Origin of the sequence: Pseudomonas sp. DSP3-2-3 (assembly GCF_049898225.1) — a bacterium.
Lineage (GTDB): Bacteria > Pseudomonadota > Gammaproteobacteria > Pseudomonadales > Pseudomonadaceae > Aquipseudomonas.
On record NZ_JAFCXH010000033.1, the window covers coordinates 1 to 52,441 of the forward strand.

Consider the following 52,441-nt stretch of genomic DNA (forward strand, 5'->3'; position numbering starts at 1 on the left):
TTATCGGCGCATTTGGTGAAGGGGTGGGACGAAGTCTCCAACGGTCTGTACTGGTATGAGTCAGAAGCTAGGCTTTTAGTCCCACCCACCCCTTCAAGTCTAAACATACAAGCGAGGCTAGCCTGCGAATGCCGATAACGCGGTATACCTGCCGCACCGCGTTGATTGGTTCGCGGGCAAGCCTCGCTCCAACAGAATCGGCTATCCTCCAGTCTCTTCAAACGAGACTGGAGCCTCCATGCCCCCCGCCCGTCTACTCGCCCCGCTAAGCCTTTGCCTGCTCGCTGCCTGCGCGCAGCAACCCCGACATATCGTCACCCTCGAAAAACAAAGCGAATGCCCGCTGGCCCTGAAAACCGGGCAGATCCTGCTGTTGACCCTGCCCAGCACACCCACCACCGGCTACCGCTGGCAGATCCAGAACCCGGCGCAAGGCATCTTGCGCAGCATGGGTCCCGAGGTGTACAGCAACCCCGAGGACAAAAACATGGTCGGCAGTGCCGGTCAGTCGGTATGGCGTTATCGGGCGGCGGACGCTGGCAGCGGTCACCTGATGATGGTTTATCAGCAGCCTTGGGCGCCGGAAGTCGCACCAGAGCGCACTTTCGACTGCGTGATTACCGTCAATGAGTGAGTTTTAGCCAACTTCGCGCAGATGAGGTTTCGGCAGGGGCGTGGAATTGGCTAAAATGCCGCACTTTTCAGCCCTATGCCGGAACTGCCGTGAGCAAAGAACCCGACCGTCTATTCGCCCAGCCCCTTGCCCAGGTGCCGGACTTCGCCTTCAACGAGGACGTGGTGCGGGTGTTCCCGGACATGATCAAGCGCTCGGTGCCGGGTTATCCGACGATTGTCGAAAATCTCGGCGTGCTCGCGGCGCAATTCGCCCAACCCAATAGCGTGTTGTACGACCTGGGCAGCTCCTTGGGTGCCGTGACTCAGGCCTTGCGCCGCCATGTGCGAACCGAAGGCTGCAAGGTCATCGCTGTGGATAATTCGGCGGCCATGGTTGAGCGTTGCCGGGAATACCTCAATGGGCAAGACTCGATGTTTCAGGAGTTGCTGCCGGTGCAGGTCATCGAAGGCGACATTCTGGCCCTTGAGTTCCAGCCCGCCTCGGTGGTGGCACTCAATTTCACCCTGCAATTCATCGCCCCGGAGCTGCGTCTGACCCTGTTAAGCCGCATTCGTCAGGCGCTGGTGCCGGGCGGCGCGCTGATTCTGTCGGAGAAGCTGCGTTTCAATGACGAACAGGAACACGCGCTGCTCACCGATCTGCACGTAGCCTTCAAGCGCGCCAATGGCTACAGCGAACTGGAAATTGCCCAGAAACGCAGCGCCATCGAAAACGTCATGAAGCCCGACAGCCTCGACGAACACCGCCAGCGCCTGCTTGATGCAGGATTTTCCAAGGTGGTGCCCTGGTTCCAATGCCTTAACTTTGCCTCGTTGATTGCCCTGCCATGATTGATCTCGCTCCTCTGGTCCGCCGTCTGGCGGGCACTCCCCTGGCTGAGTGGGCCAATGGCCTGCAAGCGCAACTCGATACCAAGATGACCAAAGGCCACGGCGATCTGGAACGCTGGCAAGGTGCGCTCAATGCCCTGCCCGACTTGATGCCGACCCGCGTCGATCTGACGGACAGCTTTACCCTGGACGCCGACTGCGACGGCGAAACCCGCACGCAGGTGCGCAAGGCGCTGTTGGGCCTGTCGCCGTGGCGCAAAGGGCCGTTCGATGTGTTTGGCGTGCATGTGGATACCGAATGGCGCTCGGACTGGAAGTGGTCGCGGGTATCCCCGCATCTGGACCTCAAGGGCAAGCGCGTTCTGGACGTCGGCTGCGGCAATGGTTATTACCAGTGGCGCATGCTCGGCGCAGGGGCCGACAGCGTGATTGGCGTCGATCCGAACTGGCTGTTCTTCTGCCAGTTCCAGGCCATGCAGCGCTTCCTGCCCGACCTTCCGGCGTGGCATTTGCCATTCACGCTTGAGGATTTGCCAGCGCGGCTCGAAGGCTTCGACACGGTGTTTTCCATGGGTGTGCTGTATCACCGCAAGTCACCTATCGATCACTTGCTGGCGCTCAAAGACTGTCTGGTCAAAGGCGGTGAACTGGTGCTGGAAACCATGGTGATCGAAGGCGACGTGCATCAAGTGCTGGTCCCGGAGGACCGTTACTCGCAGATGCGCAACGTCTGGTTCCTGCCGTCGGTGCCGGCGCTGGAGCTGTGGCTGCGCCGCGCAGGCTTCGTCGATGTGCGCTGCGTTGACGTCAGCGTCACCACGGTTGAGGAACAGCGCGGCACGCAATGGATGCGCTTTCAGTCCCTGAGCGACTTTCTTGATCCGGACGATCACAGCAAGACCGTGGAAGGCCTGCCCGCGCCGATACGGGCGGTGATTGTGGGGCGCAAGCCTTGACGGCCCCTGATACGACCTGTGGGACCGGCTTTAGCCGGGAAGAGGTCGGTATGTTCACGGCATCGCTACCATCAGGATGCCGTTTTCCCGGCTAAAGCCGGTCCCACAGGCTGTGCTAGCCCTTATAAGCCGCCGCCATAATCAACGCCTTCATCTCCGCCACCGCCGACTTGAAGCCCACGAACAGCGCGTGAGCCACCAGCGCGTGGCCGATGTTCAGCTCGTTCACGCCCTTGATCGCCGCAACCGCTTCGACGTTGTGGTAATGCAGGCCGTGTCCTGCGTTGACGATCAAACCTTCAGCCAGGCCAAACGCTACACCATCAATAATGCGTTGCAGCTCGTCGGCGACTTCCGTCGGGGTCTGGGCGTCGGCATAACGGCCGGTGTGCAACTCGACGGCGGGCGCGCCAACCCGTTTGGACGCGGCGATCTGCCGCTCGTCGGCATCGATGAACAGCGACACTTCGCAACCGATCTTGCTCAAGCGCTTAACGGCCGCCTGAATGCGCGCTTCCTGGCCTGCTACGTCAAGACCGCCTTCGGTGGTCAATTCCTGACGTGTTTCCGGAACCAGACAGACATGCGCGGGACGCAGGCGCTCGGCGAAAGCCAACATTTCGTCGGTCACGCCCATCTCGAAATTCATGCGTGTTTGCAGCACGTCCTTGAGCAGCAGCACATCGCGCTCCTGGATGTGGCGGCGGTCTTCGCGCAAATGCACGGTGATGCCATCGGCACCCGCCTCTTCGGCATCCAGCGCGGCCTTGACCGGGTCCGGGTAACGCGTGCCCCGGGCCTGACGCAATGTGGCGACGTGATCGATGTTTACGCCAAGAAGGATGCGAGTGCTGTGGGTCACGGGTGTCTCCTGAAAGATGGGCGGAACAGGTCGGTGAGCATAAAGCCTGTTTACGGCTTGCGAAACAGTTCGCGACTGACTAATGGACGGCCGCCGAGGTGAACGGCCAGTGCCTGACGCATCAGCCGCTTGGCGGCCGACAACGCACCCGGCGCGCTCCAGTCGGCTTCGGCCATGGCCAGCAGCTCGACGCCCTGGAACAGACCAGGCTGCAACAGGTACACCCGCTCCAGCCCGGCGTCCACTTGCAGACGGTACATCCCGTCGCTGGCCAGCGGTTCGCCGTTGACGTCCATATCCAGCGCGAAGCCGTAGCCCAGATCGTCGAGCAGGCGCCATTCGAAAGAACGCAACAGCGGTTCCAGCGGACGTCCTTCGGCCAAAGCCAGCAAGGTTGCAGCGTAATGATCAAAGACGGCGGGATGGGGATCTTCGGCAGGCAGCAGGCGGATGATCAGCTCATTGAGGTAAAGGCCACTGAACAGCGCCTCGCCCACCAGCCAGCTGGCAACGCCCGAGGCTTCCATACGCCCGACATTCTTCAGTTCGCCTCGGCCACGAAACTCGATTTCAAGCGGCACAAAAGGGCGCGCCAGCGTACCGGCCTTGCCACGCGCACTGCGCAGCACAGCACGCAAGCGACCTTGCGGCGTGAGGAAATCGACGAGTGCGCTGTTCTCACGGTACGCCCGGCTGTGCAACACGTAAGCAAGTTGGCCGATTGGCGCGCTCATTGTTCAGGCAGGCTCGAAAGAAGCGAAGACAACGGGGGAATGTGGCTGCCAGTGGCAGAGCGGGTAAACGCTCGGCCACTGAGCATTGAGCTTACAGGTCGCCGTAGCCCAACGAACGCAGGGCGCGCTCGTCATCGGACCAACCGCCTTTGACCTTGACCCAAAGGTTGAGCATGACCTTGGAGTCGAACAGTAGCTCCATGTCGCGGCGCGCGTCGGTGCCGATGCGTTTGATGCGCTCGCCCTTGTCGCCAATGATGATTTTCTTCTGGCCGTCACGTTCGACGAGGATCAAGGCGTGAATATGCAGGGTTTTGCCCTGCTGCTTGAACTCTTCGATTTCAACGGTGATCTGGTACGGCAGCTCGGCACCCAACTGACGCATGATCTTCTCGCGAACCAGCTCGGCGGCCAGAAAGCGGCTGCTGCGGTCGGTGATCTGATCTTCCGGGAAGAAGTGCTCGTTCTCCGGCAGATGCTTGGCGATCAGGGTTTCCAGCGCTTCGAGGTTGTGCCCGTGCTGCGCGGAAATCGGCATGATCGACGCGTTTGGCAGTTGGCCTTGCAACCATTCCAGATGCGGCATCAGCTCGGTCTTGTCTTCCAGGCGGTCGGTCTTGTTGATCGCCAGAATCACCGGGCCCTGCACGTACTGCACGCGTTCGAGCACCATCTGGTCTTCGTCGGTCCAGCGCGTACGGTCGACCACGAAAATCACCACATCAACGTCTTTCAACGCTGCCGATGCGGTTTTGTTCATGTAGCGATTGAGGGCTTTTTCGCCGTTCTTGTGCATGCCTGGGGTATCGACGTAAACCGCCTGGATGGCGCCTTCGGTCTTGATGCCCAGCATGTTGTGACGGGTGGTCTGCGGCTTGCGCGAAGTGATCGCCAGCTTCTGACCCAGAATATGGTTGAGCAGCGTGGATTTGCCCACGTTCGGGCGGCCGACAATGGCGACATAGCCACAGCGTGTTGCGATTGGATCATTCATGGCCGTTCTCCACGCCAAGGGCAATGAGTGCTGCGGCCGCTGCTACCTGTTCGGCAATGCGACGACTGACACCCTGACCCCGGCTTTTTTCATTCAATAAGGTGATCTCGCATTCGACGAAAAAGGTTCGGCAATGCGGTTCGCCCTGGATATCCACCACTTCGTAACGCGGCAGGTCACAGGCACGCGACTGGAGAAACTCCTGCAGTCGGGTCTTTGGATCTTTGTTGGTGTCCACCAGCGTCAGGCTGTCGAACTCGGTGGTGAGCCAGTCCAGGACCCGCTCGCGCGCCGCGTCCATGCCCGCATCAAGGTAGATCGCACCGATCAGCGCCTCAAGGGCATCGGCAAGAATCGACTCGCGACGAAAACCGCCGCTCTTCAGTTCGCCGGAACCCAGACGCAGGTATTCGCCCAGATCGAAACCACGGGCCAGCACGGCCAGGGTTTCACCTTTGACCAGCCGCGCCCGCAGGCGCGACAACTGGCCTTCGCGAGCCTGGGGGAAGCGGTCGAACAGCGCTTCGCCGGCCACGAAGTTGAGAATGGCATCACCGAGGAATTCCAGGCGCTCATTGTTGCGACCGGCAAAACTGCGGTGAGTGAGGGCCAGGACCATCAGTTCCTGATCCTTGAAGGTATAGCCGAGCTGGCGCTCCAGGCGACTCAACGAAACGCTCACGGTTTACCCACGCTGAATGTGTCGTCGAACTTGACCACCAGATCGATATTCTGGATCAGTGCTTCACGCTTCTCATATTTCAAATGGGCGAGAAACTTGTTGTTTTCCACCGTCACACTTAACACCTTGTTCAAATCCAAATCCCGAATACTGTTGACCTGCATGCTTTTACCGACATAACCGTAGAAATCGCTGACCGTAGTGATATTCAGGGAAGGGTTGGTATCGACCGCCTCAATGGCGCTCTTCAGTGCCCTGTGGTCGAGATAATGCGGGACCAGCTTGAATGCCACGTTGGCGACAAACGCTAACAGCGCCAGGGCCAATAGCAATCCCACAAACGACAACCCTTTCTGCGAACCGGCGACTTTCATATGAAACCTCAAGGATAGCCCGTCGAAAGCGGTCGACAGGATTGCTCCACTGCGACACCGATTCGAGCCTGCCTAAATGACATACGGCGCTGTATCACACAGCGCCGCATTGATTACTTGATCAGCCCTACCCGCGAGAAGTTGGGCAGGTGACTCAATTTAGGCTCAGGCCAGCTCATCCATACGGCGAACGCCTTGCCGACAATGTTCTTGTCCGGAACCATGCCCAGCTCGTCCTTGGGAATACTTGGATCATCCCAGTAACGGCTGTCGTTGGAGTTGTCCCGGTTGTCGCCCATCATGAAGTAATGCGCGGCCGGAACCGTCCACTCCCGATCAGGTGGCGCCCGGTAACGGGTCATTTCCTGACGGATCTGGTGCTCGACCTCTCCCAGTTTCTCGTTGTAAAGCTCCGCGCTGCCCAAGGTGCCCGGCTCAGTGCCGATCAACTGCTTGGCCACCAGCTCTCCATTGACGAACAGTTTCTTGTCGCTCGTATAACGGATCTGGTCGCCCGGCAAGCCAACGACGCGCTTGATGTAGTTGACGCTCGGATCGCTCGGGAAGCGAAACACCATCACATCGCCACGCTGTGGATCGCCAATCTGAATGACCTTCTGGTCCAGCACCGGCAAGCGAATGCCGTAGGAGAACTTGTTCACCAGAATGAAATCACCCACTCGCAGCGTCGGGATCATCGAGCCCGACGGAATCTGGAACGGCTCAACCAGAAACGAACGCAGGACGAGGACGATGAACAGCACCGGAAAGAACGATTTGCCGTATTCAACCAGCAACGGTTCTTTGTTCAGGCGCTCGACAACCTCGATGTCCGGCTGGGTGACACTGCCTTGATACGTCGAGATGGCCGTCCGGCGACGAGGCGCCAGAACGATCAGATCGAGTAATGCCAGCAGACCGCAGACAAAAACAGCGATGACTAACAACAGCGGGAAATTTAGTGACATAGGACCTGACTATTCCAACCTGAGCACTGCAAGGAAAGCTTCCTGTGGAATTTCCACGTTGCCGACCTGCTTCATGCGTTTCTTACCGGCCTTTTGCTTCTCCAGCAATTTACGCTTACGGCTGACGTCGCCGCCATAACATTTGGCCAGTACGTTCTTTCTCAGCGCCTTGACAGTGGTACGTGCAACAACCTGCCCGCCAATGGCGGCCTGGATTGCCACATCGAACATCTGTCGAGGGATCAACTCTTTCATTTTCTCGGTCAACGCGCGACCTTTGTAGTTCGCGTTGTCGCGGTGAACGATCAATGCCAGGGCATCGACTTTCTCACCGTTGATCAGCACATCGAGCTTGACCAGGTTAGCGGACTGGTAACGATCAAAATGATAGTCCAGCGACGCATAACCACGGCTGACCGACTTGAGACGATCGAAGAAGTCCAGGACCACTTCGTTCATCGGCAGGTCGTAGCTCACTTGTACCTGAGTACCAAGGAACAGCATGTCGTGCTGCACGCCGCGCTTTTCAATACACAGCGTAATGACGTTCCCGAGGTGCTCCTGGGGCACAAGAATATTGGCCCGCACGATCGGCTCGCGGGTATCTTCGATGGTCGACAGATCCGGCAGCTTGGACGGGTTATCGACGTAAATTGTTTCACCGGTCTTGAGCAGCAGCTCGAAAATTACCGTCGGCGCGGTGGTGATCAGGTCCAGGTCGTATTCGCGTTCCAGACGCTCCTGGATGATCTCCATGTGCAGCATGCCGAGGAAGCCGCAACGGAAGCCGAAGCCCAGAGCGTCGGAGCTTTCCGGCGAATACTGCAGCGACGAGTCGTTGAGGGTCAACTTCTGCAGAGCTTCACGGAAGTCCTCGAAGTCGTCGGAGCTGACCGGGAACAGACCGGCGTAAACCTGCGGCTGAATGCGTTTGAAACCAGGCAGCACTTCGACATCAGGCGTGGTGCTCAAGGTCAGGGTGTCACCCACCGGCGCGCCGTGAATGTCCTTGATACCCGCGATGATGAAGCCTACTTCGCCGGCTTTCAGGTCAACCGTGGCCGTGTGCTTGGGGGTGAAAACGCCCACGCTGTCGACCAGGTGCATCTTGCCGGTGGATTTGACGAGAATCTTGTCGCCCTTGCGGACCCGACCGTGACGTACGCGCACCAGGGAAACAACGCCCAGGTAGTTGTCGAACCAGGAGTCGATGATCAACGCTTGCAGCGGCGCTTCGATATTGCCGGTAGGCGCCGGAATGGTATGTACCAGTCGCTCCAGCACCAGATCGACGCCCATGCCGCTCTTGGCGCTACAGGCCACGGCGTCAGTGGCATCGATGCCGATGATCTTCTCGATTTCTTCCTTGACGCGGTCCGGATCGGCCTGCGGCAAGTCCATCTTGTTCAGCACCGGCATGACCTCAAGGCCCTGCTCGATGGCGGTATAGCAGTTGGCTACGGACTGGGCTTCAACGCCCTGGCCCGCATCGACGACCAGCAACGCACCTTCACACGCCGCCAGGGAACGGCTGACTTCATAAGTGAAGTCCACGTGGCCCGGGGTGTCGATGAAGTTCAGCTGATAGGTTTTGCCGTCGTTGGCCTTGTAGTGCAGCGTGACGCTATGGGCCTTGATGGTGATCCCGCGCTCGCGCTCAAGATCCATGGAGTCAAGTACCTGGGCTTCCATCTCGCGCTCGGACAAGCCGCCGCACATCTGAATGAAACGGTCGGCCAGCGTCGACTTGCCATGGTCAATGTGGGCGATGATGGAGAAATTGCGGATATGACTCAAATCACTCACGGATCAACACTCAAAAAGGTTGCAGGCAGTTTACCCGCCGAAAAATAGCCGGGAATTGTACCTGAAGTAACGCCGGGGCGTCACGTTCACAGGCGAGCGGATCGGCATTAGCCTTGGCGGCGCGCATAAGAAAGGGCGGTAATGACCGCCCTCTCTGGTTAACGCAGGTGCCTACTCGGCGAGCTTGAAGGTAATGAAACTGGCGCGACCCTGGCGCAATACGCGCAGGGAAACCGAACGATTCTTCGGCAGGCCTTTTGCCACCTCAGTAAAGTTCTTGGCCGACGAGATCGCCTGATTGTTCAGGTGAGTGATCACATCGCCAGGCTGCAGGCCGATCAGGGCAGCAGGACCTTCCTGGACTTCCTTGATGATCACGCCGCCCTTCAGGTCGAGGCTTTTCTGCTGCTCAGCGGTCAGGTCAGCGACCGTGACACCCATACGGTTGCTGCTGCGCTCTGCGCCCGCACCGTCCTTCGCGCCCATTTCCTGACCTTCATCCGGCAGCGCGCCGACCGTTACGTCCAGCATCTTGCGCTTGCCTTCGCGGATCACGTCCAGCTGGACCTTGCTGCCATCCTTGAGGTTGCCGACGATTTGCGGCAAGTCAGCCGACATCACAATCGGATGGCCATTGGCGTTGAGAATCACATCGCCTACTTGCAGGCCACCCTTGGCAGCCGGGCCGTCTTCAAGTACTTGAGCGACCAATGCACCGGCCGGCTTGTCCAGCCCGAACGACTCAGCCAGGTCTTTGTTGACCTCCTGAATGACCACGCCCAGCCAGCCGCGATTCACCTTGCCGCTGGCCTTGAGCTGATTGGCTACGTCCATCGCGACGTTGATCGGAATGGCGAACGAAAGGCCCATGAAGCCGCCCGAGCGGGTGAATATCTGCGAGTTGATGCCCACCACCTCACCCGACATGTTGAACAGCGGACCACCGGAGTTGCCCGGATTGATCGCCACGTCAGTCTGGATGAACGGCACGTACGTGTCGTTGGGCAGGCTGCGCCCTTTGGCACTGACGATCCCTTTGGTCGCCGAGTGATCAAAACCAAACGGCGAACCGATAGCCAGTACCCACTCGCCGACTTTCAGCTTCTCGGAGTCGCCCAGTTTCACCGTTGGCAAATCCTTGCCTTCGATCTTCAGCACGGCCACGTCGGTCCGCGGATCAGTGCCGACCAGCTTGGCTTTCAGCTCACTGCGATCAGACAGACGAACGAGGATTTCGTCGGCACCTTCAACTACGTGGTTATTGGTCAGGACGTAGCCGTCAGCGGAAATGATGAAACCTGAACCGAGGGATTGCGCTTCACGCTGGCGATCCCCTTTTGGGGAGCCGGGCGCGCGCGGGCCCTGGTTTGGCATGCTGCGCTCCAGGAATTCGCGCAGCATCGGTGGCAGACCTTCGAGATCCGGCATCTGCCCGGCGACCGCACGATCCGGCAGTTTCTGGCGAGTACTGATGTTCACCACCGCAGGCGACGCTTGCTCGACGAGTGTGGTGAAATCCGGCAACGCCTCGGCCTGGGCAGTAGCAACCTGCCCCAACATCAGCACGGCGGCCATCAGTGAAAGATAGGACTTAAAGCTTGGTATCAACATACGGCTCCCGTTAACGACGAGCATGGTTAAGCAATACAGATCGAACGACATAACGGCTCGCGTGAAGCATTCGGAAAAAGCACGCGACCATCAGTCAGCATTTTTTGGCTCGGAAACAACAAAGGCCAGAGCTGCGAAGCTGTGACCTATAGAAAAAAACGAGGATTTTTGCAACTTTCATACCTCACCAAACGTTTCAGCGACTGACCCAAAAGCCCTGAAAAGCCAGTCTATACGGCATATCGGGCCCAAGATGAAAGCTTTTACATCTTGGGCCCGGATCATCGTCACGCAGACTACTTTTTGCTCGGCGGGACGTCGGCGCTGCGCATGGAAAGCGCAATACGCTCGGCAGTGCCAATCGGTATCTCGCCGACGACCGTCACCATGGCATCACCCTTCGCCGTCGTCAGGCGTCGCGATACTGCAACGGTAGGACCGAGCTGTGTGCGAATGTCAGTTACCGTTGCTGCACTTACCGGTTCGATAAATACCGAGAACCGCGAAAGACCGTCGTCATACATCAGGCTGGAAACCAGCACTTTTGACGTCGGGTCCATACGGGATGTATTGCTGGTGAGCTCGAAGCCGGGCGGAGTCCATTCGGAGCGCCACGGGCCGGGTTTACCGGGTACTTCAGGCTTGGCCTTGGTCGTCTCGACGGGCTTGCAATCTGCGCTTGGCTGCAAGACCTGATCGTTCGGGATATCTGCTGTGTCGAGTTCGGTGAACTGGAAACGCTCCAGCAACTGCCCCTTCTCGCTTAACAGCAGCGATTTGAGTGGCAATCCGGTTTCGTTATCCAGATGCAATTCGATACCGAATCGATGCTGATCCTTGGGCGTCATCGCGATAATGGTCGCCGGACGGCCAGCCACTCTCGACTTGCCGACAGTTTTCATGTCGTACAAGGCCGAAAGCTTCTTTAGATCGAATGTTCTCGCCGGGGAATCAGGCAGATTGCTGACGCCCGCTTCAAGGGTACCGCTGACGCATTGGGTCAAACCGTCGACGCGCAACACTTCCTGCGCGGAGCCATCCAGCTGAAGCAGATGTTCCCTGACCTTGCCAGCGACGACGCGGTGCCAGATCCGATGGGTAGAAAAACTACCATTGCGCTCGTAAACGAAAGTACCTTGAAAGCTTTGTTGTTGCTGCGCCTGCGCAAGACGCTTGAGCATATCTTGCGCATCATCGGCATGAGCGGGGAGGACAAGCCACCCACCTAACAGCAACGGCAGTAGAGGGACGGCGCGCATGTTCCTCCTTAACGGTTTTCCAGGCTGGCGGCGCGAGCGTAAGGCAGAGCGCTTTCAGTCCCCTTCAACGCAGCTTGCTGAGCATGTTGACGCAGGTAACCCGGCAAACGCTGATCATGCCAGCCAGCCTGATTCTGCAATACACCGTTAGCCATAGGGCCAGGTGCCTGCTCAGAGCTTTCGGTATAGCCAGCCAGGACTGCCGGACCCTTCACTTGAGGGGCAGACAGGGCTGCAGGCTGTTGAGTCTGCTGTGCAAGTTGCGCACCGGCAATCTCGTCCTGGTTGTACAAGCGAACGCCAGCCAATACCGCAACGGTAACGGAGGCAGCGACGGCCAGGCGACCCAGGCTACGCCAAGGACCACGACCGGCCTTGAGTGGGCTGACTTCATCGGCGATTGCGGCGGAAACAGCAGCCGTAATGTCCAGATGAGGGATCAACAGCTCTTTATGCATGGCTGCACGGGCAATCTGATAACGAGACCATGTGGCACGTGTGTCCGCATCGTCAATGGCATTTAATACCCGACGTAATTCCAATTCGTCCGCTTCGTTATCCATCACCGCGGACAGCGATTCCTGCAGGGCTTCACGACTCATGGCGGTTCCTCTCTTGGCTATCGCCGCTGTCTCAGGATTCCTGCAACAAAGGCTGCAGGGCTTTATCGATGGCTTCCCGAGCGCGGAAAATCCGAGATCGCACGGTACCCACCGGACATTGCATGACGCTGGCAATGTCCTCGTAACTCAGACCATCGAATTCGCGTAAAGTTAGAGCTGTACGCAAATCTTCTGGTAGCAACTGGATGGTTCGATGGACAGTTCCTTCGATTTCATCCCGCAGCAATGCACGCTCTGGGGACTCGATGTCCTTGAGGCCATGATCGCCGTCGTAGAACTCCGCATCTTCAGACCTTACATCGCTATCTGGTGGCCGCCGACCTCTGGACACCAAATAGTTTTTCGCCGTGTTAATGGCGATGCGGTACAGCCATGTATAAAAGGCGCTGTCTCCGCGAAAGTTTCCAAGCGCGCGATAAGCCTTGATAAAGGCTTCCTGCGCAACGTCCTGGGCTTCATGGGTGTCGTGCACAAACCGCACGATCAACCCGAGAATCTTGTGCTGATATTTCAGCACCAACAGATCAAAAGCTCGCTTGTCGCCGCGTTGTACGCGCTCGACCAGCTGCTGATCCTCTTCCTGGGTTAGCATGAACACTCCTCATTGAGCTTAAAGGAGCATTGCAGCGGCCATTGTAACGGCTTGCATACATAGACTCGGGCTTCTCGCAAAAGTTCTCCCCCTCCAAGCAAGTTTCCGGCTGACACTCATAGGCCTGCACGAAAAACGCAGCTCGAACTAGGTCGGCTGCGCGAATAATCTTGTCGTCGAAATCGCTGGCGATGGCTGTAAATAGCCCCGCATTAAGCCGACGCTGTCCTTTTAAAGGCAACCTGCTATTGAGCCCGGGCCATATCAAAAAGTTCCCAGATTTAACAATCAGGTGTAATACCCACTTTACCTTCCCCGTAGGAAAAACTAACTGACGCCGTAATACTCCGCGTCACAACCAGCAGGAAAATGGGTATGCACGAGGCTTTGGACTGGCGCACAATCCCAAGCCGCTGTGGTTTCACAATGCCATAAAAGTGCGGCCATTGTGCCGATCCACCCATACTTATACTAGTGGCCGCTTGATGCGGAATTCAGACATGAGCCAACATTTCCAACACGATGTACTGGTGATCGGCAGCGGCGCGGCAGGCTTGAGCCTTGCGCTGACATTGCCCGCTCATCTGAGCGTTGCGGTTTTGAGTAAAGGTGAGCTGGCCAATGGCTCCACATTCTGGGCTCAGGGCGGTGTTGCTGCCGTGCTGGACGACACCGACACCGTGCAGTCCCATGTCGAAGACACCCTCGACGCAGGCGGCGGCTTGTGCAACGAAGACGCCGTGCGATTCACCGTTGAGCATAGTCGCGAATCGATTCAGTGGCTGATTGATCAAGGCGTGCCGTTCACCCGTGATGACCAGACCAGTACTGAAGACGGCGGGTTCGAATTTCACCTGACCCGCGAAGGCGGTCACAGCCATCGACGCATCATCCACGCAGCCGATGCGACCGGTGCCGCAATATTCAAGACGTTGCTGGCCCGGGCCCAGGAACAGCCGAACATCGAGTTGCTGGAGCAACGTGTCGCGGTCGATCTGATCACCGAACGACGCCTGGGCCTGGACGGCAAACGTTGCCTCGGTGCCTATGTCCTCAACCGCAGTAGCGGCGAAGTCGACACTTATGGCGCGCGCTTCACGATTCTGGCAACAGGTGGCGCTGCCAAGGTTTATCTATACACCAGCAACCCCGATGGCGCCTGTGGCGACGGTATCGCCATGGCCTGGCGTTCGGGTTGTCGGGTAGCGAATCTGGAGTTCAACCAGTTCCACCCGACTTGCCTCTACCATCCTCTGGCCAAGAGTTTTCTGGTGACAGAGGCGTTGCGCGGCGAAGGGGCTTATCTGAAGCTGCCCAATGGTGAACGCTTCATGCAGCGCTTCGATCCTCGCGCAGAGCTGGCACCGCGCGACATAGTTGCCCGAGCCATCGACCATGAAATGAAACGCCTGGGCATCGATTGCGTCTATCTGGATATCAGTCACAAACCGGAAGAATTCATCAAAAGCCACTTTCCGACGGTTTACGAACGCTGCCTGGAATTTTCCATCGATATCACTCGCCAGCCGATCCCCGTGGTCCCGGCCGCGCATTACACCTGCGGCGGCGTAATGGTCGACGAGCATGGCCGCACCGATGTGCCGGGCTTGTACGCTATTGGCGAAACCAGCTTCACCGGCCTGCATGGCGCAAACCGCATGGCCAGCAATTCGTTGCTGGAATGCTTTGTCTATGCCCGTTCCGCAGCCGCCGATATCCTGCGGCAGTTGCCCGAAAGCTCGGCCCCGCAGAGCCTGCCCAGTTGGGACGCCAGCCAGGTGACCGATTCGGATGAAGACGTGATCATCGCTCACAACTGGGATGAACTGCGGCGCTTTATGTGGGACTACGTCGGGATCGTGCGCACCAACAAGCGCCTGCAACGCGCCCATCACCGGGTCCGCATGCTGCTGGATGAAATCGACGAGTTCTATAGCAATTACAAGGTCAGCCGCGACCTGATCGAGCTGCGTAATCTGGCTCAGGTGGCCGAGTTGATGATCAATTCAGCCATGGCACGCAAGGAAAGCCGTGGCCTGCATTACACCCTGGATTACCCGGACATGCTGCCCGAGGCGCTGGACACTATTCTGGTGCCGCCCACCTACGCCGGCTGAACTTCAAACGCACTCGCATGCGCCGGTGTTCGTCCGGCGCCATTGCATCGCGGGGAATGCACAGGCCGCGCACCCATCGCGAACCTGAGCCGCCCTTGCCCGCCAACCGAAAGCGCAGCACCACGAGCAGCGGCAGCGCCATGCTGTCGCGACGCAGCTGCACGGCTTGCCAGCCATTCTGCTGATTCCACAGCTGCCAGCCGTCTGCATCGCGCCGCAGCGCAGTGAATGCCGACGGACGACTCAGCAAAACCCGGCTCGGGATGACCCAAAATCCGTGAGCGATGCACAGCAAAACGCCACCGAGCAAAGCCCAAGGCGGGATATCCAGCAGGTAAAGCGCAATCAGCGCCAGCAACTGGGCACTCAGATACGCCGCAAGCAGCCACCGGGACGGCTGCCAACGGCATTCAAAACGATCAGGCAGGCTGGACACGATCCAGAATCATGCGAACCATGCGCTGCAACTCGGCGTCTTCCGACTCCGCGCGTTGCATGAACCAGCCGAACATATCCTGGTCCTCACACGTCAGCAGGCGGCGATACAGATCGCGGTCCACATCGTTAAGCGTCGGGTAGACTTCCCGGACAAACGGTACCAGCAGCACATCCAGTTCAAGCATGCCGCGGCGGCTGTGCCAGTAAAGGCGGTTGAGTTCGACGTCTTCGACCATGGAGCGCTCCTCAAAATAGGCGGCGAGTATACAACCGCAGGCCAGCTGCGCGAACCGCACAATGGTCGCAGTAGTTTTCATGTACCCATAATGAACACTGGGCACTATCATGTGCCCCAGACTTTTCAGGCCCGCGAAGACCCATGTCCGATTCAGCTTTCTTCTGCCCGCTTTCCCATGAAGGGGTTCTTGCCGTCCGCGGCGTGGACGCCAGCAAATTCCTGCAAGGACAACTGACTTGCAACCTCGACTACCTGAGCGATGCAAAAGCGACCCTGGGCGCGCGCTGCACGCAAAAAGGCCGCATGCAGTCGAGCTTCCGCATCCTGCTTGAAGGTGACGGCTGCCTGCTGGCGATGGCCAGCGAGCTGATCGAGCCACAACTGGCCGACCTGAAAAAATACGCAGTGTTCTCCAAGTCAAAACTGAGCGACGAGAGCGCTTCCTGGCTGCGCTTTGGCCTGCAGGACGGCGACGGCGCGCTGGTCAGCCTCGGCCTGGATTTGTCGCAGGACACCGACTCGGTTGTGCGCGACAACGACTTGATCGCCATCCGCGTCTCCCCGGCCAGGGCCGAGCTCTGGGTTCGCGCCGAACAAGCCGCCGATATCCGCTCGCGTCTGGCAGCACAATTGTCCGAAGGCACGCTCAACGATTGGCTGCTGGGGCAGATTCGTGCAGGTATCGGACAAGTGGTAGGGACCACGCGGGAGGAGTTCATTCCGCAAATGTTGAACCTGCAAGCGGTCGGCGGCGTGAGCTTCAAAAAGGGCTGCTACACCGGTCAGGAAATCGTTGCGCGCATGCAATATCTGGGCAAGCTCAAGCGCCGTTTGTATCGACTGACACTCCCGCAACAGAGCGTTCCAGAGCCAGGCACTGCGCTGTTTTCCCCGGTTCATGCCAGCGCCGTGGGCAACGTCGTGATCGCTGCCCAGACATCGAACGGCGTCGAATTACTGGCTGTTTTACAGGGCGATGCGGCTGAAAGTGGCCAGATCCATCTGGGGTCGGTTGAAGGTCCGGCACTGCAATTGGCCGAGCTGCCTTATACCCTCGACAGCAAACTCGAAACCCAGCGCTGATAGCAATCGAACGCCTGGGTTCAGTCAATGTCTGCTTACTGCCCCGCCTCCGCCCTTCCGGGTCTGGAGGTCCCAGACTTCCCTTCGCCAACGAGATGCGACATGAGTGAAATGGCTGACGAAGTGCAGAGGAATTTGATCAAGGCCATCGATAGAGATGCCTTGTTTCTGCCTACCCTGCCGGAAGTAGCACTAAAAATTCGTCTCGCCGCAGAAGACACCGAGATAAGCATTGCCGCCCTGAGCAAAGTCATCGGCAGCGATACAGCGCTTTCCGCACGACTGATCAAGGTGGTCAACAGCCCCTTGCTGCGCCCGAACTTTGAAGTCAGTGACGTCAATACCGCCATCACCCGGCTGGGCGTCATTTACAGCTGCAACCTGGCCATCGGTCTGGTGGTCGAGCAAATGTTCCACGCCAAGTCGCCAGTGGTCGAACGCAAAATGCGGGAAATCTGGCAGCAAAGCCTGCAAGTGGCGGGTATCAGCTACGCGCTGAGCAGTCGACGTGCTCACCTGCGACCTGATCAGGCAACGCTGGCCGGGCTGATCCATCTGATTGGCGTGCTCCCGATCCTGACCTATGCCGAGGACCACAACGAGCTGCTGTCCGATGAGGTCAGCCTCAACCATGTGATCGAGCAGATTCATCCGGTGATTGGCGAACGACTGCTGCGCTCTTGGGATTTCCCCGAGCCGTTGGCTTCGGTGCCCGCCAAATTCCAGAACTTCACCCGCGTCTCGCAACGCGCTGACTACATCGACCTGGTGCAGGTTGCGACGGTGCACCTGCATCAAGGGACGGCGCATCCGTACAGCCAGATCGAATTGAGCAGCCTGCCTGCGTTCCATCAACTGGGGCTGGACATGAGCGGCGGTCACCTGGGCGCAGAAATGGATGAAGCCAAGCTCATGCTTTATTGAGCTGCGATGAAATCTGACCCTCCGAGGCGCCTGATTCGCGGGCAAGCCTCCAACGGATCTGGACGTACAGCCGATGCATTTGCGTCTACTGGAATGCCGTCTTCCCGGCTAAAGCCGGTCCCACAGTGGGACCGGCTTTAGCCGGGAAGGCGTCGGTTCAGACAATACGTCTGGCGCCTGGCGGTTGCCCCCGGACATAGAATCTCCAACGAGATCACCAGAGCGTCGCATCTGCGGAGAACTTAATTTCTTTTGTTGGAGGCTTGCCCGCAAAGAACGATAACGGTGTCGGTGGTTGAAACTGGCTTTATTGAGCCGCTACAAAGCTGACCCGCACTTTCAAACCTTGCTCGGCCCCGTCATGCAAACTGATCTGCGCCAGATGCGCCCGGCAAATCTCGCCAACGATCGCCAAACCCAATCCCGATCCGCTGCCCTGCTGACGACTGCGATAAAAGCGCTCGAAAACACGGTCGCGCTCGGCTTCTGGTATGCCGGGGCCATCATCTTCAACCTCAAGAATGCCCGGAGCGCTGACCCGCAGAATCACATTGCCACCCGATGGCGTGTGCGCCAGGGCATTGTCGATGAGATTACTCAGCAATTCGTTGAGCAAGGTCGGCTCGCCCCGCAGCCAGACCGGATCATCAGCCTCAAGCGCCAGCGCAACGCCATGCGCGTGTGCCAGCGGCGCCATGGCCATGCCGAGTTCGCGGGCCAACTGACTCAGATCCAACAGCTGCGCACCACCCTCGGCGATGGCGCGCGCACCGTTTTCAATGCGTGCCAGAGACAGCAATTGATTGGCCAGATGGGTCAGTCGATCCGTGCCTTGCGCCGCGCTTTCCAGCGTCGTGCGCCAATCGGCGGGTTCATGGGAGCGCAGCCCCAACTCGACCCGAGCCTTGAGCGCTGCCAGCGGCGTGCGCAGTTCGTGGGCGGCATCGGCAATGAACTGCGCCTGACGCTCGAATTGCTGACGCAGACGCTCGGTAAAGTGGTTGAGGGCGCTGACCAGCGGGCGCAGCTCGTGCTGGACTTCGACCAGCGGCAATGAGCGCAGATCGTCGGGCTGACGCTCTTCGACCTCGGTGCGCAGTCGCTCCAGCGGGCGCAATGCCGCACTGACGGTGAACCAGACCAGCAACAACGCACCCGCGCCAAGCATTCCCAGGCGCAACAAGGTATCGGCCATCAGACCGCGCGCCATTCTGACCCGTGCCTCCTCGGTTTCCGCGACACGGATCTCCGCCATGCCGTTCATGTTCGGCTCGCTGACCGGCTTGAGCAGGCTGACAACCCGCACGTCCTGACCCTGATAGCGGGCGCTGTAGAAGCTGGCCAGCGCCGGGTAGTCATCGGTGCGCAAGGTGCCGGGAGGCGGTGGCGGCAGACTTTCGTAGCCCGAGATCAACTGTTTGTTGATGTCGTTGACCTGGTAATAAATGCGCCCGACGCTGTCGTAAGCGAACGTGTCCAGGGCGATATACGGCACATCGGCGCTCAGCGTGCCATCGCGCTGGGAAACCCCGGCGGCAATGGTTCGCGCCGACGCCAGCAGCGTCCGGTCGTAAGCGGTATCAGCGGCTTCGCGGCCGTTCCAGTAAGCGCTCAGGCCGCTGGCCAGCATTAATACGGTCAACAGCAGCCCGAGATTCCACAGTAAGCGCCAGCGAAGACTGTTATGCCGGCTCATCGCGACTTTCCAGCAGATAACCCAGGCCGCGGAAGGTCACGATACCCACTGGCTGGCCGTCGAGCTTCTTGCGCAAGCGATGCACGTAGATTTCGATGGCATCGGCGCTGGCTTCTTCATCCAGGCCGAACACCTGGGAAGCCAGCTGTTCCTTGCTCATCACGCGACCGGGCCGCGCAATCAGCGCTTCCAGCACCGCTTGCTCCCGGGAAGTCAGGGTCAGCAGTTCATCGCCAAGGGTGAAGCGCCGGGTATCGAGGTCGTAGACCAGTGCGCCGCAACGTTGCTGGCGCTCGCCGCCCAACACACTGCGGCGCAGCAGCGCCTTGACCCGCGCTTCCAGCTCGGAAAGCTCAAACGGCTTGGCCAGATAGTCATCGGCGCCCAGATTGAGACCATGGACACGATCCTTCACATCGCTGCGGGCGGTCAGCATCAACACCGGCAGGTTTTTGCCGCGCCCGCGCAGACGCGCCAGCACTTCAAAGCCATTGAGGCGCGGCAAGCCGACATCGAGGATGGCAACGGCATATTCCTCGCTGCTCAGGGCCAGATCGGCGGCAACACCGTCGTGCAGGACATCCACGGTCAACCCTGCGCTTTTGAGCGCCTGTGCCACACTTTCAGCCAGTTGTGGATGATCTTCGACGAGCAGAACACGCATCGACTTCTCCTGATTGCGTGACATTAAGAGCGCGGAGTTTACAGGCGCGCCGCGGCCTGTGAAGCACGAAACGCCTGCAAACTCATTTTAGTTGGCCGCTGAAAGGTAGCTGAAAGGTTTGTGAAAGCTTCGCTGTTTAGCATCGCGAAAAGGCCCGCAAGTCGGGACCGAAAGAAAAGCGCCACGACGCGTTTTCACAATAAAAACAAAAAATGAAAAACGGAGTTATCCATGAACAATCCCACGACCAAGCCTGGGTTGTCAGCTGTTCCGAATTCACCCCCCTCTTCTCGTACGTCCTCGACCTTTGCTGGCATTCACCTGCCGCGTCGATTATCTGCGCCCGCTCGCCCCACTCCGTATTCGGCTGACCGCCACCGATGAAACGTTTCGCCTGAACCGTCGGTTGCTGCGCTGCGTGACTGTTTCAACATCTAAAAAGCAACATCCAAAAACAACAACTCTTCTGGAGACTGACCATGAACTTGTCTTTGCGTCGTTTCGCTGTAGCCGCGGGTTGCATGATGCTCGCCACTCAGCTGTTCGCCGATGAACCCAAGCGCCCTGAATGCATCGCGCCCGCCTCGCCGGGCGGTGGTTTCGACCTGACCTGCAAACTGGTGCAGAGCGCGCTGATCAACGAAAAAATTCTTACCAAGCCGATGCGTGTGACCTACATGCCCGGCGGCGTTGGTGCTGTGGCCTACAACGCGGTGGTCGCTCAGCGCCCTGCCGATGCCGGCACGCTGGTGGCGTGGTCCAGCGGCTCGCTGCTGAACCTGGCGCAAGGCAAATTCGGTCGTTTCGACGAAAACGCCGTGCGCTGGCTCGCTGCGGTGGGCACCAGCTATGGCGCCATCGCGGTGAAAGCCGATTCGCCTTACAAAAACCTCGACGATCTGGTCAAGGCCCTCAAGGCCGACCCGAGCAAAGTCGTGATCGGCTCGGGCGGCACCGTCGGCAGCCAGGACTGGATGCAAACCGCACTGATCGCCAAGGCCGCCGGTATCAACCCGCGCGACCTGCGTTATGTCGCCCTCGAAGGCGGCGGTGAAATCGCCACGGCTCTGCTCGGCGGGCACATTCAGGTGGGCAGCACCGACATTTCCGACTCCATGCCGCACATCCTCAGCGGTGACATGCGCCTGCTTGCCGTGTTCGCCGACAAGCGTCTGGACGAGCCGGAAATGAAAAACATCCCGACGGCCAAAGAGCAAGGCTATGACATCGTCTGGCCGGTGGTTCGTGGTTTCTACCTCGGGCCAAAGGTGACCGACGCCGAATACAACTGGTGGAAAGACGCTTTCGACAAGCTGCTGGCCTCGGAAGACTTCGCCAAGTTGCGCGACCAGCGTGAACTGTTCCCGTTTGCCATGACCGGCCAGGAACTGGACACCTACGTGAAGAAACAAGTCGCCGACTACAAGACCCTGGCTAAGGAATTCGGCCTGATTCAGTGATCGCCTGACTGACTAGCGGTTGCGCCTGCCAGCGAGGCGGCGCAACCCGGGAGCTTGCACCATGTTGATCCAACGATTTTTTGCCGCGTTTCTGCTGCTGGTCTGCGCCGGCCTGGCATTGATGGCCTGGCCCTATCAAGCGCCATTTTCCTACGAACCGGTCGGCCCACGGGCGTTTCCCCTGCTGATGCTGGGCCTGATGGGGCTCGCGCTGGTGTACATGCTGTTCCGCCCGACGCCCATCGTTCATACCGAAGAAGACCCGAAGCTGGACCGCGAAACCATCATCAAGATCACCGCCTGCGTCTTCTTGCTGCTGATTTTCGCCGGCCTGTTCGAACCGTTGGGCTTCATTCTCAGCAGCATCCTGATCGGCATTCCCATGGCGCGCCTGTATGGCGGGCGCTGGGTGCCAAGCGTGATCGTGGTGATTTTGATGAGCATCGGCCTTTACCTTCTATTCGATAAAGCCATGGACGTTCCGTTGCCCCTGGGCTTGCTTGACGTTCTGGAGAACTGATCAATGGATACTTTCAGCTACCTCGGCCAGGGCTTCGGCGTTGCGCTGACGCCTTACAACCTGATTACCGCACTGTGCGGCACCCTGATCGGCACAGTCGTCGGCCTGCTGCCGGGGCTGGGTCCGATCAACGGCGTTGCGCTGTTGATCCCGATTGCCTTCGCGCTCGGCCTGCCGCCGGAGTCGGCACTGATCCTGCTGGCGGCGGTTTACCTGGGCTGTGAGTATGGCGGCCGGATCAGTTCGATCCTGCTGAACATTCCGGGCGAAGCCTCGACAGTCATGACCACCCTCGACGGTTACCCAATGGCTCGCCAGGGTCTGGCGGGTGTGGCGCTGTCGTTGTCGGCATGGAGCTCGTTCATCGGTGCGCTGATTGCGACCTGCGGCATGGTGCTGTTCGCCCCGTTGTTGGCGAAATGGGCGATTGCTTTCGGTCCCGCGGAATATTTCGTGTTGATGGTGTTTGCCATTGTCTGTCTCGGCGGCATGGCGGGTGATCGGCCACTGAAGACGTTCATTGCCGCGTTGATGGGCCTGTTCCTGTCGGCCGTCGGCATCGACGCCAACAGCGGCGTGTATCGCTTCACCGGCGACAATATTCACCTGACCGACGGCATTCAGTTCGTGGTGCTGGTACTGGGGCTGTTCTCCATCAGCGAGATTCTGTTGCTGCTGGAAAAAACCCATCGTGGCCAGGAAGCGGTGAAAGCCACCGGCCGCATGATGTTCAACTTCAAGGAAGCCAGTGCGGTATTCGTGGTGAATATCCGTTGCGGCCTGCTGGGCTTCATCATGGGCGTATTGCCAGGTGCGGGCGCAACATTGGCCAGCGCCGTGGCGTACATGACCGAGAAGCGTCTGGCGGGTGCAACCGGCAAATTCGGTCAGGGCGATATGCGCGGCCTCGCCGCTCCAGAAACCGCAATCGGTGCTTCGGCGTGTGGTGCTCTGGTGCCCATGCTGACCCTGGGTGTTCCGGGTTCAGGCACCACGGCGGTGATGATTGGCGCACTGTCGTTGTACAACATCACGCCCGGCCCGATGCTGTTTCAACAGCAACCGGACATTGTCTGGGGCCTGATCGCTTCGTTGTTCGTCGCCAACATCATGCTGGTGATTCTCAACATCCCGATGATCCGCATCTTCACCCGCATCCTCAATGTGCCGAATTGGGCGCTGGTGCCGGTCATCGCGATCATCACCGGGATCGGCGTCTACGCAGTGCATGCCACGACATTCGACCTGTTCCTGATGGTTGGCATCGGTATCTTCGGTTACATCCTGCGCAAGCTGGACTTCCCCTTGTCGCCAATCCTGCTGGGTTTCATCCTCGGCGGCTTGATGGAACAGAACCTGCGTCGTGCGCTGTCGATCTCCAATGGCGCGATGGAGATTCTCTGGTCCAGCCCGATCACCATCGGCGTCTGGGTACTGACCATCTTCATGCTGGTGTTCCCGCTGATCCGCATCTGGCGCAAACGTGCATTGCAGCGCAGTGCGGCAACCAGTGTCTGATCGACCCTTCAGGACCTGGTGGGCAACACCGCTGGTCGGCCTGCTTGGCGGATTTCTCGCCAGCCAGGTCGGCTGGCCTCTGCCCTGGATGGTTGGCTCGCTACTGGCGATCATCCTGGTGCGCTGCCTGACTCCCTGGCAACTGGCAGAAATCCCCGGCGGCCGCAAATGCGGTCAATGGGTGGTCGGCATCGGCATTGGCCTGCACTTCACTCCGGTGGTGATTGCCCAGGTCATGGCGCATTTCGGCCTGATCTTTTTCGGCGCACTGGTCACCAGTGTTTCCAGCGTTGTCGGGGTGTGGTTGATGCGGCGCAGCGGGGAAGATCGTGCTACCGCGTTCTTCTCCAGCATGCCCGGCGGCTCCGGCGAAATGGTCAACCTTGGCGCGCGCAACGGCGCCATTCTCAGCAGCGTCGCCGCCGGGCAAAGCCTGCGCGTACTGGCGGTGGTGCTCTGCGTTCCAGCCATTTTCAAATACTTGTTGGGCGATGGCACACCGGCCTTCCATCCAGGTTCCGTTGACTGGTGGTGGCTTGCGGTTCTGTTTCCAATGGGCGCCGCCGTGGCCTGGCTTTGGCAACGCCTGAAGCAACCCAATCCATGGCTGTTCGGCCCTTTGTTGGTGAGCGCGACGGTCAGCATTGCCTGGGATCTGCACATCGGTTTGCCTGATGGCGGCAGTCAGATTGGTCAATGGCTGATCGGCAGCGGTTTGGGCTGTCATTTCAACCGTGAGTTTTTCCGCCGCGCACCTGCGTTTATCGGCAAGACGCTACTCGGCACCGCGCTGACCATGCTCATCGCCGCCCTCGCCGCGTTGGGGCTGAGCGCAGCAACCCATCTGGATCTGCGTTCACTGACCCTGGGCATGATGCCCGGCGGCATTGCCGAAATGAGCCTGACGGCGGAAGTGCTGCAACTGTCTGTGCCGTTGGTGACGGCGATGCAGGTGATGCGCTTGCTGTTCGTGTTGTTTCTGGCGGAGCCGGTGTTTCGGTATTGGGATAGGCGAGAGCAATCCTGAATAGCATGTGGGAGCGAGCTTGCTCGCGAAGAGGCCAGAACGGCCAACATCTTCATGGGCTGAACCGCCGCTTTCGCAAGCAAGCTTGCTCCCACAAATTTGCATTCAACTTCACACCGCAGGCAATCGCCACTCGATCGGTGCCATCCCGTTCTGTTCCAGATACTTGTTGGCGCGGCTGAAATGCCCGCAGCCCAGAAAGCCTTTATAAGCCGACAACGGCGAAGGATGCACCGAGGTCAGCACCAGATGCTTGGTGGCATCGACCAGTTTCTGTTTGCTCTGCGCATGCGCGCCCCACAGCATGAACACCAGATGCGGCTGCTGGGCGCTGACGGTCTCGATCACTTTGTCGGTGAAATGCTGCCAGCCCTTGCCTGCGTGGGAGGCGGCATTGGCGCGTTCGACGGTCAAGGTTGTGTTGAGCATCAACACCCCCTGATCAGCCCAGGACTGCAAATGACCATGGACGGGAATGTCGATGTTCAGGTCGCGCTTGAGCTCTTTGTAAATGTTGACCAGCGACGGCGGCGCCGGCACGCCGGGTTGCACCGAGAAACACAAACCGTGGGCCTGGCCGGGGCCGTGATAAGGGTCCTGGCCGAGGATGACCACCTTGACCTGATCCAGCGGCGTGGAATTCAGCGCGTTGAAGATCAACGGTCCCGGCGGATAGATTTCCTTGCCGGCAGCATGCTCCTGGCGCAAAAAATCACGCAGCTGGCTCATGTAGGGTTTTTCGAACTCATCACGCAGCGCGTGTTTCCAGCCGGGTTCGAGTTTGATGCGGTCGTCGGATGTCATGGTCATACCTTGCAAACAATGCGCGCGGCGTTGCTGAAACGGGGGAGCAGACCCTATGAAAGCTGGCCGCCAATGTCAAATACAGCGCACCCCGCTCCGCCGTTTCCTACACTTGATCGCAACTTAACCCGACATGAGGCAATCAAAACCCTGTTGGATAAATGTATTGCCCTCGAGAGGTCACGATGAATCTGCTCTTTGAAGAATTCCCCGCCCAGGACGGCGCCCGTATCGGCGTCGCCACCCTGGACGCGGAACAGTCATTGAATGCCTTGTCGCTGCCAATGATCCTGGCTCTGCAAGACAAGCTGGACAACTGGGCAAGCGACGACAGCATCGTTTGCGTATTACTGCGCGGCAACGGGCCCAAAGCGTTCTGCGCGGGCGGAGATGTCCGTACCCTGGTGGAGACCTGCCGTGAGCATCCCGGCGAAGTGCCGCCACTGGCGGCGCATTTCTTTTCCGCTGAATATCGCCTCGACTATAGCCTGCACACCTATCCAAAACCGTTGATCTGCTGGGGTCACGGTTATGTGCTCGGCGGCGGCATGGGTCTGCTGCAAGGGGCCAGCATTCGTATCGTAACGCCAAGCAGCCGCCTGGCGATGCCGGAAATCAGCATCGGGTTGTATCCGGATGTCGGCGCCAGCTGGTTCCTTTCGCGCCTGCCGGGCAAGCTCGGCCTGTTTCTCGGCCTGACCGGCTCGCACATCAACGGGCACGACGCGCTGAACCTGGACCTCGCCGACCGCTTCCTGCTCGATGAACAGCAGGATGAGTTGATCGACGGCCTGCAGCAGCTCAACTGGCAGGAACAGACCTCGATCCAGCTCAACAGCCTGCTCAAGGCGTTGCAACAGGAAGCCATTGGCCAGTTACCGGCCGCGCAGTGGCTGCCGCGTCGCCAGCAGATCGATGAATTGCTCGACGTCGGCAACCTGCCCTGCGCATGGACTGCCATCAGCCACTTGCAACACAAAGACGACACCCTGCTGGCTCGCGCCGCCAAGACCCTGAGCGAGGGCTGCCCGCTGACCGCGCACCTGGTCTGGGAACAAATCCAGCGCGCCCGGCACATGTCGTTGGCCGAAGTATTCCAGATGGAATACACCATGAGCCTCAACTGCTGCCGCCATCCCGAGTTCAGCGAAGGCGTGCGCGCGCGGCTGATCGACAAGGACAACAAACCCCATTGGCACTGGCAGGACGTGGCCAGCGTCCCACTGGCAGTGATCGACGCACACTTCGCCAAGGCGTGGGAAGGTCGGCATCCGTTGGCGGATTTGTCGGGGTATTGAGTGAAATACAATGCTTTGAGTCGGTAAATCTGATGGCTACCTCTTGATTGAGCGAACTCCTTACCCCAAAGTAAGGAATTCCAACTCGAGAGGCGTTAATGATGGCTACAGCTACCGTTACTTCAAAGGGGCAGATTACCATTCCTGCCCAGGTCAGGGCTTCACTTGGCCTGGATACAGGGGATCGAATTGAATTCGTTGATATAGGCAACGGTAAATTCGCCATCATCGCGGCGACTCACTCTGTGCGAGATCTGAAAGGCCTGATTCGCAAACCAGCCAAACCAGTCAGCATCGAAGACATGAACCTGGCTATCGAAACACAGGGATCGAAAACTGAATGATCGGTCTGGATACCAATGTTCTGGTGCGTTATGTAGCTCAGGATGACGTTAAGCAATCGGCCATAGCTTCGCAATTGATCGAATCTTTGACCGTTACCGCTCCCGGTTTTATAGCCATGGTTTCAGTCGTCGAGTTCGTCTGGGTACTGCAGTCGAGCTACCAATCCAGCAAATCAGAAATCATCGCGGTCCTGGAAACGCTTTTGCGCACCAGAGAGTTGACGGTGGAAAACGTCGAAACGGTTTGGCAGGCACTCAGGCGCTTTACTGAATCCAACGCCGACTTTGCCGACTGCCTGATTGAACGTTCCGCCCACGCAGCCGGCTGCGACCATACCGCCACGTTCGACAGTAAAGCGGCCAAGACCGCTGGAATGCGTCGGCTGATGTAAATTCGTCTGCAAGCATGAAACCGCTCGGACATCGCTCAATAAAAACGGCACTCCATGGAGTGCCGTTCTTCTTTCAACTGCCAACTACCGATCAGCGATGCCCGCCTCGGCCATCTCCTCCGCGACCGCCACGGCCATCGCCGCGTCCGTCGCCTCGGCCCGGACCTCGTCCGTCATGGCCTCGGTTGCCGCCATGGTCGCCACCCCACGAAGGGCCGCCGCGGTAGTCACGACGTGGATCGTTGCGATAACCGGGATTGCCACCGCGATAGCGGTTGTCACCCCAGCCATAGCCTGGCGGTCTGCCGGGCTGGTAATAACGTGGAACGGGTGGCGGCGCGTAATAGCGCGGCGCCGGGGCATAGTAGCGTGGCTGCGGCGCTACATAGATTCGCCGCTCCTGGTAATAAGTCGAACGATAGCCATTGTCATAAGCATATCCACCTCCAACAACGGTTGCGGGCTGGGTATACACATCGGATTCGTAGTAACCGGGACCTCCATAGCAACCAGCAAGGGTCAGAGCCAGTAAAACAAGCAGCAAGGGTCGTCGATACATGGCGGCCTCCCGGACCGCGATAGGGCACAAACCAGCGACGCTGGTCGGCGTTCGCCAATAGCTGGCGGACAGAAAATAAGACATGAAAAGCCCGTTCGAGTGCCCCGTGGGCCTAACTATATTTGTGCCGCGGCGCCCCAAGCCGGTGCATCGGCGCACCATGATCAGCCGATATGGGCGTGCTCGAAACCTGCCTGCGCGTCGCAGCCCCTCTGTATCGGGCGTTGTGACAAGTTGGCACAACTCTCGCTTTAGGAAACCCGTGCAGGAGTCAAAACAGGTTCGCGGCACCACAATTTGCAATAGCCGACTAGGGTTCCGGCTCGCCAGTGAATGGCGGGTGGCTGGTCCGAGAGTTGGCGACCTCCAGTAGAGGTTACACGGCGGGATAAAAGCCCGGGAGACAGGACACCAGTGGTGTCGCGTTGCTCCTCGCCGCCCCTTTTCGCTACTGGAGGTTGTTACATGCAAAAATCCCGTCTGTTCGGCCTGCTCGCTGCAGGCCTCGTCGCTGCATTGAGCCTCTCTTCGGCGCAAGCCGCCGTCAAAAAAGAATTCAACGTGTGCTGGACCATTTATGCCGGCTGGATGCCTTGGGAATACGCAGGCACCCAAGGCATTGTCGACAAGTGGGCGAAAAAGTACGGCATCAAGATCGATGTCACCCAGCTCAACGATTACGTCGAATCCATCAACCAATACACCGCAGGCCAGTTCGATGGCTGCACCATGACCAACATGGATGCGCTGACCATCCCGGCTGCGGGCGGCGTGGACAGCACGGCGCTGATCATCAGCGACTTCTCCAATGGCAACGACGGCATCGTCATCAAAGGCACGGGCAAAAAAGTCGCCGACCTCAAGGGCATGAACGTCAACCTGGTGGAACTCTCGGTTTCCCACTATCTGCTGGCCCGCGCGCTGGATACGGCTGATCTGTCCGAGAAAGACCTGAAAGTGGTCAACACTTCCGACGCCGACATCTCCGCCGCCTTCAACACCAACGACGTCCAGGCGGTGACCACCTGGAACCCGATGCTGGCGGATATCAAGGCTAAGCCCGGCGTTACCCAGGTGTTCGACTCCAGCAAGATCCCCGGCGAAATCATGGACATGATGGTGGTCAATACCCAGACCCTGAAAGACAACCCGGCGCTGGGCAAAGCGTTGACCGGTGCATGGTTTGAAGTGGTTGCGCTGATGAACGCCAAATCCGCCGAAAGCAAGATCGCGCTTGAGCACATGGCCAAGGCCTCCGGCACGGATCTGGCGGGTTTCCAGGCGCAACTGGACACCACCAAGCTGTTCGCCACGCCCAGGGAAGCCCTGGAATTCGCCAACAGCAAACAGCTGCCGGACACCATGCACAAGGTTGCCAACTTCTCCTTCGAGCACGGCCTGCTGGGTGAAGGCGCCAAGGATTCCAGCGCCGTGGGCATGTCCTTTGCCAACGGCGTGATGTCTGGCGACAAGGCCAATCTCAAGCTGCATTTCGACCCGAGCTACGTGCAAATGGCCGCTGACGGCACGTTGTAATCCGCGTTTCGCACAAAGGTCATTGCCATGCGCTTGATAAATCGCCGCCCGGATCGGGCCAGTCGCCTGATTCTGGTGATCCTGCCGTTCGCCCTGCTGTTGTTCGCCTATTTCACGGGCTCGGCGACCCGGCTGACGGAAAACCCCAACGACAAACTACTGCCCAGTGCGGTGCAGATGGCTGATGCGGTCAATCGTATGGCGTTCACAGCAGATACCCGCACTGGCGAGTATCTGCTGTGGCAGGACACGGGTTCGAGCCTGCGCCGTCTCGCTATCGGCCTGAGTATCAGTGCGCTGCTGGGTTTATGCCTGGGCATTGCCTCGGGAATCCTGCCATTGTTCGGCGCGCCGTTGTCGCCGCTATTGACGGTACTGTCGATGGTGCCGCCGCTGGCGATCCTGCCGATTCTGTTCATCGTCTTCGGCTTGGGCGAGCTGTCGAAAGTCATGCTCATCGTGATCGGCATCACGCCGATCCTGGCCCGCGATCTGGAGCAGCGCGCCCGGGAAATCCCGGTGGAGCTGCTGATCAAGGCGCAGACGCTGGGCGCTTCGACCTGGACGCTGATCCTGCGGGTGATCCTGCCGCAACTGTTGCCGCGCCTGTTGATTGCCTTGCGGCTGGTGTTGGGTTCGGCGTGGTTGTTCCTGATCGCTGCCGAGGCCATTGCCTCTACGGATGGCCTCGGTTACCGGATCTTTCTGGTGCGGCGCTATCTGGCAATGGACGTGATTCTGCCCTACGTGGTCTGGATCACGCTGCTGGCGTGGCTGATGGATTGGGGCCTCAAGGCGCTGACCCGCAAAGCCTTCCCCTGGTATGAGGGGGCGCGAGGATGAGTTTTATTTCCGTGCAAAACGTCTGGCAACAATACGACGATCAAGTCGTGCTTGAGGGCCTGAACCTGAGCGTCGCCGAGGGTGAGTTCTGCACGTTGGTGGGCGCGTCCGGCTGCGGCAAATCGACTTTTCTACGCCTGCTTCTGGGTCAGGAAGTGCCGAGCAAGGGCAAGATTCTGCTCGACGGCAAGGCCTTGGCCAGCGAGCCGGATGCCAGCCGTGGCGTGGTCTTTCAGCGCTATTCGGTGTTCCCGCATCTTTCGGTGCTGGACAACGTTGCGCTGGGCCTGGAACTGCCGCGCTCGGCGCTGCTTGGACGCCTGTTCGGCAACGCCAAACGCGACGCTCGCGAACAGGCGGCGGTGTTGCTGAAGAAAGTCGGTCTGGGTCATTCGCTGGATAAATACCCGACGCAGCTGTCCGGCGGCATGCAACAACGGCTGGCAATTGCCCAAGCGCTGATCATGAAACCTCGGGTCTTGCTGCTCGACGAGCCCTTCGGCGCGCTCGATCCGGGCATCCGCAAAGACATGCACGCCTTGCTTCTGGAATTGTGGCGCGAGACGCAGCTGACGGTGTTCATGGTCACCCATGACTTGTCCGAAGGCTTCAACCTTGGCACCCGCTTGCTGGTCTTCGACAAAGTGCGCATCGACCCCCACGCCCCCGGCGCTTATGGCGCGCGCATCACTTATGACATTCCCCTGAACAGCGACCGCCGCGCAGCACGCGCCGTGATTGATTCGCTGCAACAGGCTTAGAGGATTCTGCTCATGACACCATCCAACACGCTATTCCCCGTCTTCGCTGAAGAGCTGCTGCCCGGCGGCGGCCACCGTTCGTTCGTGCTCAAGCGCGGCGAACTGCTGCGCCTGACCGATATCAACGGCAACGCCAACGTCAGCCTGACGCTGCTCAATGCTCATGAAAAAACCGAGCGCTTGAACCTGCCAGACAGCCTCAAATGCCAACACACCGCCAAACTCACCAGCGGCCATTGCCTGTATTCGGACATGGGCCGCGTGCTGGCGGCAATTACCACTGACACCTGCGGCTGGAGCGACAGCCTCGGCGGCGTGCTCTGCGCTGAGGAAGTCGCGGAGAAATACGGCCAGGGCCGCTATCAGGAACTGCGCAACGGTTTCTTCCGCAACGGCACCGACAACCTGTTGGTGGAACTGGGCAAATGGGGCCTGGGCCTGTCGGACCTGCTGATGACCTTGAACCTGTTCAGCCGCGTCAACGTTGACGAAGCTGGCAAGCTCCATTTCGTGCCGGGCAACTCGCAAGCCGGGGATTACATCGAGCTGTACGCACCGATGGATACCCTCGTCGTGCTGACCGCGCTGCAACATCCCATGGACCCAAACCCTGAATACGCCCCGCAGCCGCTGCAGCTGACCTGGATGAAAGCCGACGCCAGTGTCGCCGAACACTGCCGCACGGCCCGCCCGGAAAACCAGCGCGGCTTCATCAACACCGATCGCCTGTTCGCCTGAGGAGCACGTCCATGAATTCGACTTCCGCTACTGCTGTATCGACCACCTTCATTCCGGCAGGCGAACCGTCGCTGACTGAACTCAAGGCCGGGCAAACCCTGCGCATCCTCGATCTGCAAGGCAACCAGGCGGTCGACACACTGTTCTTCAGCCTCGCCAACCCCCGCGAGCGTTACGACGTGCAGCGCACATTGCGCCGTCAAGGCAGCGTTTACCTGACCACCGGCAGCGTGCTGTATTCCAACCTCGGCAAACCGATGCTGACCATCGTCGATGACACCTGCGGACGTCACGACACCCTCGGCGGCGCTTGCGCGCAAGAGAGCAACACCGTGCGTTACGCCCTGGAAAAACGCCATATGCACAGCTGCCGCGACAATTACCTGCGCGCCTGTGTGCATGACGGACGGCTGGGCAAAGGCGATATCGGACCGAACATCAACTTCTTCATGAACGTGCCGGTCACCGCTGACGGCGGATTGACCTTCGAGGACGGCATCTCCGCCCCCGGCAAATATGTCGAGCTGCGCGCCGAAATGGACGTGATCGTGCTGATTTCCAACTGTCCGCAGTTGAATAACCCATGCAATGGCTACAACCCGACGCCGGCTGAATTGCACGTCTGGAACTGATTGCAGCAAAAGAACCAGCCACGACGGACGACCTTCGTGCAGACACATCAATAGCGGGACGGCCCGCTTCCCAGTTTGAGGTCGAGACCATCGACTTCCGGGGTTCAAGCCATGTTCGACACACTGCTGATCGCCAACCGCGGCGCCATTGCCTGCCGCATCCTGCGCACCTTGCGTGCCCTGCACGTCAAAGGCGTTGCTGTGTATTCCGAAGCCGATGCCGCCAGCCTGCATTTGCTGGAAGCCGACGAGGCGCACAGCCTGGGTGAAGGCGGCGCGGCCGGGACTTATCTGGCGGTGGATAAAATCCTCGCCATCGCTAAAGCCAGCGGTGCCCAAGCCATTCACCCTGGCTACGGCTTCCTGTCTGAAAACGCCGCGTTCGCGCAAACCTGCGAAGACGCAGGCATTGCCTTTGTTGGCCCAACACCGGAGCAACTGCGCGTCTTTGGCCTCAAGCACACCGCCCGCGCGCTGGCCAAACAGCATGGCGTGCCGATGCTCGAAGGCACCGAGTTGCTCGACAGCCTCGACACCGCACTGCACGCCGCAGAACTCATCGGTTACCCGGTGATGCTCAAAAGCACTGCGGGCGGCGGCGGGATCGGCATGCGCGTGTGCCGTAGCGCCGCTGAACTAAGCGAGTCGTTCGAAACGGTGAAACGCCTCGGCCAGAACAACTTCAGCGACGCTGGCGTGTATATCGAGAAGTACATCCAGCGCGCCCGGCACCTTGAAGTTCAGGTGTTTGGCGACGGCCGGGGCGAAGTGCTCGCGCTGGGCGTGCGCGATTGTTCGGTGCAGCGGCGCAACCAGAAAGTCCTCGAAGAAACGCCCGCGCCGAACCTGCCCGAAGGCATGGGCGAAGCGCTGTGCATGGCAGCGATCAAGCTGGCCAAGGCGGTGAATTATCGCAGCGCCGGCACCGTGGAGTTTGTCTTCGACAGCGAGGATCAGCGCTTTTATTTTCTCGAAGTGAACACCCGCTTGCAGGTCGAGCACGGTGTGACCGAGCAAGTCTGGGGCGTCGATCTGGTCAGCTGGATGGTGCAACTGGCCGCCGGCGACCTGCCGCCATTGAGCGAACTGCAAGCAGCGCTGAGGCCGAGCGGCCACGCCATTCAAGCGCGTCTATACGCAGAAGATCCAGGTCGGGATTTCCAGCCCAGCCCCGGTTTGCTGACGGCGGTGAACTTCCCCGCCGTGGACGGCAAAAGCCTGCGCATCGATACCTGGGTCGAAGCCGGTTGCGAGATTCCACCGTTCTTCGATCCGATGATCGCCAAGGTCATCAGTTGGGCGCCGAACCGTGAGTTGGCCCGGGCTGGCCTGGCCAAAGCCTTGAGCGACACGCGACTGTACGGCGTCGAGAGCAACCGTGATTACCTGCGCCAGATCATCGCCGACGCGCCATTTGCCAGCGGCCAGCCGTGGACGCGCTGCCTGGAAGGTCTGATCTATCACGCCGACACTTTCGAAGTGCTCAGCGGCGGCACGCAAACCAGCGTTCAGGATTATCCGGGACGTCTCGGTTATTGGGCCGTTGGCGTGCCGCCGTCCGGGCCGATGGACAGCCGCGCCTTGCGTCAGGGCAATCGCCTGTTGGGCAACGCCGAGGGCTGCGCCGCGCTGGAAATCACCATGAGCGGCCCGCTGCTGCGCTTTAACACCGACGCGGTGCTTGCCGTGACCGGTGCGGCGATCCCCATCATGCTGGACGGCGAAATGCAGCCAATGAACACGGCGTTGTTTATCGCTGCCGGTTCCAGCCTCGCGCTCGGCACCATCGCCGGAACAGGTGCGCGCAGCTATCTATGCGTGCGTGGCGGGCTGGATGTGCCGGATTACCTGGGCAGCAAAAGCACATTCACGCTGGGCCAGTTTGGTGGTCATGGCGGACGGGCTTTGCGGGCCGGAGACGTGCTGCATATTTCGCCATTGGTGGATCGCAGCGTCGGTCAGCAAGTCGCAAAGGATCAGTTGCAAGCGTTGGCGGACGTTCGGCAAATTCGTGTCATCTACGGCCCCCACGGCGCGCCGGAGTATTTCACTGAGCATTACATGCAGACGTTCTTCGCCACCGCGTGGGAAGTGCATTTCAATTCCAGCCGCACCGGCGTGCGCCTGATCGGCCCGAAACCGGAATGGGTGCGGGCCGATGGCGGTGAGGCGGGCTTGCATCCGTCGAACATTCACGACAATCCGTACGCCATCGGCGCCGTGGATTTCACCGGCGACATGCCCGTCATCCTCGGCCCCGACGGCCCGAGCCTCGGCGGTTTCGTCTGCCCGGTAACCATCATCGAAGCTGACCTGTGGCAACTTGGGCAGCTCAAGGCCGGCGATAAGGTGATGTTTGAAGCGGTGAGTATCCAGGCTGCCCGGCAGTTGATTCTCAGGGAAAATGGCGGTCTGTCTTGTGGGAGCGAGCTTGCTCGCGAAGCAGGCGACGCGGTGCCGGATTTGACGCCTTCGCGGGCAAGCCTCGCTCCAGCCGGGGTTCTGACTTCCCCGATCATGCTCGACATCGGCCACGACGACACGCGCCTGGTGGCCCGACTCTCCGGCGATACTCATCTGCTGCTGGAAATCGGTGCGCCGGAGCTGGATCTGGTGCTGCGCTTTCGTGGCCATGCGCTGATGCAGGCGCTGGAGGCGAAAAACCTGCACGGCGTGATTGACCTGACGCCGGGCATTCGTTCGCTGCAAGTGCATTACCAGCCTGAACAACTGCCGCTCCAGCAATTGCTGGAGATCGTCGCCGGAGAATGGGATGCCGTATGCGCGGCCAAGGATCTGCAAGTGCCGTCGCGCATCGTGCATCTGCCGCTGTCCTGGGACGATCCGGCCTGTCAGCTGGCTATCGAAAAATACATGACCACCGTGCGTAAGGACGCGCCGTGGTGCCCGAGTAATCTGGAGTTCATTCGCCGCATCAACGATCTGCCCAACCTCGACGAAGTGCAGCGCACGGTGTTCGAGGCCAGCTATCTGGTGATGGGCCTGGGCGATGTCTACCTCGGCGCTCCGGTCGCCACGCCGCTGGACCCGCGCCATCGGCTGGTGACCACCAAATACAACCCGGCGCGCACCTGGACGGCGGAGAATTCGGTGGGCATTGGCGGCGCGTACATGTGCGTGTACGGCATGGAGGGTCCGGGGGGTTATCAGTTTGTCGGGCGTACGTTGCAGATGTGGAATCGCTATCGGGAAGTGGCGGCCTTCGATGGCAAGCCTTGGCTGCTACGCTTTTTCGATCAGATTCGCTTCTATCCGGTCAGCGCCGAAGAGCTATTACGCATTCGCCGGGATTTCCCCCTGGGTCGCTACCCGCTGCAAATAGAACACAGCACCTTGAACCTGGCGGACTACCAGGCGTTCTTAAGCAGTGAAGCCCAAGGCATCGCGGCCTTTCGCAGCCAGCAGCAAAGTGCCTTTCAGGCCGAGCGCGAGCGCTGGATTGCCAGCGGCCAGGCCGATTTTGAAAGCGATGAAGCGGTGGCGCCGCTGACCGATGAAGCACCGCTCAATGCCGGTGAACACAGTATCGACAGTCACATTGCCGGGAATCTCTGGCAAGTGCAGGTGGAGGTAGGCCAACAGGTCGCCGCTGGCGATGTATTGGTGATTCTGGAGTCGATGAAAATGGAAATCCCGCTGCTGGCGACACACGCCGGCGTGGTGCGGGACGTGCGCGTACAGCCGGGTTCGGCGGTGCGTGCGGGACAGCGAGTCGTAGTCATAGAAGCCGTTTGATGTGGTCTGTTCTTATCAATTTTATGGAATTTCGCCATGAGCCTTGAAGTCCCCTTGAGCGACCTGCGCCTGGAGTCGGTCCGCGCGGCCTACCAGTCCGGCAACCTCACGCCGCGCGAACTGATTCTTGCGCTGCGGGAAAAAGCCGCTGCGCTGAACCCTGAATATCACTTGTTCATTTACCTGCTTGATCCGACTGAGCTGGAGCCTTACTTCGCCGCGCTGGAAGGCCGGGACATCAACGATCTGCCGCTGTATGGCGTGCCGTTTTCGATCAAAGACAACATCGACCTGGCCGGCATCCCGACCACTGCGGCCTGCGTTGCTTACACCTATAAGCCAGAGCGCTCGGCGACCGTCGTTGCGCAACTGATTGCTCTGGGCGCGATTCCATTGGGCAAGACCAACCTGGATCAGTTCGCCACCGGTTTGAATGGCAGTCGCTCGCCTTTCGGTGCCTGCCCCAACAGCGTACTCAAGGAATATCCGTCTGGCGGATCAAGCTCTGGCTCGTCGCTGGCGGTCGCCCTTGGCGTCAGCAGTTTTGCGTTGGGCACCGACACGGCGGGATCGGGACGCGTGCCCGCCGCGTTGAACAATCTGGTGGGCATGAAGGCCAGTAAGGGTTTGATCTCCACGGCAGGCGTGGTTCCGGCCTGCCGGACGCTGGATTGCGTCACGACGTTCACCGCCACCGCCCGGGAAGCCAGCCAGTTGCTGGGCCTGGTCGCAAAGCTTGATCCGCGCGACGCGTACAGCCGCGCGAATGCATCATGGAACGATGCCTCGGCCTTCGGTGCGCCGCGACCGTTCCGCTTCGGCGTACCGCGTGCCCAGGACCTTGAATACTTCGGTTGCCCACAAGGGCCGCTGTTGTTCGGCGACGCCATAGACCGCCTGACCGCCATGGGTGGCGAAGCCGTGACCATCGACCTGTCACCCTTTCTCGAAGCCGCTGGCCTGTTGTATGACGGCCCTTGGGTAGCCGAGCGCTACAGCGTCGCTGGCGAGCTGATGCAGAGCAATCCTGAAGCCGTGCTCCCGGTAATCCGCGCAGTCCTGGGCAAAGCGCCGCTGGTCACTGGTGTAGAAACCTTCAAGGCGCAATACCGCCTGCAAGCACTCAAGGCTATCTGCGACCGTGTCATGGAAGGTGTGGATTTCGTGGTCACGCCCAGCATCGGCCGCCCGGTCACCTCGGCAGAGCTGGAAGCCGAACCCGTGCTGCGCAACTCCGAACTGGGTTACTACACCAACTTCGTCAACCTGCTGGACTACGCCGCCGTCGCCGTGCCCAGCGCGTTCATGGACAACGGCATGCCGTGGGGCGTAACAGTGTTCGGCCGCGTGTTCACCGATCAGTATTTGCTGAGCATCGCCGACGCACTGCAACGCCACACCGAATTGCCATTGATCGGCGGGCTTGCCGGACAGCTGTCCAAACCCGCCGGTATTGCGCGCAACGACATGGCCAGGCTTGTGGTATGCGGCGCGCATCTGGAGGGATTGCCGTTGAACTGGCAGCTCAAGCAACGGGGCGCTCGCCTGGTTGAGGCGACCCAAAGCTCATCGAATTACCAGCTCTACGCGTTGGCCGGCGGTCCGCCGTTTCGGCCGGGGATGCTCCGGGTCGAGCAGGACGGCGTGGCTATCGCAGTGGAGGTCTGGGAGCTGCCAAGTCGCGAATTGGGTTCTTTCCTGATCGGCATTCCAGCACCGTTGGGCCTGGGCAAAGTGCAGCTGGCTGACGGGAGCTGGGAATGCGGATTCATCTGCGAACCCTACGGTCTTGAAGGAGCAACCAACATCAGTCATCTGGGCGGCTGGCGCGCTCATATGGACGCCTGAGCCAATAGATAGTTACCTGAAACAAGCAAGTTGCGAATGACATATTGGCGGACCATTAATCGTGACCCGCCAATATGAAAGTTACTGAAACGCCCGCCTCGAACGCAACTGACAGCAACCCGGCAATCAACCTGAAAAAACTCAAGGCATTGCGAAGAAGTCCTGCGATGCAACTTATCGCCAACTCGCCGCTGCTGCTCAAGGCTTATCAACTGGACTTGGATTGCCCGCCGAAGCTGGATGAGTATGTTCGCGAACAGTTGATCCGGCTGTTGCGCCGGCGTACCGCCAAGCCACTGGAGCCTGACAAGCTGTTTATCCGCTTCACCCAGGCTGACCAACCCGCCGTTGAACCTGATGGACGGGAACGTTATGCAAAAAAGATTTCCCTGACGGACCTGGCGATTATTTCGTTCGACGTACCGGCCATGCTGGCACTGATGGATTCGACCCAGGACGACACGGTTCTGGATGAATCGGTGCCTGACCTTACCGCCAACAGCGTCATGGACTTGATTCTTAACGCGCCGTTGGCAACCGACTACGCGGCTCTGACCAACGCTTTCTGGGTCAGGCACGCACAGACCTACTGCGCCCTGGCCAAGCTGGCTTTCCTGCACGACCTGCACACTCACTATGCCCACAGAAGAATCAGCCTGGACGGTTATCGCCTGGGGCTGGATATTTTGGGACTCAAGGCATTTCCCGAGCATTGCGAATGCCTCGAACACCTCGCGACCGGCACGCGATCCAGTGCCAGCATGCTGTCACTCAACGGGCGCCGGGTTGCGGGCGCCTTTCAGCTCAAGTCGCACAACACCTCACACTGTTTTATCCACCAACCGGGAAGCACCGCCGAGCCCACTGAATACATCAGCGATGACCCGCATCGGATGACCCATATGCTGCTCAATACGCTGAACGAAAGCGGGGGGCTGCATGTACCCGACTCGGCCGACGACGGGAGCGCTTTGAAGGTTGATTTGAGCATTCTCGAGGGCGATGTTTTTACCGCGATCACGCGCGTGCAACAGCAGTTATCCCTTGGCTATCTGCAGGGCGATTCAGTCAGCATTGATTGGCTCAAGCCAATCCGGCCTGCCCTGCAATTGATCAGCGCGATCGACCTTTGGCATACCCGTCCGACGATCCTCCAGCGCATACCATCGCCCCTTAAAACCGCTGCGCGGCTCATGCGCAAAGTGATGAAGGATGAACACGGCCTGGATATAAACCCGGACCATGTATTTATTCGTTATATCCGGGGTAAATCTTTTACACCATTGGGCAGCGCTCGTGTCCCGACTACTCAAGTCACTGTGCCCGACGGATTGCCGATCAGCCTGAGCCAGGCACTTATATACAATTATCGGGTCGAGCATGCCGAGGGTTATCTGGATCACGATGCACGCACAATTGTTTACATCGACCCCACCGAAAAAGGCCACGCAGCCAATGTCCAGGAACTCGCGATCACCCCCCAAGCCATCGAAAACCACATCCGGAAAATAGACTTCCTGCCACTCATGACTCGCCGCGTCGAGCGGTTCTGGGGCCGACAGCAGGACAGCGTCGAGGAATGTTTCAAAACAAACTTCATGACTCAAGCCGTGCTGTGTCTCAAATCACGGCTGCTGTCCAAAAGCGGATTCGACATTGTTATAAAAACCCTCGAACAGCTTGATGTCAGACCTGGCAGCGGCGCAATCGAACGGACGGTGCTGGGCTTTTACCTGCAACATTCCGTATTTGAAGGCGTGCAGGAAATCTACTGTCCAGGTCTGCTGATCCTGTCGGAGCCTGGCCGACCTCAAAAAGTTCTTTACCAGGCGGGCGTTCACAAGGCCCTTATCGAATTCGACAATGAGGAAGACATCGATCGGTACTTGAGAAGCGCCGTGAAAAACCAGCAATGGCGCAAGTCTGCCCTGAACTATGTTCCGCTTCGTCACCACCGAAGGCTGACGTATATCCTGCAAATTTGGTCGGGCGAGCGAGAGCCGGAGGAACCGGCATCCACACTGCGCCCCTGGACTGACACCGTATTCAATCTTGATGCTCATATGGCTGCGGCCCATAAACTGTGCACGCAACAGCTGACTGTTTCGCCGTTTCGCTACATGGCTGAAACTCTCAAACAGAACGGCTTGATGGACGCGCAGGACGTTATCGTGACGCCCAATGAGGTGTTGCTGAAATACTGGACTCGCCAACTCAATCATCTTCAGTTGCTGCTGGCCCCCATGTCCTTTTTGCTGACCCCGGCATTGATCGCAGCGCTGGCGACGGAAATCGGAGTGGTATCACTGAACATCGCAGCGGCGAACTTGCCGGGCGCACGCTACGAAGAAAAACGCCAGGCCCAGCTTGCTGTCTTGTCGTTGGGTTTTCTCCAACTGGCACCTTACACGCCGACGCTACTGCGTTCATTGGGCAAACTTGTGAGTTCCAGCAAAGTCTTGAAGACTTCAGCCACAGCGATCGGCAAGACCCGCGGCTTCAGCTCGCAGCTCAATCGGTCGATGCACACTCGCCATACCCGTCTGGAAAAGTTCTTCGAGACCGATAGTCTGCTTAAAACCTGGAATATCCCCGGCCATCCCCGTTTCGCAACGGTGCCGGTCAAGACATGGAAACTGACACACAAGTTTCTGCTGTGGACATCAGACCGAGGCAAGGCTCGAACGCTGGTGGTCAGCACGCACGGTTACTATTTGCCGTGGAGTAAGAACACGCTGATCCCCAACGGCACCGAACTTCGCGTCTATGCACCTCACGGGTATACATTGATCGACCCCTCGCTGCATCGCGTGATTCAACAACGGGTCAAACCCTTCGGCATTCTGGACAATCAAGCCAACACACTAGTCGCTGCACCGAACACCCCGCTCCCTTATGCTCTCACCGACAAGTTGCTGGCTGGCACATCACAGCCGGGGAAGATCAAGAATTACAAGCTCTCCAAATTCCAGTCCCCCGATAACGAGAGCTACCGGTACATCAGCCATGTGGTCCGCGACTCCAACCTGTCGCCGTTCAGCGGGCAACTACTGCGTACGCCAATGGATGTGCTGACTGTGAGAAAGCGCTTCGGCATGGCGGATCCAACGCTGGAAGATTTATTCAAGGGTTTGTTTGATCACGGTATTCACTACGACAAGATCCTGCTGTTGCACTGCCGATGCTCGGCATTCGAGTCAATGATTGGCACCGCACATGTTTACCGGGTGCCATGACCCAAGATGACAGCCAGGTAAAACCAGACCGCTGCCGGGCGGAACAAATTCACGATAGCGTGAGTAGTGGCGGCAAGCTAGCATGTGGCCCTGCCATTTATTTTTCCTCGGACACCCCATGCCTTTTCGCTCCGCTATTACTTCACAACGGTCGTTGCTACTGACGTTGGTGATTCTTTTAGGGAGCGGCTTTCTCGCGACTTCGTTGCTCAGTTATTACGCGTCGCGGGCCTCTATTCGCGACAACATTATCAACACCGAACTGCCACTGACGTCTGACACCGTCTATTCCGAGATCCAGAAGGACCTGGTGCGTCCGGTGTTGATCTCGTCGATGATGGCCCGCGACACGTTCATGCGCGACTGGATCGTGGAAGGCGAACGCAATCCCGAACAAATGACCCGCTATCTGAAAGAGGTCATGGATCATTACGGCGCCTACACCTCTTTCTTTGTTTCCAACAGCAGCCTGACGTACTACCAGGCCAAAGGCGTACTGAAGAAAATCGACGCTCGCGAACCCCGGGACGTCTGGTATTACCGGGTCCGGGACATGGCCGCGCCTTACGAGATCAATGTCGATCCGGACATGGCCAACAAAGACAGCCTGACGTTCTTCATCAACTACAAAGTGTTTGACTACGACAACCGTTTCATCGGCGCCACCGGCGTCGGGCTGACGGTCGATGCCGTCATCAAGTTGATCGACCGCTATCAACAGCGTTATCAGCGCAGCGTGTACTTCGTCGACACCTTCGGGCGTATCGTCCTGACCGGTGCCGAGGGCGGCCCGAATGGCGCGGCCATCGGTCAGGCGCTCAACAAGTTACCCAGCATGAGCGAACTGCATAAACAACTGCCCAAGCCGAAAAGTGGCACTTATGAATACCGGTCCGAAGGTCACGAGCACTTTCTCAACGTGCGCTTCATTCCCGAACTGAACTGGTACCTGTTCGTCGACAAGCGCGAAGACACCGCGCTCACCGATATTCGCCAATCGCTGTACCTGAACCTGTTGATCTGCCTGATTGTCACGCTGGTCGTCGTGCTGCTGCTGCATCGTCTGATCAACCGCTTCAAATACAAGATTGAAACCCAGGCCACCCTCGACAGCCTGACTGGCCTGCCCAATCGGCGCGGTTTCGACCTGCTGGCGTCGAAAACCCTCAAGGACACCCAGCGCGAGGCCAAACCGCTCACGGCGATGCTGCTGGACCTGGATCACTTCAAGCAACTCAACGACAGCCATGGTCACCTGGCCGGCGACCAGGTGCTGGCCGGATTCGCCGAGGATCTTAAGAGCTGCCTGCGCCAGTCGGACATCATTTGTCGTTGGGGCGGTGAAGAGTTCATCATCCTGCTCAAGGGCAGCGAAACCAGAGGCGCCCAACGTATTGCCGAGAAAATTCGTCTACTGGCCGAGCAACACACCTACGTCTTCTCCGGCACACCCTTGCAGATCACTGTCAGTGTCGGCCTGGCCGAACTGCAAGACGACGATACCTTGCCAACCCTGATCGCCCGGGCCGACCGCGCGCTGTACGCCGCCAAGCAAAATGGGCGCAATCAGGTATTCACCGAGGAAACGGCGAGCGCATGAGCACTTCATCCGTTGATACGGACCGCTGCCCGGCATGCGGTTCCAGCAACCGCTGCTCCCTGGCCGACCCGCGCACCGTCGATCAGGCCTGTTGGTGTTTTTCGGTGGAGATCGATCCGGCAGTCATCGAGGCACTGCCGCCAGAGGTGCGCGCCAAAGCATGCCTGTGCCCCCGCTGCGCTGGCGTCGAAAACGCGGCCGCCGACAAATCAGCTTCCTAGATCGCGTATTCTGTCGCCCTTCCTCACTCATATTGCCAAACCCATGCGTCTCGATCGTTTCCTCAGCAACCTGCCGCGCTTCAATCGCAAGGACGTCCGCCTCGCCCTGGCAGGCCGACGGGTAAAGGTTGATGGCCAAGTGATCGGCGATGCACACCACGATGTGCGTGAGTTCAGCTGCGTCGAGTTTGATGGCGAAGTCCTGCAAGCTGGCAAACCGGCACGCTACTTCATGCTTCATAAGCCTCAAGGCTGCGTCAGCGCTACCGTCGACCCGCAGCACCCGACCGTCATCGACCTGCTGGACGAACCGGACAAACACGACTTGCACATTGCCGGTCGACTGGATTTCAACACCACCGGTCTGATGCTGATCACCAACGACGGGCAATGGTCACGTCGGTTGACGCTGCCGCAGACCAAGCTGCCGAAAATCTACTATGTTGAAACCGAACAGCTAATCGACGACCGCTACGTCGAAAAATTCGCCGCCGGGTTTTACTTCGCATTCGAGGACATCACCACGCAGCCAGCCCGATTGACCCTGCTCGGCCCGCGTTCGGCCAGACTGGAAATCGTCGAGGGACGCTACCATCAGGTCAAGCGCATGTTTGGCCACTTCGACAACAAAGTGCTGCGCCTGCACCGCGAAAGCATGGCCAGCCTGAGCCTGGACCCCGGTCTAGAGCCCGGGCAGTACCGCGCGTTACAACCTGCAGAAATCGCGGCCATCGGCTAACCCGCTACCGCCTGGCAGACCGCGCCGCTCAATGTACGAACGGCACTTGCGGGTTTGCCTGTCCCCTGCTTGAATCCAATCGTCGGTCCACATGTGACTGATGAGTCATGAACGCATTCTAAGAAATCCTTTTGTCGACCAGAGCCCCGGCTCCCGACAAATCGCCCGCCAATAACAATACCTGTCGAACAGATCGTTTCGGATCGACCTGGGCCCCTTAAGGCGAATGCCAACCTGTCACGAAACTCGTGCAATTTCGATTGCGCGCAAAACTGTTTACGCCAGGAGACATACGATATGAGGCCAGAAATCGCTGTGCTTGATATACAGGGACAGTTTCGGGTTTACACGGAGTTCTATCGGGCAGATGCCGCAGAGAAGACCATCATTCTGGTCAACGGCTCACTGGCCACCACTGCGTCATTTGCGCAGACCGTGCGTAACCTTCATCCCCAATTCAACGTGGTGCTTTACGATCAGCCCTACGCGGGCAAATCCAAGCCCCACAACGTCAACGCAACGCCGCTGACCAAAGAAGCGGAAGGCCAGATCCTGCTGGAACTGATCGACCATTTCAACGCCGAACACATCATGTCCTTCTCGTGGGGTGGCGCGGCGGCACTGGTTGCGCTCTCGCACCGTCCACAACGGATCGAGAAGGCCGTGATCAGTTCGTTCTCGCCGGTCGTCAACGAGCACATGCGTGATTATCTGGAGCGCGGCGTGCTGCACCTGGGTGCTCATGCGCGTTATGAAGTGGGCAACCTGGTCAATGACACCATTGGCAAACACTTGCCGCCGTTGTTCAAGCGCTTCAACTACCGGCATGTCAGCAGTCTGGAAACCCATGAATATGACCAGATGCACTTTCATATCAGCCACGTGCTGAACCTGGATCAGAACGAGTACCTGAACGCGGCGAAGAACATCAATGTGCCGGTACTGTTCATGAATGGTGAATGGGACGAATACACCGCCCCTGCCGACGCCAGACTCTTTGAACGAGTAGTGAAAGACAGTACGTTCACGACGATACGCGCCACTGGGCATTTCCTGGACATGGAACACAAAGCCGCCTGCCGCGACTCGCGTTTCGCGTTGCTGGACTACCTCACGCCGCCAACGCCAACACGCAGCCGTCAGACCTTCCACTACAGACAGGCCCAGACAGAACATGCCTTCGCCCTCTGAACCCAACGCTCGACCGAGCCGGGGAACCATTCGCCAGCGCGACAACGCCGTAATCGGCGAATGGGCTCCGTGGATATAAGTCGGGTTTAACCGCCTGAAGGAAATTAGCGCTTCAATTCAGCCGCCCATTCTGGTACAAAGTCAGCCGCTCAGAGCGGGTGTCGTATAATGGCATTACTCCAGCTTCCCAAGCTGATAACGAGGGTTCGATTCCCTTCACCCGCTCCATATCGCTCTCCCCCGCACCACCCCTTATCGTTTCAAGTGACCTGAAGCCCAGCAGTTACGGGCCTTTGTGGCTGACGCAAATCACCCGCATCACCACACCGCTGCGCTATTCACATCGACAGAAAACGAGTCGCCTTTTTACACCAGGGACGTTGGGTGCGGACTTCGTGCAGCAGCACGTTAGGCATGTCGCGCAGGCGGATCCAGGGTTCGTCTTGCCAATGCAGGAGGTTCAAGGAAACACCGGCCCAGTCCAGCAGGCCAATGGTCGGGCGTTCTGGGTGGCCGAGGTGATTGGCGTCACGCAGCGCCGGGACGACCTGCAGCGTCAGCCATTCGCGCAGTTCGCGGTTTTGCGGGGCGTGGTGGTAGACCAGCAAGGCGTAGACACCCGACTCGCTGATCATCAGCGCATCCTGAGTCAGGCCATGACGATGCAAGACCAAGGTGCGGCGTTGATCATGATCGAGCTTGCGCGTCTTGCGCTCGTCGAGGAACACGCCCATTAGATGACCCAGATCCCGAGCGCAGAACCAGACCTGATTTTCGAGAAGAAGCGCGTGCAGTTGGATAGCGTGGCGGGTGAAGGGGGTTGGGATGTGAGGCGTCGTTTCAATTACGTGCATAAATCCATTTCTCTTTGCTAGTCAGGACACAACCTATCGTCGCCAAACGAATAAGGGTGGCGGTAGTACGCAGGTTGGCGAACCGGAGCAAAGAACCGGCAGACCCGAAGGTCTCCCACGTACAACCGCCATAACAGACCACGAGCAAAGAGTGCTCGTTTCCAGATGGTGCACGCTATACATCATTGCTAGCCAGATCGCCAAATCCAGTGCTGAGTTTTCAGCCGCCGACGAGGTTAGATCCCTCGCCTCACTGATACAAGCTGACAAATGTAGGACGCGCCGCCGCGAGGTGTGGGAGTTCCGACTGCTTTCTATAGGTTTGGCGGAGCAGGCAACCCATTCGCTGAGCCTCGCTCCAACGGAGTCGTGTTCAAATCTGGAATATCGCCTCGCGAACAAGTTCGCTCCTACAGTGAAATGCGATTTCGCAGACACCGCCAAACGCGCGTGGGCAAGGTCTGCTGGCTGGATTAAACCTTCACCCGCCGCTCCACCACGATTTCCGGCAGGTCGAGTCGGCGCATGTAGACGCGCAACGGTTCGGTGATGCGCAGGCGGTCGTCGATGTTTTGGTCGAGCAGCAGTTGCAGGCGTTCGCGGCTCAGGGTCATGAGTTCGTTGTCTGCCGGCGACCAGACGAATTCGCAGGTTAGCGTGATGCTGTCGTCGGCGACGTCCATGCCGAAAGAGTCTTCGCTGAAGCGCACGATATGGCGATCAGCCTTGTGGTGGTAGCCAACGAACCCGGCGAGTTGGTCGGCTGCTTCACAGATAGCGCTGGAGGTGATTTTCATCGATGACCTCTGGAGAAGTTCGAGCCCGCGATTCGCCGAATCGCGGGCAATGGCAATCAGAGTGCGCGACGGAAGATGTCTTCGATCTGCAGTTGATCGGCAGGTCGCGGGTTGGTCAGGCCGCAGGCGTCCTTCAGGGCATTGGCGGCCAGAATCGGGAAGTCTTCTTCCTTGACGCCCAGCGCGGTGAGGCCCGGCGGAATGTCGATGGAGCTCGACAGACTGCGGATTGCCGCAATGGCCGCCCGCGCGCCCTCTTCAGGGGACAGGCCGCGGGTGTCCGCACCCATGGCGTGGGCGACGTCGCTCAAGCGGGCCGGGCAAACACTGGCGTTGAAGCTTTGCACATGAGGCAGCAAAACCGCATTGCAGACGCCGTGCGGCAAGTCATAGAAGCCGCCCAACTGGTGCGCCATGGCATGCACGAAACCCAGGGAAGCGTTGTTGAAGGCCATGCCCGCGAGGAACTGTGCGTAAGCCATGTTTTCCCGCGCGGTCAAGTCCGAGCCATCCACTACGGCCTTGTGCAGGTTGTCGGCGATCAGCGCCATGGCCTTGAGTGCGCAGGCGTCGGTGATCGGCGTGGCGGCAGTCGAGACATAGGCTTCGATGGCGTGAGTCAGAGCGTCCATGCCAGTAGCGGCAGTCAGTGACTTCGGCATTTTGGCCATCATTGCCGGGTCGTTGACCGACAGCAGCGGAGTGACGTTGCGATCGACGATGGCCATTTTCACGTGGCGCACTTCGTCGGTAATGATGCAGAAACGGGTCATTTCGCTGGCGGTGCCGGCGGTGGTGTTGATGGCGATCAGCGGCAATTGCGGCTTGCTGGAACGGTCCACACCTTCGTAATCGCTGATATGCCCGCCATTGGTGGCGCACAACGCGATCCCTTTGGCGCAGTCATGGGGCGAGCCGCCGCCCAGGGAAATCACGAAATCGCATTCACGTTCGCGCAGCATGGCCAGGCCATTTTCAACATTGCTGACGGTAGGGTTGGGCTTGGCGCCGTCGTAGACCACCGAATCGATGCCCTGTTCCACCAGCAAACCGGCGATCTGCGCGGCCAGTCCAGCTTTGGCCAAGCCGGCGTCGGTAACGATCAACGCCTTGAGAAAGCCGTAATTGCGGATGGCTTGCATGGCCTCATCGAGGCAACCCAGGCCCATGATGTTCACGGAGGGTATGAAAAAAGTGCTGCTCATGACGGATCCTCATTGCTAACGATCAGCCGAGCGATTGCACAACAACCCGGCGGGGGGAATGCTCGCAGCATGAGCGCTGGCAACGAGCGTGAGGTTGATCCAGCTCAAGGAACCGATATGTTTCTCTCCGGCGCTTAGCCGGGGATTGTGCGTGTACGGTTGCAGTGCGCCAGGTGAATGACATCGAAGTCGTACCTCGCCCAGGTCGCTGCCAGCTGGCTCGGTTTGTCGAAACTGAAGCGGTACCTCAGTTGCATGCCCGGAATGCAGCGGTTCCTCGAATCGGCAGCCGAGCGAGACATCACGTATTTCCACCAACGATCGACCACGCAAACGAGCTGCGCGGAATCCGCCCCCTTCATGCAGACACCTTGTGCTGTGGTGAACAGGGTTCGGATTTGCTCAGCGTTCTTACCACGAACAAATTGTTGCGAGATGATCTGCCCGCGCTCGATGTTGTTGAAAAGCTCGCGGCTGCCGCCCCGAACCTGCCGCACGACTTCCGCGAACCCGTCATCGGGCAAACCTGAATAGTCGTGTTGCGAGGCAGTGCTGATGGCGCAAGCGGGCAACGACGCGGCGATCACTGCGAGCAACAAGGGGCGATAGAATTTTCTGATCTGAATAAACATGCTGGAACCTGCGCAAAGGGCGCCAGCGCTTGAATATTCATCCTCTGCGCCAGCTTCGGTGCGCAGGACTTTGCCCGCCGACGGGCTCGGCGAGAATCCGACAGATGTCGGGGGAGCGTGATTTTCAGCTTGGTCCTACGCGGTGGTAAGACCCGTACTTCAGCAACTCGATACTTTGCTGACAGTCAGCTGATGAAACCGTCCGCCACCAGCAAGGTTTCCAGGCACTGTTCCTGAATCCCGTAGAAGGTTTTCAGCTCCTGGATTCTGGCCAGTATGTCCGTGGATTTGAGCGGCTCGGGGCGCTTTACGGCGAGGATCATTTTGTTTTTGTTGGTGTGTTCCAGGGAGATGAACTCGAACACTTTGGTCTCGTAGCCGCAGGCTTCGAGCAGCAGCGCGCGCAGGCTGTCGGTGACCATTTCCGCTTGCTGGCCCATGTGCAGGCCGTATTGCAGCATAGGTTTGAGCAGCGTCGGGCTCTGGATTTGCAGGCGGATCTGTTTGTGGCAGCACGGCGAACACATGATGATCGACGCCCCGGAACGAATGCCCATATGGATGGCGTAATCGGTGGCGATGTCGCAGGCGTGCAGGGCAATCATCACGTCCAGGGCGCTCGGCGCCACGCTGCGCACATCGCCGCACTCGAACACCAGGCCCGGATGATCCAGGCGAGCAGCGGCGTTGTTGCACAGCGTGACCATGTCCTCGCGCAATTCGACGCCAGTCACCTGTCCATCGGCCTGCAAGGTATTGCGCAGATAGTCATGAATGGCGAACGTCAGATAGCCCTTGCCTGATCCGAAGTCGGCGACTTTTATCGGCTGATCGAGTTTGAGCGGCGAGGACGTCAGGGCGTGGGAAAACACCTCGATGAACTTGTTGATCTGTTTCCACTTGCGGGACATGGAAGGGATCAGTTCATGCTGTTTGTTGGTCACGCCCAGATCAGTCAGAAATGGCCGGGTCAGCTCCAGATAGCGCTTTTTCTCCCGGTCATGCCCGGCCGTTGGCGCTTCACGCTCTTGCTGAGCCTTGCTCTTGAACAGCGTGCTTTTACCTTTCTTGCCGTATTCGAACTGCACTTCGTCGGTCAGCGACAGCAAATGTGCGTTCTTGAATGAGTCAGGCAACAAGCCGCCGATCAACTGAACAGCGTCGGCCAGCGGCAGATTTTTGGTGATATCCCGGGTCTTGTAGCGATAGACGAACGACAGACACGGCTGATCCTTGACGGTCAGCTGCTTGACGATCACCCGCTGCAACTCGGCTTCGTCGCCGACATATTTGGCCAGGACCAGCTTGATGAATGAGTTCTGCGACAGGCTGTTCTCCAGCAGGCCGAGAAACTGGGCGTGATGGTCCTGGGCAGACTGGGTGGGAGTTGCAGTAACTGACATCGAAAAACGCCTCGGGGCGGGCTGAAGCTGGAAAGCAGCGAAGCCGGGTATTTTAGGCGGGTTGTGGGGTGGGGGTTAATTTAATTCTGTGTAAATCACTCAGAGTCGTCATTTCTAATCCACATACCGCACATGCCTTGCCATCAAGTTTGAGCGTTTGAAGGTGTCGATGTTGTCGATATTTTCCAGCAACTGGCTCAACTGTTGTTTGTAGGTTTCGTCGTCCATGTCGATCCAGAAGCGCGGGTTGCGGCCGGTCTTCGAGTCGTGGGCGGCGGTGGTCGGGTCCAGGTGACGAAACTCTTCATAGCGCGGCAAATCCGGCAGCGGGCGGCTGGTGTCCATATAGTTCTGCAGAAAATCCCACAACGCACAGGGCATTTGCCAACGGTTATCAACGTTCACCAGCGAAGAAAAATTGATCACGATGTCCCGATAACGATGGGCAATGCACAACACATGATTCATCGAACCCTGCCGATCCGGCCCCGATTCAAGGTAAGCATCGAACTCATAAAACGGCGCGGTTAATTCGCCGATAGTGCCGTTTTTCTTGTATTCGCCGTTGTTGTCGTAGTCGAACAGCGTTACCAGACCGGTGCGACGATTTAGTTCCCAGATTGGGCCTCGGGAGGGTTTTACCCAGAGTTTGGGGAGTTTGTGGATGACTAACGATCCTATTGCCCAACAGATAAGAGGTATTCCTAAAATCCAAGAAAAAAAACTTTGGAAAATATCAATCGTGTTGTAAATCCATGACCTATCGGATCTATTGATTCTAGCAATCCATGTAATCAACGCAGGGATTATGCCGACCAGAAAGAATCCCTTCCCAAAACTCGTTAGATAGATCCAAAATTGTGATCTCGCTGACCAAAGTGAATACCGGAAATGTTCATGGTCATGCCTATCATGAAAATCTACATGTTCGTAAGGCGCAGGAACGTAGGTACCGGCCGCAATTTTCTCTTGGCGCTCTTTACGCATGTCTTCACGAAATCGTAAATTATTCGGCGAGCGCCGCCGTATAAATGCATCAGGGGCAAGGCTCAGTGTCTGCCCCCACGGCAAGCGTTTTTTGCCAAAACGTTTGAGCCATGACCGCTCCGTTGAAGCTTGTTGTTTAGGAATGCCGTCTGAACGATAAGCGGCATCTGCATAGTAAGGCGTTTTCTGGGCAGTCATTTCGCAGTCTTCGCCCTGTTCTCGGTTTCATCGGCCCAGAACAGCCGTTTCGTAGCGTCAAAATCAGGTTTCGCGTAGGTCGGCCCGAAGGGGGTCGGATCCCTGGACGGTGGCGCAGGAAATACCCAGGTGCGCTGACCGTCATTCAGCGACAATTGAGCGCGCACGCGCCATACGTGATAGACCTCCGGTAAGTTTTGCGCAGGTTCCGCCTTATAGGAAAAAGGTGTTTTGACGAACAGCTCCAAGGCGCCCGGCAATAGACGATAGGCAACTGGCGTGACAGTTATCTGCGAGCTGCTGGTCTTGCTGCGGTCGCTGTATTGATCGAAAAAGACTTCAAAGCTTTTCAGATTGAGAAAAGCCTGAGTCCCCAGTTCGCCCGGCCCATTCAATAACCCGCTCAAATTACTTTCAATACGAATTCGCGTATTGGCGCTGCGCACTGGAAAAGGTACCGTGGCGCGAAAATCCAGCAGGCCGTCAGCAACGTATTCAGGGTTGCGGTCGATACTGATTCGGATATCGGCGAACAGACTGACCAGATAGTAGAAGGCATTTTGAGGATCTTGCAGATGTGGCGCGGCGTTATGCTGATCGTCGCCAAATGGCCCTTTTTTCAACCAGTCGTCAATGGGCTTGCTGCCTAGCCAATAGGCCAGTCCTGCGCCAGTGGCAATCAATAACAGCGCAGCCCAACCCATAGGGCTCAAACCAAGGAAGGCACTGCCCCCAGCAACAACACCACCCAAAGCCGCCATCAAACCGCCGGAAGCCATGATTAGCTGGCCGACATAGGCATCATCGCCCCACCTATAGGAGTGCCAGGCGTCGTAAATACTGATCCCGGAAAAGAGCAAACCGGCTCCAATCTGGCCGAACAAGCGGGTGCTGTACTCCTTAATTAGATACTCGCTTAAGGGGCCTAGAAGCCGCTGTGCGAAAGCTTCGGGAATAGTAAATATTGTTTTACGCGCAGCAGCTAAAAACGAATTGCTGCTGGCGAGCTTGACTGTAAGCGCCTCCATCGCAATCAATAAATCCAACCCCGCACTATACAACGCTGCGTCAGCCCTATTCTCTGATTTCTCCCGATTAGTCTGCGATGAAAGATCCAACTCATTCACCAAATTCCAAATCTCCAACCCCACAATCGCCCCCGCCACCGGCACCGGCACCGAATCCAACGCCCGAAAAGCCGTACTATCGCGCATCGCATCCCGCAGCTTGATCGCGTTCTCCAACCCACTCAGT

At 58.6% G+C, this 52,441-nt stretch carries 48 protein-coding genes, 1 tRNA gene, 1 pseudogene and 1 riboswitch; of the genes and pseudogenes, 26 read left to right on the plus strand and 24 right to left on the minus strand.

Annotated features, from left to right (window positions below; genetic code table 11):
- Positions 1-238: 238 nt before the first annotated feature.
- From ACP7E4_RS26085 to cmoB, 3 genes are all read left to right on the plus strand, one after another.
- Entirely contained in the window at positions 239-634 is a 396-nt protein-coding gene (locus ACP7E4_RS26085) for a protease inhibitor I42 family protein (protein WP_426118686.1), read from the plus strand.
- 89 nt (positions 635-723) lie between these two features.
- Entirely contained in the window at positions 724-1,467 is a 744-nt protein-coding gene (gene cmoA, locus ACP7E4_RS26090; protein ID WP_331150821.1) for a carboxy-S-adenosyl-L-methionine synthase CmoA, read from the plus strand.
- Positions 1,464-2,423, plus strand: a complete 960-nt coding sequence (gene cmoB / locus ACP7E4_RS26095) for a tRNA 5-methoxyuridine(34)/uridine 5-oxyacetic acid(34) synthase CmoB (RefSeq protein ID WP_426118684.1) — start codon at positions 1,464-1,466, stop codon at positions 2,421-2,423. Before cmoA ends, cmoB begins: the two co-directional genes overlap by 4 nt.
- Positions 2,424-2,538: 115 nt before the next feature.
- On the opposite strand, the gene pdxJ is transcribed toward cmoB, so the two are convergent.
- From pdxJ to rpoE, 11 genes are all read right to left on the minus strand, one after another.
- Positions 2,539-3,285 (minus strand): pyridoxine 5'-phosphate synthase, encoded by a 747-nt coding sequence (pdxJ, locus tag ACP7E4_RS26100; RefSeq protein ID WP_426118683.1) that lies wholly within the window; start codon positions 3,283-3,285, stop codon positions 2,539-2,541.
- Positions 3,286-3,335: 50 nt separating this feature from the next.
- Positions 3,336-4,019, minus strand: coding sequence for a DNA repair protein RecO (gene recO, locus ACP7E4_RS26105; RefSeq protein WP_426118682.1), 684 nt, complete (start codon positions 4,017-4,019; stop codon positions 3,336-3,338).
- Between the two features lie 91 nt (positions 4,020-4,110).
- Positions 4,111-5,013, minus strand: coding sequence for a GTPase Era (era, locus tag ACP7E4_RS26110; RefSeq protein ID WP_426118681.1), 903 nt, complete (start codon positions 5,011-5,013; stop codon positions 4,111-4,113).
- Positions 5,006-5,695, minus strand: coding sequence for a ribonuclease III (gene rnc / locus ACP7E4_RS26115; RefSeq protein ID WP_020288886.1), 690 nt, complete (start codon positions 5,693-5,695; stop codon positions 5,006-5,008). The genes era and rnc overlap by 8 nt, the downstream gene beginning before the upstream one ends.
- Positions 5,692-6,069, minus strand: a complete 378-nt coding sequence (locus ACP7E4_RS26120) for a DUF4845 domain-containing protein (protein ID WP_426118680.1) — start codon at positions 6,067-6,069, stop codon at positions 5,692-5,694. Before ACP7E4_RS26120 ends, rnc begins: the two co-directional genes overlap by 4 nt.
- A gap of 113 nt (positions 6,070-6,182) precedes the next feature.
- Entirely contained in the window at positions 6,183-7,037 is an 855-nt protein-coding gene (gene lepB, locus ACP7E4_RS26125) for a signal peptidase I (protein WP_020288884.1), read from the minus strand.
- Between the two features lie 9 nt (positions 7,038-7,046).
- On the minus strand, positions 7,047-8,843 hold the full coding sequence (lepA, locus tag ACP7E4_RS26130) for a translation elongation factor 4 (RefSeq protein ID WP_020288883.1): 1,797 nt from the start codon (positions 8,841-8,843) through the stop codon (positions 7,047-7,049).
- Between the two features lie 171 nt (positions 8,844-9,014).
- Positions 9,015-10,418 (minus strand): DegQ family serine endoprotease, encoded by a 1,404-nt coding sequence (locus tag ACP7E4_RS26135; protein WP_426118690.1) that lies wholly within the window; start codon positions 10,416-10,418, stop codon positions 9,015-9,017.
- A gap of 332 nt (positions 10,419-10,750) precedes the next feature.
- Positions 10,751-11,713: a MucB/RseB C-terminal domain-containing protein gene (locus ACP7E4_RS26140; protein ID WP_426118679.1), complete on the minus strand. Its 963-nt coding sequence runs from the start codon at positions 11,711-11,713 to the stop codon at positions 10,751-10,753.
- An 8-nt stretch (positions 11,714-11,721) separates the two neighbouring features.
- Positions 11,722-12,315, minus strand: a complete 594-nt coding sequence (locus tag ACP7E4_RS26145; protein WP_065835468.1) for a sigma-E factor negative regulatory protein — start codon at positions 12,313-12,315, stop codon at positions 11,722-11,724.
- Positions 12,316-12,346: 31 nt separating this feature from the next.
- Positions 12,347-12,928 (minus strand): RNA polymerase sigma factor RpoE, encoded by a 582-nt coding sequence (gene rpoE, locus ACP7E4_RS26150; RefSeq protein ID WP_020288878.1) that lies wholly within the window; start codon positions 12,926-12,928, stop codon positions 12,347-12,349.
- Between the two features lie 500 nt (positions 12,929-13,428).
- Here rpoE and nadB point away from each other — a divergent pair, with 500 nt between their 5' ends.
- On the plus strand, positions 13,429-15,045 hold the full coding sequence (gene nadB / locus ACP7E4_RS26155; protein WP_426118677.1) for an L-aspartate oxidase: 1,617 nt from the start codon (positions 13,429-13,431) through the stop codon (positions 15,043-15,045).
- Here nadB and ACP7E4_RS26160 read toward each other — a convergent pair.
- Complete coding sequence (locus ACP7E4_RS26160; protein WP_426118675.1) at positions 15,014-15,481, minus strand: protein YgfX; 468 nt, start codon at positions 15,479-15,481, stop codon at positions 15,014-15,016. The genes nadB and ACP7E4_RS26160 overlap by 32 nt on opposite strands.
- Positions 15,465-15,719 (minus strand): succinate dehydrogenase assembly factor 2, encoded by a 255-nt coding sequence (locus ACP7E4_RS26165; protein ID WP_065835518.1) that lies wholly within the window; start codon positions 15,717-15,719, stop codon positions 15,465-15,467. The genes ACP7E4_RS26160 and ACP7E4_RS26165 overlap by 17 nt, the downstream gene beginning before the upstream one ends.
- 143 nt (positions 15,720-15,862) lie before the next feature.
- Here ACP7E4_RS26165 and ACP7E4_RS26170 point away from each other — a divergent pair, with 143 nt between their 5' ends.
- Positions 15,863-16,804 carry a YgfZ/GcvT domain-containing protein gene (locus ACP7E4_RS26170; protein ID WP_426118673.1) on the plus strand — a complete coding sequence of 314 codons (942 nt, stop codon included), beginning with the start codon at positions 15,863-15,865 and terminating at the stop codon, positions 16,802-16,804.
- A gap of 102 nt (positions 16,805-16,906) precedes the next feature.
- Positions 16,907-17,728, plus strand: coding sequence for an HDOD domain-containing protein (locus tag ACP7E4_RS26175; protein WP_426118671.1), 822 nt, complete (start codon positions 16,907-16,909; stop codon positions 17,726-17,728).
- A gap of 307 nt (positions 17,729-18,035) precedes the next feature.
- Here ACP7E4_RS26175 and ACP7E4_RS26180 read toward each other — a convergent pair whose 3' ends face one another.
- On the minus strand, positions 18,036-19,424 hold the full coding sequence (locus tag ACP7E4_RS26180) for a sensor histidine kinase (protein WP_426118669.1): 1,389 nt from the start codon (positions 19,422-19,424) through the stop codon (positions 18,036-18,038).
- Positions 19,411-20,088 carry a response regulator gene (locus tag ACP7E4_RS26185; protein WP_426118668.1) on the minus strand — a complete coding sequence of 226 codons (678 nt, stop codon included), beginning with the start codon at positions 20,086-20,088 and terminating at the stop codon, positions 19,411-19,413. The genes ACP7E4_RS26180 and ACP7E4_RS26185 overlap by 14 nt, the downstream gene beginning before the upstream one ends.
- 473 nt (positions 20,089-20,561) lie before the next feature.
- Here ACP7E4_RS26185 and ACP7E4_RS26190 point away from each other — a divergent pair, with 473 nt between their 5' ends.
- The 4 genes from ACP7E4_RS26190 to ACP7E4_RS26205 all read left to right on the plus strand — a co-directional run bounded on the left by ACP7E4_RS26190 (position 20,562) and on the right by ACP7E4_RS26205 (position 24,613).
- A complete protein-coding gene (locus tag ACP7E4_RS26190) occupies positions 20,562-21,548 on the plus strand; it encodes a Bug family tripartite tricarboxylate transporter substrate binding protein (protein WP_170826384.1) in 987 nt (328 codons plus the stop codon).
- A gap of 61 nt (positions 21,549-21,609) precedes the next feature.
- Complete coding sequence (locus ACP7E4_RS26195) at positions 21,610-22,068, plus strand: tripartite tricarboxylate transporter TctB family protein (protein ID WP_426118666.1); 459 nt, start codon at positions 21,610-21,612, stop codon at positions 22,066-22,068.
- A gap of 3 nt (positions 22,069-22,071) precedes the next feature.
- Positions 22,072-23,586 (plus strand): tripartite tricarboxylate transporter permease, encoded by a 1,515-nt coding sequence (locus ACP7E4_RS26200; RefSeq protein WP_426118664.1) that lies wholly within the window; start codon positions 22,072-22,074, stop codon positions 23,584-23,586.
- Positions 23,579-24,613 (plus strand): AbrB family transcriptional regulator, encoded by a 1,035-nt coding sequence (locus ACP7E4_RS26205; protein WP_426118663.1) that lies wholly within the window; start codon positions 23,579-23,581, stop codon positions 24,611-24,613. The genes ACP7E4_RS26200 and ACP7E4_RS26205 overlap by 8 nt, the downstream gene beginning before the upstream one ends.
- A 111-nt stretch (positions 24,614-24,724) precedes the next feature.
- Here the strand turns inward: ACP7E4_RS26205 and ung are convergent, their stop codons facing one another.
- Positions 24,725-25,417 (minus strand): uracil-DNA glycosylase, encoded by a 693-nt coding sequence (gene ung, locus ACP7E4_RS26210; RefSeq protein ID WP_426118661.1) that lies wholly within the window; start codon positions 25,415-25,417, stop codon positions 24,725-24,727.
- A 185-nt stretch (positions 25,418-25,602) separates the two neighbouring features.
- Here ung and ACP7E4_RS26215 point away from each other — a divergent pair, with 185 nt between their 5' ends.
- From ACP7E4_RS26215 to ACP7E4_RS26225, 3 genes are all read left to right on the plus strand, one after another.
- Positions 25,603-26,715 carry an enoyl-CoA hydratase/isomerase family protein gene (locus ACP7E4_RS26215; RefSeq protein ID WP_426118659.1) on the plus strand — a complete coding sequence of 371 codons (1,113 nt, stop codon included), beginning with the start codon at positions 25,603-25,605 and terminating at the stop codon, positions 26,713-26,715.
- Positions 26,716-26,816: 101 nt separating this feature from the next.
- The gene (locus ACP7E4_RS26220; protein ID WP_426118657.1) at positions 26,817-27,059 is read left to right on the plus strand and encodes an AbrB/MazE/SpoVT family DNA-binding domain-containing protein; all 243 of its coding nucleotides are present in this window, start codon (positions 26,817-26,819) and stop codon (positions 27,057-27,059) included.
- The gene (locus ACP7E4_RS26225) at positions 27,056-27,451 is read left to right on the plus strand and encodes a PIN domain-containing protein (RefSeq protein WP_426118655.1); all 396 of its coding nucleotides are present in this window, start codon (positions 27,056-27,058) and stop codon (positions 27,449-27,451) included. The genes ACP7E4_RS26220 and ACP7E4_RS26225 overlap by 4 nt, the downstream gene beginning before the upstream one ends.
- A gap of 91 nt (positions 27,452-27,542) precedes the next feature.
- Here the strand turns inward: ACP7E4_RS26225 and ACP7E4_RS26230 are convergent, their stop codons facing one another.
- The gene (locus ACP7E4_RS26230; RefSeq protein ID WP_426118688.1) at positions 27,543-27,926 is read right to left on the minus strand and encodes a hypothetical protein; all 384 of its coding nucleotides are present in this window, start codon (positions 27,924-27,926) and stop codon (positions 27,543-27,545) included.
- A 383-nt stretch (positions 27,927-28,309) separates the two neighbouring features.
- Positions 28,310-28,415: riboswitch (guanidine-I (ykkC/yxkD leader) on the plus strand.
- Positions 28,416-28,475: 60 nt separating this feature from the next.
- Here ACP7E4_RS26230 and ACP7E4_RS26235 point away from each other — a divergent pair.
- The 13 genes from ACP7E4_RS26235 (at position 28,476) to ACP7E4_RS26295 (ending at position 45,339) form a co-directional block, all read left to right on the plus strand.
- Positions 28,476-29,546, plus strand: coding sequence for a putative urea ABC transporter substrate-binding protein (locus tag ACP7E4_RS26235; RefSeq protein WP_426118653.1), 1,071 nt, complete (start codon positions 28,476-28,478; stop codon positions 29,544-29,546).
- Between the two features lie 27 nt (positions 29,547-29,573).
- A complete protein-coding gene (locus ACP7E4_RS26240) occupies positions 29,574-30,389 on the plus strand; it encodes an ABC transporter permease (protein WP_426118651.1) in 816 nt (271 codons plus the stop codon).
- Positions 30,386-31,150: an ABC transporter ATP-binding protein gene (locus tag ACP7E4_RS26245; RefSeq protein ID WP_426118649.1), complete on the plus strand. Its 765-nt coding sequence runs from the start codon at positions 30,386-30,388 to the stop codon at positions 31,148-31,150. The genes ACP7E4_RS26240 and ACP7E4_RS26245 overlap by 4 nt, the downstream gene beginning before the upstream one ends.
- Before the next feature lie 12 nt (positions 31,151-31,162).
- Positions 31,163-31,888 carry an urea amidolyase associated protein UAAP1 gene (locus tag ACP7E4_RS26250; RefSeq protein WP_426118648.1) on the plus strand — a complete coding sequence of 242 codons (726 nt, stop codon included), beginning with the start codon at positions 31,163-31,165 and terminating at the stop codon, positions 31,886-31,888.
- Between the two features lie 11 nt (positions 31,889-31,899).
- Entirely contained in the window at positions 31,900-32,520 is a 621-nt protein-coding gene (locus ACP7E4_RS26255; protein ID WP_426118646.1) for an urea amidolyase associated protein UAAP2, read from the plus strand.
- 111 nt (positions 32,521-32,631) lie between these two features.
- On the plus strand, positions 32,632-36,276 hold the full coding sequence (uca, locus tag ACP7E4_RS26260) for an urea carboxylase (RefSeq protein ID WP_426118644.1): 3,645 nt from the start codon (positions 32,632-32,634) through the stop codon (positions 36,274-36,276).
- A gap of 36 nt (positions 36,277-36,312) precedes the next feature.
- Positions 36,313-38,124 carry an allophanate hydrolase gene (atzF, locus tag ACP7E4_RS26265; RefSeq protein ID WP_426118642.1) on the plus strand — a complete coding sequence of 604 codons (1,812 nt, stop codon included), beginning with the start codon at positions 36,313-36,315 and terminating at the stop codon, positions 38,122-38,124.
- Between the two features lie 167 nt (positions 38,125-38,291).
- On the plus strand, positions 38,292-41,360 hold the full coding sequence (locus ACP7E4_RS26270) for a dermonecrotic toxin domain-containing protein (RefSeq protein ID WP_426224903.1): 3,069 nt from the start codon (positions 38,292-38,294) through the stop codon (positions 41,358-41,360).
- 118 nt (positions 41,361-41,478) lie between these two features.
- Positions 41,479-42,960 (plus strand): sensor domain-containing diguanylate cyclase, encoded by a 1,482-nt coding sequence (locus ACP7E4_RS26275; RefSeq protein WP_426118639.1) that lies wholly within the window; start codon positions 41,479-41,481, stop codon positions 42,958-42,960.
- The gene (locus ACP7E4_RS26280; protein WP_426118637.1) at positions 42,957-43,181 is read left to right on the plus strand and encodes a cysteine-rich CWC family protein; all 225 of its coding nucleotides are present in this window, start codon (positions 42,957-42,959) and stop codon (positions 43,179-43,181) included. The genes ACP7E4_RS26275 and ACP7E4_RS26280 overlap by 4 nt, the downstream gene beginning before the upstream one ends.
- Positions 43,182-43,224: 43 nt before the next feature.
- Positions 43,225-43,920, plus strand: coding sequence for a pseudouridine synthase (locus tag ACP7E4_RS26285; protein WP_426118636.1), 696 nt, complete (start codon positions 43,225-43,227; stop codon positions 43,918-43,920).
- A gap of 297 nt (positions 43,921-44,217) precedes the next feature.
- Positions 44,218-45,111 (plus strand): alpha/beta fold hydrolase, encoded by an 894-nt coding sequence (locus ACP7E4_RS26290; protein ID WP_426118634.1) that lies wholly within the window; start codon positions 44,218-44,220, stop codon positions 45,109-45,111.
- A gap of 154 nt (positions 45,112-45,265) precedes the next feature.
- Positions 45,266-45,339: transfer RNA gene (locus ACP7E4_RS26295), tRNA-Gly, on the plus strand.
- Positions 45,340-45,449: 110 nt separating this feature from the next.
- On the opposite strand, the gene ACP7E4_RS26300 is transcribed toward ACP7E4_RS26295, so the two are convergent.
- The 7 genes and pseudogenes from ACP7E4_RS26300 to ACP7E4_RS26330 all read right to left on the minus strand — a co-directional run.
- The gene (locus tag ACP7E4_RS26300) at positions 45,450-45,965 is read right to left on the minus strand and encodes a BRO-N domain-containing protein (RefSeq protein ID WP_426118632.1); all 516 of its coding nucleotides are present in this window, start codon (positions 45,963-45,965) and stop codon (positions 45,450-45,452) included.
- Between the two features lie 473 nt (positions 45,966-46,438).
- Entirely contained in the window at positions 46,439-46,762 is a 324-nt protein-coding gene (locus ACP7E4_RS26305) for a DUF2025 family protein (RefSeq protein WP_426118630.1), read from the minus strand.
- Between the two features lie 56 nt (positions 46,763-46,818).
- The gene (yiaY, locus tag ACP7E4_RS26310; protein WP_426118629.1) at positions 46,819-47,967 is read right to left on the minus strand and encodes an L-threonine dehydrogenase; all 1,149 of its coding nucleotides are present in this window, start codon (positions 47,965-47,967) and stop codon (positions 46,819-46,821) included.
- A 134-nt stretch (positions 47,968-48,101) separates the two neighbouring features.
- Positions 48,102-48,599 (minus strand): hypothetical protein, encoded by a 498-nt coding sequence (locus tag ACP7E4_RS26315; protein ID WP_426118628.1) that lies wholly within the window; start codon positions 48,597-48,599, stop codon positions 48,102-48,104.
- Between the two features lie 185 nt (positions 48,600-48,784).
- Positions 48,785-50,002 carry a class I SAM-dependent methyltransferase gene (locus tag ACP7E4_RS26320; protein ID WP_426118626.1) on the minus strand — a complete coding sequence of 406 codons (1,218 nt, stop codon included), beginning with the start codon at positions 50,000-50,002 and terminating at the stop codon, positions 48,785-48,787.
- A 114-nt stretch (positions 50,003-50,116) separates the two neighbouring features.
- Entirely contained in the window at positions 50,117-51,187 is a 1,071-nt protein-coding gene (locus tag ACP7E4_RS26325; RefSeq protein ID WP_426118625.1) for a hypothetical protein, read from the minus strand.
- Positions 51,184-52,441: pseudogene (locus tag ACP7E4_RS26330) on the minus strand (hypothetical protein); the annotation flags it as partial. The pseudogene ACP7E4_RS26330 and the gene ACP7E4_RS26325, both read right to left, overlap by 4 nt.

Bases quoted from the DNA above. Each gene is read 5' to 3' on its own strand.
- ACP7E4_RS26085 (WP_426118686.1), top strand. From the start codon at position 239: ATGCCCCCCGCCCGTCTACTCGCCCCGCTAAGCCTTTGCCTGCTCGCT.
- cmoB (WP_426118684.1), top strand. From the start codon at position 1,464: ATGATTGATCTCGCTCCTCTGGTCCGCCGTCTGGCGGGCACTCCCCTG.
- recO (WP_426118682.1), bottom strand. From the start codon at position 4,019: ATGAGCGCGCCAATCGGCCAACTTGCTTACGTGTTGCACAGCCGGGCG.
- era (WP_426118681.1), bottom strand. From the start codon at position 5,013: ATGAATGATCCAATCGCAACACGCTGTGGCTATGTCGCCATTGTCGGC.
- ACP7E4_RS26120 (WP_426118680.1), bottom strand. From the start codon at position 6,069: ATGAAAGTCGCCGGTTCGCAGAAAGGGTTGTCGTTTGTGGGATTGCTA.
- lepB (WP_020288884.1), bottom strand. From the start codon at position 7,037: ATGTCACTAAATTTCCCGCTGTTGTTAGTCATCGCTGTTTTTGTCTGC.
- ACP7E4_RS26135 (WP_426118690.1), bottom strand. From the start codon at position 10,418: ATGGCCGCCGTGCTGATGTTGGGGCAGGTTGCTACTGCCCAGGCCGAG.
- ACP7E4_RS26140 (WP_426118679.1), bottom strand. From the start codon at position 11,713: ATGCGCGCCGTCCCTCTACTGCCGTTGCTGTTAGGTGGGTGGCTTGTC.
- ACP7E4_RS26145 (WP_065835468.1), bottom strand. From the start codon at position 12,315: ATGAGTCGTGAAGCCCTGCAGGAATCGCTGTCCGCGGTGATGGATAAC.
- rpoE (WP_020288878.1), bottom strand. From the start codon at position 12,928: ATGCTAACCCAGGAAGAGGATCAGCAGCTGGTCGAGCGCGTACAACGC.
- nadB (WP_426118677.1), top strand. From the start codon at position 13,429: ATGAGCCAACATTTCCAACACGATGTACTGGTGATCGGCAGCGGCGCG.
- ACP7E4_RS26165 (WP_065835518.1), bottom strand. From the start codon at position 15,719: ATGGTCGAAGACGTCGAACTCAACCGCCTTTACTGGCACAGCCGCCGC.
- ACP7E4_RS26170 (WP_426118673.1), top strand. From the start codon at position 15,863: ATGTCCGATTCAGCTTTCTTCTGCCCGCTTTCCCATGAAGGGGTTCTT.
- ACP7E4_RS26175 (WP_426118671.1), top strand. From the start codon at position 16,907: ATGAGTGAAATGGCTGACGAAGTGCAGAGGAATTTGATCAAGGCCATC.
- ACP7E4_RS26180 (WP_426118669.1), bottom strand. From the start codon at position 19,424: ATGAGCCGGCATAACAGTCTTCGCTGGCGCTTACTGTGGAATCTCGGG.
- ACP7E4_RS26185 (WP_426118668.1), bottom strand. From the start codon at position 20,088: ATGCGTGTTCTGCTCGTCGAAGATCATCCACAACTGGCTGAAAGTGTG.
- ACP7E4_RS26195 (WP_426118666.1), top strand. From the start codon at position 21,610: ATGTTGATCCAACGATTTTTTGCCGCGTTTCTGCTGCTGGTCTGCGCC.
- ACP7E4_RS26200 (WP_426118664.1), top strand. From the start codon at position 22,072: ATGGATACTTTCAGCTACCTCGGCCAGGGCTTCGGCGTTGCGCTGACG.
- ung (WP_426118661.1), bottom strand. From the start codon at position 25,417: ATGACATCCGACGACCGCATCAAACTCGAACCCGGCTGGAAACACGCG.
- ACP7E4_RS26215 (WP_426118659.1), top strand. From the start codon at position 25,603: ATGAATCTGCTCTTTGAAGAATTCCCCGCCCAGGACGGCGCCCGTATC.
- ACP7E4_RS26220 (WP_426118657.1), top strand. From the start codon at position 26,817: ATGGCTACAGCTACCGTTACTTCAAAGGGGCAGATTACCATTCCTGCC.
- ACP7E4_RS26225 (WP_426118655.1), top strand. From the start codon at position 27,056: ATGATCGGTCTGGATACCAATGTTCTGGTGCGTTATGTAGCTCAGGAT.
- ACP7E4_RS26235 (WP_426118653.1), top strand. From the start codon at position 28,476: ATGCAAAAATCCCGTCTGTTCGGCCTGCTCGCTGCAGGCCTCGTCGCT.
- ACP7E4_RS26240 (WP_426118651.1), top strand. From the start codon at position 29,574: ATGCGCTTGATAAATCGCCGCCCGGATCGGGCCAGTCGCCTGATTCTG.
- ACP7E4_RS26245 (WP_426118649.1), top strand. From the start codon at position 30,386: ATGAGTTTTATTTCCGTGCAAAACGTCTGGCAACAATACGACGATCAA.
- ACP7E4_RS26250 (WP_426118648.1), top strand. From the start codon at position 31,163: ATGACACCATCCAACACGCTATTCCCCGTCTTCGCTGAAGAGCTGCTG.
- ACP7E4_RS26255 (WP_426118646.1), top strand. From the start codon at position 31,900: ATGAATTCGACTTCCGCTACTGCTGTATCGACCACCTTCATTCCGGCA.
- uca (WP_426118644.1), top strand. From the start codon at position 32,632: ATGTTCGACACACTGCTGATCGCCAACCGCGGCGCCATTGCCTGCCGC.
- atzF (WP_426118642.1), top strand. From the start codon at position 36,313: ATGAGCCTTGAAGTCCCCTTGAGCGACCTGCGCCTGGAGTCGGTCCGC.
- ACP7E4_RS26270 (WP_426224903.1), top strand. From the start codon at position 38,292: ATGCAACTTATCGCCAACTCGCCGCTGCTGCTCAAGGCTTATCAACTG.
- ACP7E4_RS26275 (WP_426118639.1), top strand. From the start codon at position 41,479: ATGCCTTTTCGCTCCGCTATTACTTCACAACGGTCGTTGCTACTGACG.
- ACP7E4_RS26280 (WP_426118637.1), top strand. From the start codon at position 42,957: ATGAGCACTTCATCCGTTGATACGGACCGCTGCCCGGCATGCGGTTCC.
- ACP7E4_RS26285 (WP_426118636.1), top strand. From the start codon at position 43,225: ATGCGTCTCGATCGTTTCCTCAGCAACCTGCCGCGCTTCAATCGCAAG.
- ACP7E4_RS26290 (WP_426118634.1), top strand. From the start codon at position 44,218: ATGAGGCCAGAAATCGCTGTGCTTGATATACAGGGACAGTTTCGGGTT.
- ACP7E4_RS26300 (WP_426118632.1), bottom strand. From the start codon at position 45,965: ATGCACGTAATTGAAACGACGCCTCACATCCCAACCCCCTTCACCCGC.
- ACP7E4_RS26305 (WP_426118630.1), bottom strand. From the start codon at position 46,762: ATGAAAATCACCTCCAGCGCTATCTGTGAAGCAGCCGACCAACTCGCC.
- yiaY (WP_426118629.1), bottom strand. From the start codon at position 47,967: ATGAGCAGCACTTTTTTCATACCCTCCGTGAACATCATGGGCCTGGGT.
- ACP7E4_RS26315 (WP_426118628.1), bottom strand. From the start codon at position 48,599: ATGTTTATTCAGATCAGAAAATTCTATCGCCCCTTGTTGCTCGCAGTG.
- ACP7E4_RS26320 (WP_426118626.1), bottom strand. From the start codon at position 50,002: ATGTCAGTTACTGCAACTCCCACCCAGTCTGCCCAGGACCATCACGCC.
- ACP7E4_RS26325 (WP_426118625.1), bottom strand. From the start codon at position 51,187: ATGACTGCCCAGAAAACGCCTTACTATGCAGATGCCGCTTATCGTTCA.